The organism is Actinomadura sp. NPDC049753 (assembly GCF_040674655.1).
In the GTDB taxonomy this organism is placed as follows: domain Bacteria; phylum Actinomycetota; class Actinomycetes; order Streptosporangiales; family Streptosporangiaceae; genus Spirillospora; species Spirillospora verrucosospora.
The window spans coordinates 1-46,662 of the sequence record NZ_JBFARL010000042.1; the positions used below are offsets into that span (position 1 = coordinate 1).

At 73.2% G+C, this 46,662-nt stretch carries 38 protein-coding genes and 1 pseudogene; 21 read left to right on the plus strand and 18 right to left on the minus strand.

All coding sequences use genetic code 11. From position 1 onward, the window contains the following. The first annotated feature begins 251 nt into the window (after positions 1 to 251). On the plus strand, positions 252 to 3,143 hold the full coding sequence (locus AB0K37_RS14035; protein WP_363979795.1) for a hypothetical protein: 2,892 nt from the start codon (positions 252 to 254) through the stop codon (positions 3,141 to 3,143). A gap of 111 nt (positions 3,144 to 3,254) precedes the next feature. Here AB0K37_RS14035 and AB0K37_RS14040 read toward each other — a convergent pair whose 3' ends face one another. Further along, a complete protein-coding gene (locus AB0K37_RS14040; RefSeq protein ID WP_363979798.1) occupies positions 3,255 to 4,367 on the minus strand; it encodes a citrate synthase 2 in 1,113 nt (370 codons plus the stop codon). A 173-nt stretch (positions 4,368 to 4,540) separates the two neighbouring features. On the opposite strand from AB0K37_RS14040, the gene pdxH reads away from it, so the two are divergent. Continuing rightward, the gene (gene pdxH / locus AB0K37_RS14045; protein WP_363979801.1) at positions 4,541 to 5,209 is read left to right on the plus strand and encodes a pyridoxamine 5'-phosphate oxidase; all 669 of its coding nucleotides are present in this window, start codon (positions 4,541 to 4,543) and stop codon (positions 5,207 to 5,209) included. Continuing rightward, positions 5,206 to 6,603, plus strand: coding sequence for an MFS transporter (locus AB0K37_RS14050; RefSeq protein ID WP_363979804.1), 1,398 nt, complete (start codon positions 5,206 to 5,208; stop codon positions 6,601 to 6,603). The genes pdxH and AB0K37_RS14050 overlap by 4 nt, the downstream gene beginning before the upstream one ends. Before the next feature lie 7 nt (positions 6,604 to 6,610). Here the strand turns inward: AB0K37_RS14050 and AB0K37_RS14055 are convergent, their stop codons facing one another. Then, a complete protein-coding gene (locus AB0K37_RS14055) occupies positions 6,611 to 7,315 on the minus strand; it encodes a UdgX family uracil-DNA binding protein (protein WP_363979807.1) in 705 nt (234 codons plus the stop codon). A 99-nt stretch (positions 7,316 to 7,414) separates the two neighbouring features. On the opposite strand from AB0K37_RS14055, the gene AB0K37_RS14060 reads away from it, so the two are divergent. From AB0K37_RS14060 to AB0K37_RS14075, 4 genes are all read left to right on the plus strand, one after another. Beyond that, on the plus strand, positions 7,415 to 8,116 hold the full coding sequence (locus AB0K37_RS14060) for an iron dependent repressor, metal binding and dimerization domain protein (protein WP_353832471.1): 702 nt from the start codon (positions 7,415 to 7,417) through the stop codon (positions 8,114 to 8,116). Between the two features lie 186 nt (positions 8,117 to 8,302). Next, on the plus strand, positions 8,303 to 10,630 hold the full coding sequence (locus AB0K37_RS14065) for a SpoIIE family protein phosphatase (RefSeq protein ID WP_363979811.1): 2,328 nt from the start codon (positions 8,303 to 8,305) through the stop codon (positions 10,628 to 10,630). A 4-nt stretch (positions 10,631 to 10,634) separates the two neighbouring features. Continuing rightward, a complete protein-coding gene (locus tag AB0K37_RS14070; protein WP_363979814.1) occupies positions 10,635 to 11,630 on the plus strand; it encodes a zinc-dependent alcohol dehydrogenase family protein in 996 nt (331 codons plus the stop codon). Positions 11,631 to 11,876: 246 nt separating this feature from the next. Then, positions 11,877 to 12,680, plus strand: coding sequence for a hypothetical protein (locus AB0K37_RS14075; RefSeq protein WP_363979817.1), 804 nt, complete (start codon positions 11,877 to 11,879; stop codon positions 12,678 to 12,680). A gap of 112 nt (positions 12,681 to 12,792) precedes the next feature. Here the strand turns inward: AB0K37_RS14075 and AB0K37_RS14080 are convergent, their stop codons facing one another. Both AB0K37_RS14080 and AB0K37_RS14085 read right to left on the minus strand, forming a co-directional pair. Next, complete coding sequence (locus AB0K37_RS14080; protein ID WP_363979820.1) at positions 12,793 to 13,686, minus strand: methyltransferase domain-containing protein; 894 nt, start codon at positions 13,684 to 13,686, stop codon at positions 12,793 to 12,795. Between the two features lie 219 nt (positions 13,687 to 13,905). After that, the gene (locus AB0K37_RS14085) at positions 13,906 to 14,067 is read right to left on the minus strand and encodes a hypothetical protein (RefSeq protein WP_363979823.1); all 162 of its coding nucleotides are present in this window, start codon (positions 14,065 to 14,067) and stop codon (positions 13,906 to 13,908) included. A gap of 103 nt (positions 14,068 to 14,170) precedes the next feature. On the opposite strand from AB0K37_RS14085, the gene AB0K37_RS14090 reads away from it, so the two are divergent. From AB0K37_RS14090 to AB0K37_RS14105, 4 genes are all read left to right on the plus strand, one after another. Next, positions 14,171 to 14,572 carry a hypothetical protein gene (locus AB0K37_RS14090; protein WP_363979826.1) on the plus strand — a complete coding sequence of 134 codons (402 nt, stop codon included), beginning with the start codon at positions 14,171 to 14,173 and terminating at the stop codon, positions 14,570 to 14,572. Between the two features lie 121 nt (positions 14,573 to 14,693). Then, complete coding sequence (locus tag AB0K37_RS14095) at positions 14,694 to 16,730, plus strand: MFS transporter (RefSeq protein WP_363979829.1); 2,037 nt, start codon at positions 14,694 to 14,696, stop codon at positions 16,728 to 16,730. A 109-nt stretch (positions 16,731 to 16,839) separates the two neighbouring features. Continuing rightward, positions 16,840 to 17,985, plus strand: a complete 1,146-nt coding sequence (locus AB0K37_RS14100; protein WP_363979832.1) for an acetyl-CoA C-acetyltransferase — start codon at positions 16,840 to 16,842, stop codon at positions 17,983 to 17,985. A gap of 55 nt (positions 17,986 to 18,040) precedes the next feature. Further along, complete coding sequence (locus AB0K37_RS14105) at positions 18,041 to 18,847, plus strand: enoyl-CoA hydratase-related protein (protein ID WP_363979835.1); 807 nt, start codon at positions 18,041 to 18,043, stop codon at positions 18,845 to 18,847. Positions 18,848 to 18,852: 5 nt separating this feature from the next. Here the strand turns inward: AB0K37_RS14105 and AB0K37_RS14110 are convergent, their stop codons facing one another. Beyond that, positions 18,853 to 19,971, minus strand: a complete 1,119-nt coding sequence (locus tag AB0K37_RS14110; RefSeq protein ID WP_363979838.1) for a hypothetical protein — start codon at positions 19,969 to 19,971, stop codon at positions 18,853 to 18,855. Between the two features lie 53 nt (positions 19,972 to 20,024). Here AB0K37_RS14110 and AB0K37_RS14115 point away from each other — a divergent pair, with 53 nt between their 5' ends. Further along, a complete protein-coding gene (locus AB0K37_RS14115) occupies positions 20,025 to 21,125 on the plus strand; it encodes a DUF6183 family protein (RefSeq protein WP_363979841.1) in 1,101 nt (366 codons plus the stop codon). On the opposite strand, the gene AB0K37_RS14120 is transcribed toward AB0K37_RS14115, so the two are convergent. Continuing rightward, entirely contained in the window at positions 21,109 to 21,588 is a 480-nt protein-coding gene (locus AB0K37_RS14120; RefSeq protein ID WP_363979842.1) for a YcxB family protein, read from the minus strand. The genes AB0K37_RS14115 and AB0K37_RS14120 overlap by 17 nt on opposite strands. A 153-nt stretch (positions 21,589 to 21,741) precedes the next feature. On the opposite strand from AB0K37_RS14120, the gene AB0K37_RS14125 reads away from it, so the two are divergent. The 4 genes from AB0K37_RS14125 (at position 21,742) to AB0K37_RS14140 (ending at position 28,594) form a co-directional block, all read left to right on the plus strand. Next, on the plus strand, positions 21,742 to 22,482 hold the full coding sequence (locus AB0K37_RS14125; RefSeq protein WP_363979844.1) for a hypothetical protein: 741 nt from the start codon (positions 21,742 to 21,744) through the stop codon (positions 22,480 to 22,482). A 99-nt stretch (positions 22,483 to 22,581) separates the two neighbouring features. Further along, positions 22,582 to 24,363, plus strand: coding sequence for an arginine--tRNA ligase (gene argS / locus AB0K37_RS14130; protein WP_363979847.1), 1,782 nt, complete (start codon positions 22,582 to 22,584; stop codon positions 24,361 to 24,363). A 268-nt stretch (positions 24,364 to 24,631) separates the two neighbouring features. Beyond that, positions 24,632 to 25,660: a CoA transferase gene (locus AB0K37_RS14135; protein ID WP_363979850.1), complete on the plus strand. Its 1,029-nt coding sequence runs from the start codon at positions 24,632 to 24,634 to the stop codon at positions 25,658 to 25,660. Positions 25,661 to 25,705: 45 nt separating this feature from the next. Continuing rightward, on the plus strand, positions 25,706 to 28,594 hold the full coding sequence (locus AB0K37_RS14140) for an AAA family ATPase (RefSeq protein ID WP_363979852.1): 2,889 nt from the start codon (positions 25,706 to 25,708) through the stop codon (positions 28,592 to 28,594). A gap of 307 nt (positions 28,595 to 28,901) precedes the next feature. Here AB0K37_RS14140 and AB0K37_RS14145 read toward each other — a convergent pair whose 3' ends face one another. The 10 genes from AB0K37_RS14145 to AB0K37_RS14190 all read right to left on the minus strand — a co-directional run bounded on the left by AB0K37_RS14145 (position 28,902) and on the right by AB0K37_RS14190 (position 41,238). Beyond that, positions 28,902 to 29,723, minus strand: coding sequence for a methyltransferase domain-containing protein (locus AB0K37_RS14145; RefSeq protein ID WP_363979855.1), 822 nt, complete (start codon positions 29,721 to 29,723; stop codon positions 28,902 to 28,904). A 191-nt stretch (positions 29,724 to 29,914) separates the two neighbouring features. Beyond that, positions 29,915 to 31,876 (minus strand): acyl-CoA dehydrogenase family protein, encoded by a 1,962-nt coding sequence (locus AB0K37_RS14150; protein ID WP_363979858.1) that lies wholly within the window; start codon positions 31,874 to 31,876, stop codon positions 29,915 to 29,917. A gap of 45 nt (positions 31,877 to 31,921) precedes the next feature. Next, positions 31,922 to 33,064 (minus strand): aminotransferase class I/II-fold pyridoxal phosphate-dependent enzyme, encoded by a 1,143-nt coding sequence (locus AB0K37_RS14155; RefSeq protein ID WP_363979861.1) that lies wholly within the window; start codon positions 33,062 to 33,064, stop codon positions 31,922 to 31,924. Next, the gene (locus tag AB0K37_RS14160) at positions 33,061 to 33,939 is read right to left on the minus strand and encodes a carbon-nitrogen hydrolase family protein (protein WP_363979864.1); all 879 of its coding nucleotides are present in this window, start codon (positions 33,937 to 33,939) and stop codon (positions 33,061 to 33,063) included. The genes AB0K37_RS14155 and AB0K37_RS14160 overlap by 4 nt, the downstream gene beginning before the upstream one ends. Before the next feature lie 13 nt (positions 33,940 to 33,952). Beyond that, a complete protein-coding gene (locus tag AB0K37_RS14165; RefSeq protein ID WP_363979867.1) occupies positions 33,953 to 34,720 on the minus strand; it encodes an amino acid ABC transporter ATP-binding protein in 768 nt (255 codons plus the stop codon). Between the two features lie 13 nt (positions 34,721 to 34,733). Then, the gene (locus AB0K37_RS14170) at positions 34,734 to 35,723 is read right to left on the minus strand and encodes an amino acid ABC transporter permease (RefSeq protein WP_363979870.1); all 990 of its coding nucleotides are present in this window, start codon (positions 35,721 to 35,723) and stop codon (positions 34,734 to 34,736) included. Continuing rightward, the gene (locus AB0K37_RS14175; RefSeq protein WP_363979873.1) at positions 35,707 to 36,642 is read right to left on the minus strand and encodes a transporter substrate-binding domain-containing protein; all 936 of its coding nucleotides are present in this window, start codon (positions 36,640 to 36,642) and stop codon (positions 35,707 to 35,709) included. The genes AB0K37_RS14170 and AB0K37_RS14175 overlap by 17 nt, the downstream gene beginning before the upstream one ends. Continuing rightward, positions 36,639 to 37,415: an urea carboxylase-associated family protein gene (locus tag AB0K37_RS14180; protein ID WP_363979899.1), complete on the minus strand. Its 777-nt coding sequence runs from the start codon at positions 37,413 to 37,415 to the stop codon at positions 36,639 to 36,641. Before AB0K37_RS14180 ends, AB0K37_RS14175 begins: the two co-directional genes overlap by 4 nt. A 68-nt stretch (positions 37,416 to 37,483) precedes the next feature. Further along, positions 37,484 to 39,550, minus strand: a complete 2,067-nt coding sequence (locus AB0K37_RS14185) for a hydantoinase/oxoprolinase family protein (protein ID WP_363979876.1) — start codon at positions 39,548 to 39,550, stop codon at positions 37,484 to 37,486. Continuing rightward, positions 39,547 to 41,238, minus strand: coding sequence for a hydantoinase B/oxoprolinase family protein (locus AB0K37_RS14190; RefSeq protein ID WP_363979879.1), 1,692 nt, complete (start codon positions 41,236 to 41,238; stop codon positions 39,547 to 39,549). The genes AB0K37_RS14185 and AB0K37_RS14190 overlap by 4 nt, the downstream gene beginning before the upstream one ends. 224 nt (positions 41,239 to 41,462) lie before the next feature. On the opposite strand from AB0K37_RS14190, the gene AB0K37_RS14195 reads away from it, so the two are divergent. The 3 genes from AB0K37_RS14195 to AB0K37_RS14205 are packed head-to-tail and all read left to right on the plus strand — an operon-like array spanning position 41,463 to position 44,054. Continuing rightward, complete coding sequence (locus tag AB0K37_RS14195) at positions 41,463 to 42,209, plus strand: PIG-L deacetylase family protein (RefSeq protein ID WP_363979882.1); 747 nt, start codon at positions 41,463 to 41,465, stop codon at positions 42,207 to 42,209. 28 nt (positions 42,210 to 42,237) lie between these two features. Next, the gene (locus AB0K37_RS14200) at positions 42,238 to 42,972 is read left to right on the plus strand and encodes a 4-carboxy-4-hydroxy-2-oxoadipate aldolase/oxaloacetate decarboxylase (protein ID WP_363979884.1); all 735 of its coding nucleotides are present in this window, start codon (positions 42,238 to 42,240) and stop codon (positions 42,970 to 42,972) included. Beyond that, entirely contained in the window at positions 42,969 to 44,054 is a 1,086-nt protein-coding gene (locus tag AB0K37_RS14205) for a 4-oxalomesaconate tautomerase (protein WP_363979887.1), read from the plus strand. The genes AB0K37_RS14200 and AB0K37_RS14205 overlap by 4 nt, the downstream gene beginning before the upstream one ends. Positions 44,055 to 44,076: 22 nt before the next feature. Here the strand turns inward: AB0K37_RS14205 and AB0K37_RS14210 are convergent, their stop codons facing one another. Both AB0K37_RS14210 and AB0K37_RS14215 read right to left on the minus strand, forming a co-directional pair. Then, positions 44,077 to 44,757, minus strand: a complete 681-nt coding sequence (locus AB0K37_RS14210; RefSeq protein ID WP_363979890.1) for a GntR family transcriptional regulator — start codon at positions 44,755 to 44,757, stop codon at positions 44,077 to 44,079. A gap of 133 nt (positions 44,758 to 44,890) precedes the next feature. Next, the gene (locus AB0K37_RS14215) at positions 44,891 to 45,538 is read right to left on the minus strand and encodes a TetR/AcrR family transcriptional regulator (protein ID WP_363979893.1); all 648 of its coding nucleotides are present in this window, start codon (positions 45,536 to 45,538) and stop codon (positions 44,891 to 44,893) included. Positions 45,539 to 45,673: 135 nt separating this feature from the next. Between AB0K37_RS14215 and AB0K37_RS14220 the strand changes: the two genes are divergently transcribed. Both AB0K37_RS14220 and AB0K37_RS14225 read left to right on the plus strand, forming a co-directional pair. After that, positions 45,674 to 46,342 (plus strand): SRPBCC family protein, encoded by a 669-nt coding sequence (locus AB0K37_RS14220; RefSeq protein WP_363979896.1) that lies wholly within the window; start codon positions 45,674 to 45,676, stop codon positions 46,340 to 46,342. Positions 46,343 to 46,452: 110 nt separating this feature from the next. After that, positions 46,453 to 46,662: pseudogene (locus tag AB0K37_RS14225) on the plus strand (deoxyribose-phosphate aldolase); the annotation flags it as partial.

The following is a 46,662-nucleotide window of genomic DNA, read 5'->3' on the forward strand; positions in this document are numbered from 1 at the left end:
CGCCGCGCGGCCCGGCGCCCCACGGGACGCGGCGCCGGCCGCGGGGCCGATGTCGCCTTCGAGGGGCTCGTCGTCTCCGTCGCGGGCTTCTCTCATGCCGCCCCATGATGGCAAAGTGGCCGGGTTTCGGGAACCTGCCCATGATCAGCGGAAAGTTTCGATCCGATCGACCGTTCGGCGCGTCCAAAGTGAACGAGGACGGGAGAGTCGGGGGCCGCGGGGCAGAGGCGGGCGAGACACGGAAGCGAGGCGTGGCCATGGCGGGCGACGGCGACCGGATCCTGAGCGAGGATCGGCTGCGCGGGGTCCTCGACCTGTTCGAACGGCTGCGCGAGCGGCCGCCGTGGCGGTGGCGGGAGCGGCTGCGGCCCCTGCTCCTGCTGCTCGGGCCGGAGCGCGCCGCCTCCCACGCCGCCGAGATCCTCAAGTCCCGCTGCGAGGACGAGCGGGCCCCGGTGTCGCACATCGCCGCCGACACGCCCGCCACCGGCGTCGCGGGCGTGCTGCGGGAGGCCAAGCGCGAGCTGTCGCAGCCGAGCAGCCGCGCCCGGGGCGAGCCGGCGCTGCGCTTCCCGCTGCTGGAGATGGCGCTGTGGCTGCGCGACCTGCGGGAGATCCGGCTGGCCGGCGACCGCCCGCCGCCGCGCGGCGCCTCCTCGTCCGAGCGCGAGAACCACCTGCTGGTCCGGCGGCTGAGGCACCCGCCGGTCGGCGACAACGAGAACGCACGGCGCCGCGAGCTCAACCGGGTGATCCGGCGGCGCGGCCGGGACGTGCTGCGCGATCTTGAGGAGGTGCGCGGCAGGCCCGCCACCTTCTTATCGTTCCTGGAGCAGATCGCTCCCATCGGCATCGCCGCCGTCGCGCTGATCAGCGCCGGGACTGCGGCGGCGCTCGACCTCGCCTCCGCCGTGCTCGCGGCCGTCATCGGCCTGGCGTTCGTGACCGTGCAGATCGTCGCCCGGACGCGCGGCTGGTACGGGGTGCGGCGGTACGGCTGGTTCCTGCGCCAGCCCTACGTCGACCGCGACTCCACGGGCTTCCTCGGCTTCGCGCTCGGCGTGTTCGACCCCCGCCCGGTCGAGCCGGACGACCACGACGAGCAGCTCGACCTGCTTCTCGTCGCCGCGTTCCTGGAGGACCTGCGCCGCAACTACCGGCGCGACTACCGGCGGGCCGCGTGGGCCCGGGTCCGCTATCCGGTGCTGATCTTCGAGCACCTGTCCGCCGGGCATCCGGGGGTGGCGTTCGTCGAACTGGTCGAGCGGGTCCGCGCCGACGGCCAGGCGAGCGACCGGCCGCCGGGCTTCGACCCGCTCGTCGTCGTCGCCGGAGTCGACCCGGCCGCCCCGTCCGAGCCGTCCGACCCGTCCGGGCCCCGGCTGCTGGAGCGGCTCGCGCGGGCCGTCCGGGTGGACGTGGGCTCGGGCGAGCCGCAGAGCGTCATCGCCGCGCGCGGCCTGTGGGACCGCTACACGCGCGAGCAGCGGCGCGTCGGCGCCCTCGGATCGCGCCGCGAGCTGCGCGTGGACGTCACCCGCGACCCGGGCGGCGACCTGCCGCCCGTCCGGCCGGTGCGGCGCAGGCCCCGGCTCGCCCATCCGGCGCTGCCGTGGATCGCCATGGTCGCGGTCGCCGCCGCGTCCGTCTCGGTGATCTCCGTGCAGGCGGTGCGCTACTGCTCGCCGTTCGGCATCAGGCGGATGGCGAACGGCGAGTGCGTCGGCATCACCGACGGGTCGTTCCGCTTCGGCGAGGGCTCCGGCGGCGAGAACAACGACAACCGGCTCAACAAGGTCCTCGACCGGATCGAGTCGCTGAACGACCACGTCATGGAGTCCCGCAAGCCGTACGCGACCGTGGTCTACCTCGGCCCGGTGACCGCCGACCCGTCCATCAAGAACAAGCGGATCGACCTGCTCGCGGGGGTGCAGGGCGAGCTGATCGGGCTGGCGATCGCGCAGAAACGGTTCAACGACGCCGCCGAGGGCGACGACCTGCGGCTGCGGGTGCTGGTCGCCAACGCGGGCGCCAAGTTCCGCTACGCCGGGGACGTCGCCGAGCAGATCCGCGGGAGGGCGCTGAAGGACCGCTCGATCGTCGCGGTGATCGGGTTCGAGCAGAGCCGCCGGCAGACCCAGGAGGCGATCAGGCTGCTGGCCAAGTCGGCGCTGCCGCTCGTCGGCACCGCCAACAGCTACGACGGGACGGCGCTGCTCGACGGCGACGCCGGATACTCGCCGTACTACTTCCGGCTCGCGTCCCCCAACGCGCGGACCGCCCGGCACGCCGCGTACTGGGCGCGGCACGGCGACGTCGGCGGCAGGAAGGTGGACGACGCGGTCGTCATCTACGACGGCGATCCCGACGATCTCTACAGCGCGAACCTGGCGACCGACTTCCAGCGGTCGTTCCGGCCCGGCAAGGCGCTGATGCGCCCGTACGGGAACCCCGGCGAGCTGAACAAGTCGGTCAGGGAGGCCTGCCAGGACCAGCCCGACCTCTTCTACTACGCGGGGCGGTCGGACGAGTTCCGCTCGTTCGTCAACGTGCTGGAGCTCTCCTGCCCCAAGCGCCCGCTGGTCCTCGCCGACGACGAGATCGCCAAGTACGTCAGCGACAACGCCGAGGAGCTCGGCCGCAAGAACACCTTCGACCTGTACTTCACGCCGCTGGCCGCCCGTGAGGCGTGGACGTGGCGGTGGATCGGCGACCAGGCGCCGCAGACGTTCTACTCCGACTACGACCCCGGGGTCCGGGAGATGACCGACGACGAGGACGACCCGTCGGGGCGGCGCCCGTCCATCACCCGCGCCGCCGTCAGCTACGACGCGGCGACCCTCGTGGCGACCGTGGCGAGCAAGGTGTACTGGCAGGAGAAGGCGCTGCCGTCGGCGGGCTCGGTGTTCGCGGCGCTCAACGACCCCGACCACGACGTGCTGCGCAACGGTGCCAGCGGCGTGCTGCGGTTCGGCTCCCGCGGCGCCGGCCACCAGGTGATCGACCGGCCGGTGATCCTCGCGACGATCCGGCAGGACGGGACGACGGAGGTCAAGCAGGTGTGCGGCCGCCTCGTCGCCCGTGGGCAGGGCAGGGCCGACTGCCCGCCGGGGAAGGGGAGCGACGGCGCCGCCGTGAAGTAGCCCGGGCACGGCGGCGCGTGGCGGCGGGAACGCGGCGGCGCCTCCGAGCACGGCAAAGGCCCCCGGTTCGACCGGGGGCCTCAGGCGCGTCGGGGCGGGGGACCGGCCGGGTCAGCCGGCCTGGCGCTTGAGGACCTCCGCCGCACCGGCGACCTCGTCGAGGGAGCGGCTGCCGGGGCCGGTGTAGCGGGCGCTCGGCCGGACGAGGCGGCCGGTGCGCTTCTGCTCCAGGATGTGCGCCGCCCACCCGGCGGTGCGGCCGCAGGTGAACATCGCGGGCATCATCGAGGTCGGGACCTCGGCGAAGTCGAGGATGACCGCGGCCCAGAACTCCACGTTCGTCTCGATCGGGCGGTCCGGGCGGCGCTCGCGCAGCTCGGCCAGCGCCGCGTCCTCCAGGGCCTTGGCGGCCTCGAAGCGGGGCGCGTCCAGCTCCTTGGCGGTGCGGCGCAGCACGCGGGCGCGCGGGTCCTCGGCGCGGTACACGCGGTGACCGAAGCCCATCAGCCGCTCGCCGGAGTCGAGGATGTCGGTGACGACCTTGCGGGCGTCGCCGAGCTGCTCGACCTTCTCGATCATCGGCAGGACGCGGGCCGGGGCGCCGCCGTGCAGCGGGCCCGACATGGCGCCGATCGCGCCGGACATGCTGGCCGCCACGTCCGCGCCGGTGGAGGCGATGACGCGGGCGGTGAAGGTGGAGGCGTTCATGCCGTGCTCGGCGGCGGAGACCCAGTACGCGTCGATGGCCCGGACGTGCTTGGGGTCGGGCTCACCGCGCCAGCGGACCATGAACCGCTCGGTGATGGTCGCGGACTCGTCGATCCGGCGCTGCGGGACCATCGGCTTGCCGACGCCGCGCGCGGACTGCGCCACGAACGACAGCGCCGTCACCGACACCCGGGCGAGGTCGGCGCGGGCCTCCTCGTCGGAGATGTCGAGCAGCGGCTTCATCCCGTACGCGGTGGCGAGGGTGGGAAGGGAGCTCTGCACGTCCACCCGCACGTCCCCGGAGGTGACCGGGAGCAGGTGCGGGTCGGCCGGGGCCAGGCCCGGGGTGAAGCTGTCGTCCACGAGGAGTCCCCAGGCGTCGCCGAAGGAGACACGCCCGACGAGTTCCTCGATGTCGACGCCCCGGTAACGGAGGGCGCCGCCCTCCTTGTCCGGTTCCGCGATCTCCGTCTCGAAGGCGACGACTCCTTCGAGACCGGGTTTGAAGTCGGACATGTGTCGTCCTGCCTTTCGTCCCGTGTGATAAGGCGGTGCCGTGCCATTGAACCCTGCCGCCTTACTGACCAGTACCCCGGGGTCCTGCAAGTTGCACAGGGCTCGGGGTGAGAGGCTCTGACGCTGTGGATTCCCCAACGCCGGACCCCGCACGGCTCCGCAGATCCTACGAGGTGGGCGAATTGTCCGAGTCGGCGCTCCCCGCCGATCCGCTCGCCCTGTTCGCCGTGTGGTTCGCCGAGGTGCACGCCGCCGGGCTGGCCGAGCCGAACGCGATGATCCTCGCCACCGCCTCCGGCGACGGGGTCCCGAGCGCCCGGACGGTCCTGCTCAAGGGCTACGGGCCGCAGGGCTTCCGGTTCTTCACGAACCTGACGTCGCACAAGGGCCACGACCTCGCGGAGAACCCGCGCGCGGCGCTGGTGTTCCCCTGGCATCCCCTGTACCGGCAGGTGAGGGTCGCGGGGCCGGTGTCCGAGCTTTCGCGCGAGGAGACGGCCGCCTACTTCCGGACCCGCCCGTACGGGTCCCGGATCGGCGCGTGGGCCAGCGAGGACCAGTCGGGCGTCATCCCGGGGCGCGAGGTGCTGGAGCGCCGCTACGCCGAGGCGGCCGAGCGCTGGCCGGATCCGGCCGCGTCCCCCCACGGCGAGTCGGAGGCGCCGGAGGGGGACGCGGCCGGCGCCGTCCCGCTGCCGGACTTCTGGGGCGGCTACCGCGTGGAGCCCGAGTCGATCGAGTTCTGGCAGGGCCGCCGCGACCGGCTGCACGACCGGATCCGCTACCGGCGGGCGACCCCGGGGGGCTCGGAGGGATGGGTGACGGAGAGACTGGCTCCGTGACACCGGAACAGCAGCCGCCCCCCGCCGGCGGCGCCGACGCCTGCGAGACGGGCGGGCACGGCCGGTCCGCGGAGCAGGACGACGCCGAGCCGGAGAAACCCCCGCCGGTCGTTGGAACGGTCCGCCGCAGGCGGCTGCGAGGGCTCGCGATCGACACCCGGCCGCTCCGGCACCCGGCCTACCGGCGGCTGTGGCTCGGCCAGGGCGTGTCGTTCGTCGGGTTCCAGGTCACCGCCGTCGCCGTCCCCGTCCAGGTCTACGACATGACCCGCTCCTCGGCCTGGGTGGGCGCCCTCGGCGTCGTCAACCTCGTCCCGCTGATCGTCTTCGGGCTCTGGGGCGGCGCGGTGGCCGACCACATGGACCGCCGCAGGCTGCTGTTCGCCTCGTCCTGCGTCATGTGGGCGGCGACGCTGCTGCTGCTGGTCCAGGCGCTGCTGGGCGTCGGCAGCCTCGCGCTGATCATGGTCGTGGTGGCGGTCCAGGCGGTCGGGTTCGCGGTGTCCTCGCCCACCCGCAGCGCGATCGTCCCCCGGCTGGTCGACCGGCCGCTCGTCCCGGCGGCCAACACCCTCAACTTCACCGCGAGCCAGTTCGGAATGCTGTCCGGGCCGCTGTTCGCCGGCGTCCTGCTGGCCCACTGGAACTACGCGGCGGCGTACGCGCTCGACGCCGTGCTGTTCACCGTCGTGCTGTACGCGGCGCTCAGGCTCCCGCCGATCCCGCCGCTCGGCGACGTCACCGGCGCGCCCGGCCTCCGGTCGGTCTTCGACGGGCTCCGCTACCTCGCGACGCAGCCGGTGCTCCTCATGTCGTTCGTGGTGGACGTCATCGCGATGTCGGTCGCCATGCCGCGCGCCCTGTTCCCCGAGGTGGCCGAGACCCGGTTCGGCGGCGAGGGGGCGGTCGGCTACCTGTTCGCCGCGATCGCGGTCGGGGCGTTCCTCGGCGGGCTGTCGTCCGGCTGGATCGGGCGGGTGCACCGGCAGGGGATCGCGCTCGTGGCGGCCATCGCCGTCTGGGGGCTCGCCGTCGCGGCCGCCGGGCTGGCCGGCCGCCTCTGGCTCGCGGTCGTCCTGCTCGCCGTCGGCGGCGCGGCCGACCTGGTGTCGTCGGTCTTCCGCCAGTCCATGCTCCAGACGTACGCGCCCGACCGGATGCGCGGACGGCTCCAGGGCGTCTTCACCGTCGTCGTCGCGGGCGGGCCCCGGCTCGGGGACGTGCGGGCCGGGGCGACCGCGAGCGTCGCGGGCGCGACCGCCTCCTGGGTCGGCGGCGGGCTGGCCTGCGCCGCGCTGGTCGTCGTCGCGGGGTTCGCCGTCCCCTCCCTGCTCCGCTACGACACCCGCACCGCCGAGCCCGCTCCGGCCGAGGCCGTGCGGGTCGAGGACTGAGCCGCCGTCAGCGCAGGGCCGAGGCGGCGATCCTCAGGTCGTCCAGGAGGCCCTGGTAGACGTCCTCCCGGTCCTCGGCGCGCAGGACCGCCGACGGGTGGATCGTCGCGAGGAGCCGCGCGCCGTCCCCGGCGGGCGGCTCGTCCCCGGACTCCCGCCCGGCGGCCGGGGTGCCGACCGCCTCCAGCCCGGGCAGCGGGAGCAGCCGCCCGCGCTGCCTGGTCACCCGGAACGACGAGCCGAGCAGCGCCTTGCCCGCCGTCGCCCCCAGCGCCACGACGACGTCCGGGTCCAGGAGCCGCAGCTCCGCGAGGAGCCAGGGGCGGCACGCCCGCATCTCGCCGGCGTTCGGCGTCTCGTGGATGCGCCGCTTGCCGCCCTCCTGCTGCTTGAACTTGAAGTGCTTGACGGCGTTGGTGACGTAGACGTCGCCGCGCTCGATCCCGGCCTCCGCCAGCGCCCGGTCGAGGACGCGCCCCGCGGGGCCGACGAAGGGGTGGCCCTTGCGGTCCTCCTGGTCGCCGGGCTGCTCGCCGACGAGCAGCATCCGCCCGCCGGGAGAGCCTTCGCCGAAGACCGTGCGGGTGGCGTTGCGGTAGAGGTCGCAGCCCCGGCAGTCGGCCGCGGCGCGGCGCAGCGCGTCCAGGTCGGCCCGCTCCTCGGGTGTCCCGGGCAGGAACGGTTCCGCGTCATGGGAAGGTTTCGCGTTCATCTCGCGTTTCCCTGTACCCGGCTTCAGGGGGATATTCGCAGGGCCCGGCGACGTGGGGCCCGAGCAAGTAGACTCTTGCCCATAAGACTGGAGGGAGCTGTGACCTCACACGGCCTGATCGATACCACGGAGATGTATCTCCGGACGGTCTTCGAGCTGGAGGAAGAGGGGATCATCCCTCTTCGCGCGCGCATCGCCGAGCGGCTCTCCCAGAGCGGCCCGACGGTGAGCCAGACGGTCGCGCGGATGGAGCGCGACGGGCTGCTGCGGGTCGAGGGCGATCGGCACCTCGAACTGACCGACAGCGGGCGCGGTCTCGCGACGCGCGTCATGCGCAAGCACCGCCTCGCCGAATGCCTCCTGGTCAACGTCATCGGACTGCCCTGGGAGGACGTCCACATCGAGGCGTGCCGGTGGGAGCACGTGATGTCGGAGGACGTCGAGCGCCGCCTGGTCGCGCTGCTGGACAACCCGACCACCTGCCCGCACGGCAACCCGATCCCGGGCCTGGACGAGCTCGGCGGGCACGGTGACGACGCCGAGGAGCCGCCGCTCGCGGTGATGACCGCGGTGGCGAGCCCCCAGGGCGCGGGCGCGGTGATCCGCCGGATCAGCGAGCAGGTGCAGAGCGACAGCGACCTGATGCTTAGACTCAAGCAGATAGGGATACAACCGGGACGAGAGGTGATTCTCCGGGCGACCGACGACGGGGTGCGGGTGATCGGTGACGACGAGGACGACAGTCCCGCGACGGAGCTGTCACGCGGCATCGCCGAGCACGTCTTCGTCAGCAGGCGCTGACACGGTCGGCGTGTGCACCCCCGCCTCGACGGTCTATACCGAAGATCTCCATAACATCGCGCCTTTCGGGCGTATCCCGGCGGCGGGTTCGTCGTTCAATACGACGAGGCAACCACGTAGGACGTCCGCGCCGCGACGCGCGGTGGTCATCGGGGCGAGGATCGGGACTGGTATCGGGATGGGGAGATGAGCCACTGGGGGGAAGCGCCTGACGAGGCGCACCTGCCGCCCGAGACCGTCCTCGCGCAGATGGAGATGGCGGTCATCGTCTGCGACCGGTTCAGCAACATCATCTACGGCAACTCGTTCGCCCGGCAGCTGTTCGGCTTCGGCGGCGACGCGATCATCGGCCACTCCATCCTGTCGCTCGGCATCGCCGAGGAGGACCACGAGCAGGCCACCGAGCTGGCCAAGCACGTCCTCAAGGGCGGTGTGTGGGAGGGCACCTTCTGCAACCTGCGCGCCGATGGCACCACCGTGTACACGCGGGCGCACGCCGTCCCGCTGCGCCACCCCTCCGGCGCCGTCGACGGAGTGGTGATCTTCGCGCGCGAGGCGCTGCGCTCCAACCAGCGCGAGCAGGACCGCTACGGCCTCATGGAGCGGATCGGGGAGCGGCTCGCCGGGTCCCTGGAGCTGGAGAGCACCCTGCGCCGCGTCGCCGACACGCTCGTCCCGCAGTTCGCCGACCACTGCTTCATCGACCTCTACAGCGGAGACCGCCTCTACCGGCGGGTGTCGCGGCACGCGGGCGGCTGGGAGCCGCCGCCCGGCACCTGGGCGGAGGTCGGCGAGCCCGTCTCCTACCCGCCCGGCCACTTCAGCGCCAAGGCGATGGACCGCCGCGACGCCGTCCTCGTCGAGGACATGATCCAGCACCGGTTCACCGCGCCGAGCGAGTCGTCGCAGCGGCTCGGCCACGAGATGGGCATCACCTCGGTGATCTCCGCGCCGCTGCTGGTGCGCGGCGAGATGCTCGGCGTGATGAGCCTGGCGCTGTCGAACCTGTCCAAGCGCCCCGACCCGCACTATGACGGCTTCGACCGCGACCTGCTCGGCGCGATCGCCAGCCGGGTCGCGCTCGCCGTCGACAACGCGCTGCTGTTCGAGGAGGAGCGCGAGACCGCGCTCGCCTTCCAGAAGCACCTGCTGCCCGGCGACCGGCCGCCCCCGCTGGACGGCCTGCAGATCGCCTGGCGGTACGAGCCGGCGCGCCCCCTGGAGTCGCACGGGCACGGCATTCAGACGCAGGTCGGCGGCGACTGGTACGACGTGATCCCGCTGTCGGCCGGACGGGTCGGCCTCGTCATCGGCGACGTCGAGGGGCGCGGGGCCCGCGCCGCCGCCGTCATGGGCCAGCTGCGCGCCGCGCTGCGCGCCTTCGCCCAGGACGACAAGCCGCCCGCCGACATCCTGCGCAAGCTCGACGAGTGGGTCCGCACGATGACGCGGCCCGAGCGGATGCGGTCCGGCTGGAACAGCGACGACCTCGTCCGCCCGCCCCTGGTGTCATGCACCTACTTCGTCTACGACGCCTGGTCGCGGGTCCTGGAGTTCGCCAACGCCGGGCACGACCCGCCCCTGCTGATCGTCGACGGCGAGGTCGGCGAGCTGGACTTCGAGAGCGAGGGCGGCATGCTCGGCCTGCGCGCCCCCGGCATGGGCGGCGAGCTGCTGTTCAACGAGGAGTCGGCCGAGCTGAAGCCGGGCTCCACGCTCGTCCTCTACACCGACGGCTTGATCGACCGCCGCTCCAAGGACGACGGCGACTACCACACGCGCGAGGAGGCGCGGGAGATGGTCCGCGCCGCCGTCGCCGGGGTCGCCCGCGGCGGGGTCGAGGCGATCGCCAACGCCGCCTACGACGCGGTGCCCGGCGACATCGACGACGACGTCGCGATCGTGGTGATCCGCACCGCCGCCGAGGAGCTGGCGGTGGAGGAGCGCACCTTCACCGCCGAGCCGATCATGGTGTCGGAGGCGCGCCGGATGGCCTCCGACGCGTTCGCGACCTGGGGCATGCTCGACGAGCAGGCCGAGCTGGCGTGCCTGCTGGTGTCGGAGGTCGTCACGAACGTCGTCCTGCACGCCACCGCCACGCCGTCGCCGCGCCGCGAGATGGTCGTCCCGGTCCCGGCGGGTCCGCCGGGGCGCGGCGGGGAGCCGCTGGGCGCGCCGCCGGCCGTGCAGTTCAACACCGACTTCGGCGCCCTGGACGCCGACCCCTTCGAGGGCGGCGCGTTCGACGAGGACGACTGGAACCTCGGCGCCGACCTCGGCCGCCGGGAGCCGCCGACCAAGGAGTTCCGGCTGCGGCTCCGGCGCGGCGCGGACGCCATCTGGGTCGAGGTGTTCGACTCCGACATGCGTCTGCCGCGCATCCGCAGCGCGGGCGAGACCGACGAGGGGGGCCGCGGCCTCTACCTCGTCGACCAGCTCGCCACCCGGTGGGGCGCCCGCCCGACGTCCGACGGCAAGGCCGTCTGGTTCGAGCTGCCGCTGAACCCCGGGTGAGCCGGTGCGCGCCTGGGTGGTGGAGACACCGTCCCCGATAGAGGCGGGGCCACTGCGGCGCGCCGACCGCGAGACGCCCTCGCCCGGCCCGGGCGAACTGCTGGTCCGCGTTCTGGCCTGCGGCGTCTGCCGGACCGACCTGCACGTCGCCGAGGGCGACCTGCCCGTCCACCTGCCGGGCGTGACGCCGGGCCACGAGATCGTCGGCCGGGTCGAGGCCGCGGGCCCCGGTTGCCTGCACGGGCCCGGCGACCGCGTCGGCGTCGCGTGGCTGCGCTGGACGTGCGGCGCGTGCCGGTTCTGCCGCCGGGGCGCCGAGAACCTGTGCCCGTCGTCGATCTACACCGGCTGGGACGCGCACGGCGGCTACGCCGAGTACGCGCTCGCCGTCGACGCCTACACCTACGCGCTGCCCGCCGAGCTGGACGACGCGCGCGCCGCCCCGCTGCTGTGCGCCGGGATCATCGGCTACCGGGCGCTGCGCCGCGCGGCCCTGCCGCCGGGCGGGCGCCTCGGCATCTGGGGGTTCGGCGGCTCGGCGCACCTGGCCGCGCAGCTCGCGCTCGCCGAGGGCGCCGACGTGCACGTGTTCACCCGCAGCCCGGCCGCCCGCGAGCTGGCCCGCGAGCTCGGCGCGTCCTGGGCCGGCGACTCCTTCGACCCCGCCCCCGCCCCGCTGGACTCGGCGATCGTGTTCGCGCCCGCCGGCGAGCTGGTGCCCGCCGCGCTCGAACGCCTCGACCGCGGCGGGACGTGCGCCGTCGCGGGGATCCACCTGAGCGACGTCCCGTCCCTGGACTACCAGCGGCACCTGTTCCAGGAGCGCGAGGTCCGGTCGGTGACGGCGAACACGCGGGCCGACGGCGAGGAGTTCCTGACGCTGGCCGCGCGCCTGGACGTCGCCGTCACGACGCACGCCTACCCCCTGGACGACGCGGACCGCGCCCTCGCCGACCTCGCCGCTGACCGCTTCACCGGGGCGGCCGTGCTGATCGCGTGACCCTCGGCGCCGGGCGCCGGCGAGCCTCGCGGATGCCGCGCGTGCCGGACGGGTCGCCGCCGCGCCGCTGAACTCGGCGTCTCTGCGGGACCCGGGCCCCTCGCCGGCTCCGGACGGTAGCGGGAGGACCCTATTGACAGTGCGTCTCCTATGCCGTTGGATCGCTCCATACTCGCGAGTAGCCAGCTCGGGCCGGGCGACTCGGGAGGCCCCCCGCCGCGTTTCCACCCCAGCGAGAGGACCCCCGTGTCGTCAATGTTCAAGCGGCTGGCCGTGCTGTCCCTGTCGGCGGGCCTCGCGGCCGCCGCCCTGTCCGCCGCGCCCGCGGCGTCCGCGGAGACCGCCCCGAAGCCCAGCGCCCAGGCGACCGCGGACGGGCCGCCTGCGACGCTGGACCTGTCGGACTGCCCCGACGTCCTGCCGGTCGGCGCGGATCCCGCGAACTGGTACTGCAACGTGCTGGTGACCAGCGGCGGCAGGATGAAGATCGGCAACATCGACCAGCAGATCACCGCGCCGATGCGGATCACGTTGCTGGCCGGCTACGACCCGAAGACCGGCGCCGAGATCTCCAAGTTCGTGAAGATGCGGAGCACGGCGATGAGCGTGGCCGGCGGCGCCCTCGGCGTCCCCGGGACCGAGGGGATCCCGCTGTTCGCCCTGAAGGTGAAGCCCCAGTACGCCGGGAAGATCGACCTCGACATCCCCAACCGCAAGACCCGGCTGGCCCTGAAGCTGAAGCTCGTCAACCAGCTGCTGGGCGACACGTGCTACGTCGGCTCGAATGCGGCGCCGATCTCCCTCGACCTGGACCTGAAGGAGATCACGGGGGCCTCGGGGCCGGACGGCACGTTCTGGGTCAAGATCAACTCGACCGACGACACGTTCGCCGTGCCGAAGACCAACGGGTGCGGGTTCGCCGCGCCGATCGCGGACCTGCGCGGCGGCCTCCCGTCCGCGTCCGGCGCGAACCACGCGCAGCTCACCTCGTACTTCGGCGGCAAGGGGTACTCCGAGATGTACCCGAAGATGGGCGTCCGCAGGAAGTGACGGCCGCACGCTGACGACGGGCCCGCGCCGAGCTCCCCGGCGCGGGCCCTCGTGCTGCTCGGCCCGGCGCGGGGGCGGCGGGCGCGGCCGGGAGGCCGCGGATCCCGCGGCGCTAGATCGGTTCCGCGGCGACGTGCGCCCAGGACTGGGTGAACCAGAGTTCGCCGCCGATGACGCGCGGCTTGGCGCCGGTGCGGGGACCGCCGTCCACCTCGTCGAGCATGGCCGCGCGGATGCGGTCGGCCGCGGCGCCGTCGCGGGCCCCGGCGAGCCACGGCTCGACGGGGCGCTCCACGGTGAACACGTCCAGCCGGCGGATGCTGCCGCCCACCGATGTGATCATCTCGGTGAGCCGGGCGATGGACGGGGTGCCCGGATGGTCGGGGTCGCGCAGGCGCTCGATCCGGTCGCGCTCGGGCCCGGCGAGGTTGCCGCGGACGAGGTCGGCGATGACCACCCGCCCGCCCGGTCGGCAGACCCGCAGCAGTTCCCGCAGCACGTCGCCCGGATCGCCCAGGTTGTAGAGCGAGAAACGGGCTGTGACCAGGGAGAACATGTCGTCCCTGTACGGCAGGGCGGTGGCGTCCGCCTTGACCGGGACGCGCGGGGCGGAACGTGCGGCCCCCGGCCGCGGGTCCTCGCGCGTCATGGCGGCCGGGGGCCTCGGGCGGGCGCCGCCTCCGTCACGGCCGCCGCGGGCGCCGTCCGGGCCGCGGGAGCCGTCCGGGCCGCGGGCCTCGCCGGTGATGCGGACCGGCCCCGTGCCGAACTCCACCGTCTCCATCCGGCCCGGCCTGGCCCGCGCGGACGCCGCCGCCACGGGCGTCGCGTCCACCGCGGTCACCTGGCGGACGTGCGGGCCGAGCGCGGCGGGCATCGGGCCGCGCCCGCGCGCGACGTCCAGGCACACGTCGCCGGCATGGGGTTCGACGAACTCCAGCAGGCGCCTCAGATGCGGGGCGATCGTGCCCCCGGTCTCCTGGACGGCGGGCGCCGGATGCGGCACGGGTGCTCTCCCTCGGCTCGGCCGGCTTCGCCGTACGGGGTCCCGTTCGCGTCCACCGTGCGGGCGCGTGCCAGGGGGATCCCGCCCGGACGGGCGGGACGCGTCGGCGCCGGCGGGCAGCGAACGGGCGTGAAGCCGGTTTCGCCACTTATGACTCTCCGAAGGGCCGGGAGGTTCGGGATCGGCCCCGAGAATTCACCCGCCGGTCGGTTCCGCCGGTCAGTTCCGCAGGTGCTCGCCGTACATCGCCAGGACGACGATGACGAACACGATGATCACCGCGGCCCGGGTCGGCATGTTCAGCCGGAGCCGCCCGGCGGCCCAGCGCACGCAGAACGCCGCGAGCAGCGACACGACGATGAGAGTGAGGATGCCTTCCATGGCCACCTTCGTCCGGGGAGAGCCGCCTCCCTGAACCATAGACGTGTAAGCCGGGGGTTACCCGCCGGTCGGGGAGCGGAGGCGGGCCGATACCCTCACCCTCGTGGCAGATGCGAAGGAAGAAGACGGTCGGGACAGGGTGGACGAGATGGCGACCAGCCTGGCGCGCGGCCGGGTCGCCCTCGGGCTCGCGGCGCTCGCCGCGCCGAGGCTGACCGTGAAGCTGATGGGCCTCGGCGGCTCCGCCGACCCGGGCCGCGACTACGTCGCGCGGATGTTCGCCGCCCGGGAGATCGCGCTCGGTGCGGGCTACCTGCTCAGCGGCGACGACTCCGGGCGCCGGCTGTGGGCCCGGATCGGCCTCGCCGTCGACTCGATCGACGTGGCGAGCGGCCTGAAGACCCGCAGGGGCATGCCGCTGTGGGTGACCGCGGGCGCGGTGGCGGTCGCCGGAGGGGCGGCCTCGATCGGCGCCGCGAAGGTCGCCCGCGACCTGGTGCGCTGACCCGTCCCCTCGGGCCGCCCGTGGCGGGTGATCCCGTCCGGCTCGTGGGTAGGCATCTCCCCGCACGTACCCGGCATCCGGGCGGCGGCAGGGGGGCGAGGGCATTGACGGCGACGGCGACATGACGGCGACGGCGACGGCGCGGGACGAGCGGGCCCTGCCGAAGGGCAGAGACCTCTACGTGGTCCTCGGCGCCCTCATGCTCGCCATGCTGCTGGCGGCGCTGGACCAGACGATCGTGTCCACCGCGCTGCCGACGATCGTCAGCGACCTCGGCGGGCTCAACCACCTGTCGTGGGTCGTCACGGCGTACCTGCTGTCCTCCACGGCGTCCACGCCGCTGTGGGGCAAGCTCGGCGACCAGTACGGCCGCAAGCGGCTGTTCCAGGCGTCGATCGTCATCTTCCTGATCGGGTCGGCGCTGTGCGGGCTGTCCCGGGACATGACGCAGCTGATCGTGTTCCGCGCGCTTCAGGGCCTCGGCGGCGGCGGGCTGATGGTGCTCGCCGTCGCCATCGTCGGGGACGTGGTGCCGCCCCGCGAGCGCGGCCGCTACCAGGGCCTGTTCGGCGCGGTCTTCGGCGTGGCCAGCGTCTGCGGCCCGCTGCTCGGCGGCTGGTTCGTCGACAACCTGACGTGGCGCTGGGTGTTCTACATCAACCTGCCCATCGGGGTGGTGGCGCTGGCGGTGATCGCCGCCGTGCTGCACGCGAAGGGCGAGCGGGAGCGCCACCGCATCGACTACCTCGGCACGCTGCTGATCGTCGGCTGGGCGGTCGGGCTGGTCCTGACGGCGACCTGGGGCGGGACGCGCTACCCCTGGACGTCCGCGCCGATCATCGGCCTGGGCGCCGGCTCGGTGGCGCTGATCGGGGTGTGGCTGCTGGTCGAGCGGCGCGCCGCCGAGCCGATCATGCCGCCCTCGCTGCTGCGCCACCCGGTGTTCGCCCTCGGCGCCGCGATCAGCTTCGCGGTCGGCTTCGCGATGTTCGGCGCGCTGACCTTCCTGCCGATCTTCCTGCAGGTGGTGCACGGGGTCTCGCCCACGCTGTCGGGCGTCTACCTGCTGCCGATGATGCTCGGCATGCTGCTCAGCTCGATCGGCTCCGGCCAGATGATCACCCGGTTCGGCCGCTACAAGGTCTACCCGATGGTCGGCACGCCGATCATCGCGCTGGCGCTCTACCTGTGCTCGGCGCTGGACGAGAACTCCACCACGCTGAGCATGAGCCTGCGGTTCGCGCTGCTCGGCTTCGGGCTGGGCCTGGTCATGCAGGTGCTCGTCATCGCCGTCCAGAACGCGGTGTCGTACGAGGACCTCGGCTCCGCGACGTCCGGCGTCACCTTCTTCCGGCAGATCGGCGGGTCGTTCGGCGTCGCGGTCTTCGGCTCGATCTTCAGCAACCAGCTCGCCGGCCATGTGGCGGACCTGGCGCGGATCCTGCCGCCGGGGTTCGACCCGGCGGCCGTCCAGGGCAATCCGGCGCTGCTCGACCGGTACCCGGTCGCGGTCAAGAACGCCGTCCTGCACGCCTACGCGCAGTCGATCGACTCGGTGTTCTTCTGGGCGGTCCCCGTGGCGGCGGCCGCGTTCGTGCTGACCTGGTTCCTGCGCGAGGTCCCGCTGCGCGCGACGTCGCAGACGCCCGACTACGGTGAGGGCTTCGGCGCGGCGCCGACCGTCCGGTCGTCCAGGCACGAGATGGAGCGCGCCCTGAGCGAGCTCATGCGCCGGGACGCCAGGGCCTTCGAGCTGTACGACAGGCTGGCCGCGCTCTCGGGCGTGTCCCTGCCGGCGGGCAGCGTGTGGGCGCTGTGCCGGATCGCCAAGGATGAGTCCGTCACCGGCCAGGACCTCGCCGACCGCGCGGGCGTCCGGGTCGAGCAGGGCCGCCCGTACGTCGACCGGCTCGTGGACGCGGGCTACGTCCTGCGGCGCGAGGGCACCCTCACCGTCACGCCGTCCGGCCGGGACACCGCCGAGCGGCTGTTCGCCGTCCGCCGCGAGGGGCTCGCCCGGCATCTGGACGGCTGGGCTCCCGAGGAGCATCCTGAGCTGGCGGACGTCCTGTCGCGACTGGCGGAGGCGTCCCTCGGCGACGAGGCGGACGGCGAGGTCCTCAGGCCCGGGACGCGGCCCGCCGGGCAGGGGACGTAGGTCCCCGAGACCCACCTCACAGCGCGCCGCGCCGGGAGGATGTAATCTCATACTGACTAACCGAATCACACTCGGTTTCGGGACGGAACCCCAGATCTTTGGAGGCGTAGTGGCCGAGGCGTACATCGTCGGCGCGGTCCGTACCCCCGTCGGTACCAAGAAGGGCGCGCTCAAGGACGTCCACCCCGCCGACCTCGGGGCGCACGTGCTCAAGGAGCTCGTCAACCGCACCGGGGTCGACCCCTCCGGGGTCGAAGACGTGATCATGGGCTGCGTCATGCAGGTCGGCCCGCAGTCCCTGGACATCGCGCGCACCGCGTGGCTGTCGGCCGGGCTGCCCGAGAGCGTGCCCGGCGTGACCATCGACCGGCAGTGCGGGTCGTCCCAGCAGGCGATCCACTTCGCCGCCCAGGGCGTGCTGTCGGGCACCCAGGACCTCGTCGTCGCCTCCGGCGTCGAGCAGATGGCGATGGTCCCGATGGGCTCCTCCGTCGCCATGGCCCTGGAGAAGGGCATGCCCTTCCCGTTCGGCGAGGGCTGGGCCGAGCGCTACGGCATGCAGGAGATCTCCCAGTTCCGCGGCGCGGAGCTGATGGCCGAGAAGTGGGGCTTCACCCGCGAGGACCTGGAGAAGTTCGCGCTGGAGAGCCACCAGCGCGCCGCCAAGGCCATCGAGGCCGGCTACTTCGACCGCGAGATCGCCCCCATCGCCGGGCTGTCCAAGGACGAGGGCGCCCGCGCCGACACCACGCTGGAGAAGATGGCGGGCCTGAAGACCCTGCGCGAGGGCGGCCGGATCACCGCCGCCGTCGCCTCGCAGATCTCCGTCGGCGCCTCCGCGGTGCTGATCGCCTCCGAGGAGGCCGTCAAGCGGCACAACCTCACCCCGCGCGCCCGCATCCACACCCTCGCCGTGTGCGGCTCCGACCCGGTCTACATGCTGACCGGCCCGATCCCCGCCACCGAGAAGGCCCTGGACCGCGCCGGGCTGAAGATCGACGACATCGACGTCTTCGAGGTCAACGAGGCGTTCGCCCCGGTCCCGATGGCGTGGGCGCACGACACCGGCGCCTCGCTGGACAAGACCAACCCCAACGGCGGCGCGATCGCCCTCGGGCACCCGCTCGGCGCGACCGGCGGCGTCCTGATGACCAAGCTGCTGCACGAGCTGGAGCGCACCGGCGGCCGCTACGGCCTGCAGACGATGTGCGAGGGCGGCGGCCAGGCCAACGCCACCATCATCGAGCGCATCTGAGCCCGTCGAGGAACCGCCCCCTGGAGCCCGCTCCAGGGGGCGGTACCGTTCGGAGGTGGACGGGGACATGTACGAGACCATCCTGTATTCGGCGGACGAGCGGATCGCGCGGATCACGCTGAACCGCCCCGACGCCCGCAACGCGCTCAGCGACCAGATGATCGGCGAGCTCCTCGACGCGTTCGAGCGGGCCGGGGCCGACACCGGCGTCCGGGTGATCGTCCTGACCGGCGCCGGGGACCGGGCGTTCTGCGCGGGCGCCGACCTCGGCGGCCTCGGCCGGGCGCAGGCGGACGGCCGGTCGGTCGCCGACGCCGCCGCCGTCCGGGACAGCGCCCCCTTCCGCCTCTTCACCGCGTTCCCCCGGCTCGGCAAGCCGATCATCGCTCGGCTGGCCGGGCACGCCGTCGCGGGCGGCCTCGGCCTCGCCGCCGCCTGCGACCTGGTCATCGCGGCCGACGACGTCGTACTCGCCACCCCCGAGGTCAACGTCGGCCTCTGGCCGATGATGATCATGGCGATCATCAACCGGAACGTCGCCCCGAAGCACGCCTTCAAGCTCTACTACACCGGCGCCCGCGTCACCGCCGCCGAGGGCCGCGACATCGGCCTGGTCACCGAGGTCGTCCCGCGCGCCGATCTGGACGCCCGCGTGGACGAGCTGGCCCGCGTGATCGCGTCCAAGAGCCCCGTCGGCCTGCGCCGCGGCCGCGACGCGTTCTTCGCCATCGAGGGCCGCCCCCTGGAGGACCAGGTCGCCCACCTGCTGTCCGAGCTGGTCGAGCTGACCGCCACCGAGGACGCCAAGGAGGGCATCACCGCCTTCCTGGAGAACCGCCCCCCGGACTTCCAGGGCCGCTGAGCCGCCTAGCGCGGTGCGAGCTCGGCCAGGGCGAGGTGGAAGAGGACCTTCAGGTCGCGGGTCCGGTGGGGGAACGGCTCCTCCAGCTTGGCGGAGACCTCCTCGTCCCACGCGGCCGCGGCGCGCGTCAGGTCGCGGACGGCGCCGTCGTCACCGGAGATCAGGGCGAGCGCGAGGTCGAGGGCGGGGCTCGGGCCGTCCAACCGCCCCCGGAACTCGTGGAACTCGGGCCGCGGCGCCGCGCCGGGCCGGACGGCCGCCAGGACGATCAGCCACGCGCGCACCGCCGCGGGCGCGTCCGGCCAGAGGGCCAGCAGGCCGGGAAGGCGGTCGAGGACGGCCTGGCAGGCGGCGGCCTCGTCCGAGTCGGGCTCGCCGGTGGCCGGGACGGGGTCGATCGTGGCGATGTAGGCCAGATGGATCAGCAGGTGGAGCCGGTAGGCGGGAAACAGCTGCGGCGCGCGGACGAGTTGGACGAGGAACCCGATGGTCTCCGGAGTGCAGTCGTAGCACGTGTCCTGGTGGACGACCGTGCTGAAGTACTCCTCGACGGCCTCCTCCCAGCCCTCGTCGTTGGCGGCGAGGCCCCGCAGGATGTCCGGGACTTCGCCGGCCGGTCCGTAGGCGCCGGTGAGAGACGACCAGTCGACGTCGTCCAGCCCGTCCAGGACGATCGGCTCGCCCGAGGGGGCGCCGGACGGCTCCTCCGCGCCGAGGCCGTGGACGATGGCCGGCGCGGGCGTGCGGGCGGGCTCGCGGGACAGCACGCCCACCCGCAGTTCGCGCACGTCGTCGGCGCTCCGGTCGCAGACGAGCTCTTCCCCGGGGAAGAAGCGACGGGCGGTCTCGGTCAGGGCCATCGACCTGGAGAGCCGGCCGCCGAGCCTCTCGGCCAGCACCGTGACGGCGCGATTCTCGGCGGCCGTCCACCAGTGCTCGTCGTCGTCCGGGTAGGGGCCCTCGTCGAGGCTGTCGATCCGCCACCCGGAGTCGGTCGTGGGGTCGGGGGCGACGCGCACGAGCGCGTGGCCGCGTCCGGTGAGCGCCCGGGCGCCCTCGCGGGCGGCCTCCTCGTCCGGGACGAAGAGGCTGTAGGTGGTGGCATGCCGTGGAACCGTGATCACCAGGTCAGCCTAAAGGTCGCTCTCCGGTCGTCTCGGGTGTGAGACTGCGCGGTGTGGAGATCGAGAAGGCCGTCCGGCGGATGGGGCTGGCGGACACCTACAAGGACCGCCACTGGGACAGGGCCGTCAAAGTGACCGACAACGCCGTCCAGAAGGCGGAGCCGGAGTGGCTCGAACGGCTGCTGGCCGCGCTGCTGGAGGTGGAGAAGCCGACCCACCCGATGCGGTACGGCTTCGAGGTCGCGCTGAGGCGGCTGGCGAGCGCGCCCGGGGACGCGGAGCGCACCGCGCGCGTCCGCGCCCTCGCGGCCGCGGGGCTGACCTGGGGCGGCGACCTCCGCTACAGCCTGCCGGAGGTCGCGGAATGGCTGGCCTGCGCCCAGCCTCCCGAGCATCTCCTCGCGGTGTTCGACGGCGCCGAGGCGTCGGACGAACTCGCGGCCTGCCTCCTCCAGGAGACGGCGCTGCGCCACGACGCGACGTCCGCCGGCGGCTTCGCCGGGAGGCTGCGGGCCGCCGGGCATCCGCTGGCGGAACTGCCGCTTCGCCCGGTCGGTGCCGAGCGGCGTCTCGGGCTGCCCCGGTATCCCGGCCGGGCGGAGCCTTGGCGGCCGCCCGGTGAGGGGGCACCGGACGCGCCAGGCCCTTCCGGCCTCGACGTCGACGCGGCGGCGGTCGACTGGCCTGGGGCTCGGCAGGCGCTGAGCGTCTACCGCAACTGGCCGTCGGGGGTCGACGCCCTGGAGACGGGACTGTTCCGACTGGACCGCACGCTGGCTCGCGCCGACTTCGGCGCCTCGCTGCTCCGGCTCCTCCCGTCGGCCAGCACCGGTGCCACCGTGAACGGGGTGCGGCGGGTCATCACCGCCGACGTCCTGCGGACGCTTTTCAGCGGAGCCGCTTCCGGTGGCGCGTACGGGCCCCGCATGCACGGCGCTCATGCGCGCAAGGCCGCGTGGGAGTCGCTGGCCGCGCTGGCGGGCGTCCAGGAGGCCGACCCGGCGGTGGTCGAGCACGCCGCCGACCGGTGCACATGGCTCTTCTACGGCTCGGACTGGCATCTCCAGGTCGTTCCGCCGCTGGACGTGGGCATCGCCGTCCTGCGCCCGGACGGCCGGACGGTGGCCGTGCTGGCCGTCACCGACTCCGACTGATCTTGCGAGCGGCGAGGAAGGCGTCGATCTCGGCCTGCTGGGCGGTGTCGAAGGCCGCCTTGGGGAGGAAGGCGGCGGGCTGGTTGTTCACATACAGCAGCCAGAACTCCGGGGTGGGGTACACGTGGGAGAACATGGTCCACCGCATCTCCGTGGTGGACTCCTCCGTTCGGCACTCGTAGCCGCTGTCGGTCACCCGCACGGTCGTCGGGACGCAGAGGAACGCGAGCATCTTCCGCGCGCGCCTGCGGAGCCACCACGTCCCCGCCAGGGGGCTCAGGACCGCCGCCACCAGCGCCCCGATGCCCATTCCCGGGTCGCCCGACGCGAACCTGTAGGCCGCGCCCCCGATCAAGGCGACGACGAGGACCGTGTACAGGATCGTGAGCTGCTTCTTGAAGCCATGGGTGAACGCCCGGGTCACCTCGTCCTCGGTGGGCTGGTACTTGACCGAGATGTCCACATCGCCGCCTTTGCTGGAACGTGCGGATCATCCTTTCCAGGCTCGCTCACCAGCGCAACCGCGGGCCGACCGACACCCCCATCACGCCCGCGAGGGACCCCCTGGCGCCGGCGGTAAAGGTGGGCTTTGCCCGCCTCGGGGAAGGGGGCGGGTGTGGGGGAATGGTTCACGAGGGAGATCGCGGACGCCGGACGGCTCCGGCTGTTCTGCTTTCTCCTGGCGTTCATCGCGGCGTTCCTGTTCATCCGGTTCAGCGTGCGGATGATCCGGCGGCAGGCGCGGTGGTGGCCCGGGAACGTGACGCCCGGCGGACGGCACATCCACCACGTCGTGTTCGGGCTCGTGCTCATGTGCGTCGGCGGCGTGGGCGGACTGGCCATAACGAACGACTCGTCCGGGTGGGCGGCCGCCGCCGCGGCGGTGTTCGGGGTGGGCGCCGCGCTCGTCCTCGACGAGTTCGCCCTGGTCCTGCACCTCCAGGACGTCTACTGGAGCGAGCAGGGCCGGCTGTCGGTCGAGGTCGTCTTCATCACGATCGCGCTCTGCGGGCTGATGCTGGTGGGCCTGCGGCCCCTGGGCGTGGACGACTCCGCCGGGGACGGGGTGTGGGGGATCGCGGGCGCCCTGCTGTTCAACCTGTGCGTCGCGGTGATCGCCCTCCTCAAGGGCAAGGTCTGGACGGGCGTCATCGGCCTGTTCATCGGGCTCGTCGCGATCGTCGGCGCGATCCGGCTGGCCCGGCCGGACTCGCCGTGGGCCCGGCGCCGCTACGCGGAGGGGTCCCGCAAGGAGCGGCGGGCGCGGAAGAGGGAGCGCCGGTACCGCCTCCCCGTCCAGCGCCTCGGGGACCGGCTGAGCGATCTGATCGCCGGACGTCCGTCCATCAAGTCGTAGGAGCGGCGGGCGCCGGGTTGCCGTTCCGCAGCGGTGGCGAACGGTAACCGATGCGGGATAGTCCCGCAGAGCCACAAACCAGAACAGGGAGAAAGCGAGATGAGCCTTGAGCAAGATCGGTTCACCGTCACCGGCCTGTCGCCGGTGTCCATACTCACCGACCGGTTCCGGGCAGCACTGAGGGACGCCTTCGGCTCAGAGTACGCGGGCATCGACCCGGTCCTCCGGCGGTCGCGCTACGCGGATCTGCAGTCCAACGTCGCGTTGGCGCTGGCCAGGAAACTGGGCCACCGCTACCCGCGGAGCGTGGCGCGGCGGATCGTCAAGCGGCTCCGCGTCCCGAACTGCGTGTCGAAGGTCCGGGTCAGCAAGCGCGGCTACATCAACCTGACGTTGAGCGACGAGTGGATCGCCGAGCAACTCCAGCGGTTCCTGGACGACGAGCGCCTCGCGGTGCCCGCCGCGTTCAGTCCCCAGCGGGTCGCGGTGACACTCTCCACGCCCAGCGTCGGATCGGTGATGAACGCCGGTCACCTGCGTTCGGCGATCGTGGGTGACGCCCTCGCCCGGATCATGGAGTTCCTGGGCCACGAGGTGACCTGGGAGAACCACGTCGGTGACCGGGGCGCGCCCCTGGGCGCGCTCATCGAGCACCTCCTCGACTTCGAGGAGGGCGTCGATGCCGGGCTCAAGGCGTTCGCCGGCGACCCGGACGCCTTCCGCAGGACGGCCGAAGCGAAGGTCGAGTCGGACGCGGAATTCGCCGGACGGGCACGGCGCCGACTGGACGCCCTGCGCGGCGCCGACGAGGAAACCCGGCGCTACCGGCGGCTCCTCGTGGACGCCTCCACGGCATTCCACCGTCCGCTCTACGACTGGCTGGGCGTTCCGCTCACCGGCGACCCCAGGGGAGAGGGCTTCTACGACGAGTACCTCCCCGAGGTCGTCGACGAGCTGGTCGCCCGCGGCCTCGCCGTGGACGCCGGTGGCGCGCTGTGCGTCCTCCTGCCGGGCCTCACCGGTGAGGACGGCGAGCCCAGGGCGGTGATCATCCGCGAGAGCGATGGCGGGTACGGACACACCACCATCGATCTCGCCACGATGCTCCACCGGCTCGACGTCCTGCGCGTCCGACGGGTGGTCTACGTGGTGGGCGGCGAGGAGAGGGAGCACCTCGAAACGCTGTTCGCCGTCGCGCGAGAGTCGGGCATGGCGCCCTACAGTGTCGCGCTCGACCATGCCGAGATCGGCCTCGTGATCGATCCCAGGACCGGCCACGGGCTGGTGAGCGGGTCCGGCAGGAGCGGCAGAGCGTCCGACCTGATGGACCGGGCGCGCCGGCGGGCCGCCACGGTGCTCCGCCGGAGCGGCCGCGGCGAGTGGCTCGACGGCGAGTCCCGGGCCGCGGTGCTCGACGCCCTGGCCATCGGCGCGGTGAAGTTCGCCGAGCTGCTGGTGCGGCGGGACGCCGGGCATCCGTTCGCCCTAGACCGGATGGTGGGCTACAGCGGAAGGACGGCGGGCTTCGTGCAGTACACCGCCGTCCAGCTGAAGTCCATCTTCCGCAAGGGCGGGCTGGCGCCGGAGTCGGCCTCGGGTCCGATCGTGATCGGGACCCGTGAGGAGCGGGCCCTGGCGCTGCACCTGCTCGACTTCGGCCGCACGCTGGAACAGGCGGCCGCGGCCGCGGAACCGCACCGGCTGGCGAGGTATCTCCATGACCTCGCCACGCTGTGCGCGGCCTTCTACCGGGCCCACCCGGTGCTGAAGGCTGCCGACGAGGAGACCAGGGCGTCCCGGCTGGCCCTGTGCGCGGTCACGCTGCGCACGCTGGTCACCGGCCTCGGCCTTCTCGGCGTCCCCACACCCGACAGGATGTGAGCGACGCGTTCCGCTGCAACGACCGCGTCCCCCCGGCACCGGGGGGACGCGACAACGGGAAGGCCCCGCCGGGCCTCTCCGAGCACCTGGCGGGCCGCACCCCGCGCCGGTCGCTTCCGAGCGACCGGCGCCGGGCGTGCGGCCCGTTCTTATTCGCGGGGACGGCGGGGCGGCGGCCGCTCCCGCGAACCCATGGCGACCAAGCGCTCGCTTGACGCCGGAAGCGGCGGACCGGCACGGTGATGGTCCCCGACACGCGAGGAGCACCATGGCGCCGCTGGACGGACTGCGCGTCCTCGACCTGACGATGTGGCGGCCCGGGCCGTACGCGACGCTGCTGCTCGCCCAGCTCGGCGCCGACGTGATCAAGGTGGAGCCGCCCGGCGGGGAACCGATGCGGATGTTCCGCGACCATTTCGACGCCCTCAACCGGCACAAGCGCGGCATGGTGCTCGACCTCAAGTCCGAGGACGGGCTCGCGGCGCTCAGGGAACTGGCCGCGGACGCCGAGGTCTTCGTCGAGGGGTTCAGGCCCGGTGTCGCCGAACGGCTGGGCGTGGGCCACCAGACCCTCAGGGCGCTGAACCCTCGGCTCGTCTACTGCTCCATTTCCGGATACGGGGCGGAAGGCCCGCTCAGGGACGTCCCGGGACACGACATCAACTACCGAGCCCACGCGGCAGCGCTGCCCCCGGACGCCGTGTCGCCGGAGGCCGACGAGCTTCCCCTCGCGGACATGGCGGCCGCGACGACGGCCGCCTTCGCGATCACGGCCGCCTGCCTCAAGGCCCGCGAGACGGGGGTCGGCGACCGCATCGACCTCGGCATGGCGGACGTCCTGGCGCACTGGGTCGGCACCGTCCCGGCGGCGACCCGGCGGTCGGGCGCGGGGCCGGTGCCCGGCTACGGCGTCTACCCGACCGGGGACGGCCAGAAGATCACCATCGGCGTCGTGTCCGAGGAGAAGCTCTGGGCGGCGACCTGCCACGCGCTCGGCATCGGCGAGCACGCCGCCGTCCCCTTCGCCGAGCGGCTCCAGCGGATCCGCGAGCTGGACGGCGCGGTCGCCGCCGCGGTCGCCGGGCTCACCCGGGAGGAGGCCGTCGAGCGCCTGACGCGGGCGGGCGCCCCGGTGGCGCCCCTGCTCACCCGCGCCGAGATGCTCGAACTCGACCACTTCAGGTCGCGCGGGGTCCAGGACGAGGGCCCGGTGCGGACGGCCGTCCACCCGCCCCTTCCGCGAGGAGCGGTTCCGGAGCTGGACGAGCACCGGGGCCAGACCTGGCGTCTCACGTAGTGATATACGGGTGGGATTGTCCGATCCCTTTGGCATGCTTGTGACGTGAACGCGCGTGCGATGAGTCCCGTCCTGATCGGCAGGTCGGCCGAACTGCGGCAGTTGCGGGAGGCCCTCGCCGCCGCGCCGGGCGCCGTGCTGCTCGGCGGCGACGCGGGCCTCGGCAAGACCCGTCTGGTCAGGGAGTTCAGCCGGGAGGCCGACGCCAGGACGCTGGTCGGCGGCTGCCTGGAGCTCGGTTCCGACGGCCTTCCCTTCGCTCCGTTCACCACCGTCCTGCGCGGGCTCGTCCGCGACATCGGCATCGAGGGCGTCGCCGGTCTCGTCCCGCGCGGCGACACCGGCGCCCTGGCCCGGCTGCTGCCCGAGTTCGGGGAGCCGGAGAGCGACGCCGCGTCCGGCGAGGAGCGCGCCCGGCTGTTCGAGGTCGTGCTGACGCTGCTGGAGCGGCTCGCCGAGCGCGGCCCGGTCGTGCTCGTCATCGAGGACGCCCACTGGGCGGACCGGTCCACCCGCGACCTGCTGGCCTTCCTGATCCGCAATCTCGGCTCGGCGCCGCTGCTGATCGTCATGACCTACCGGTCGGACGAGCTGCACCGCACCCATCCGCTGCGCCAGCTGCTCGCCGGGCTGGAGCGGCTCGAACGCGTCCGCCGGACGGAGATCGGCCGGCTGGCCCGCGCCGACGTCGCCGCGCTCGTCACCGAGCTGCTCGGCCACATCCCGCCGCCCGGCCTCGTCGAGCGGATCGAGGCCCGCAGCGAGGGCAACCCCCTGTTCATCGAGGCGCTGCTCGACGACGACGGCACGCTGGCCTGCGAGCTGCCCGAGTCGCTGCGCGACCTGCTGCTGGCGGGCGTCCAGCGGCTCCCCGAGGAGACGCAGGACGTCCTGCGGGACGCCAGCGGCGGCAGCACCCGCATCGAGCACGCGCTGCTGGCCGCGGTGTCCGGGCTCGACGACGCCGCGCTGACCCGCGTCCTGCGTCCCGCCGTCGCCGCCAACGTCCTGGTCGTGGACGGCGACGGCTACGCGTTCCGGCACGCCCTGATCCGCGAGGCCGTCCACGACGACCTGCTGCCGGGCGAGTACACGCGCCTGCACACCCGCTACGCCGAGGCCCTGGAGAAGGAGCCCGGGCTCGTCCCGCCCGGGCGGCTCTGGGTCGAGCTGAGCTACCACTGGACGCAGGCCCACGACAGCACGTGGGCGCTGGTCGCGTCCTGGCGCGCGGCGCGCGAGGCCCGCAAGGCGGTCGCCTACGCCGAGTGCCTGGCGATGCTCGAACGCGTGCTCCAGCTGTGGGAGAAGGTCCCCGACGCGGCGGAGCGCATCGGCGCCGACCACGTCTCGGTCCTGGAGGACGCCGCGAACGCCGCCGACCTGGCCGGCGAGTTCGACCGCGGCATCAAGCTCACCACCGCCGCGCTGAAGGAGGTCGAGGCCGCCGACGGCGAGCGCGACACCGCCCGCTGGGCGGCCCTGCTCGAACAGCGCGGCCGCATGCGCTACCACGTGGCGCGGCCCGGTTTCGTCGAGGACCTGCGCGCCGCGGTGGACGCGCTGCCGGCCGACCCGCCGACCATCATGCGCGCCCGGGCCCTGTCCACGCTCGGCAACTACGTGCGCATCACCACCTCCGTCGAGGCGGCCCGCGAGGCGGCGCTGGAGTCCCTGTCCATCGCGCGCGCCCTCGGCGACCCCATCGCGGAGACCGAGGCGCTGATCACGTTGTTCTGCGCCGACATCGACTACGACGACGAGGCGCGCATCGCCGAGGTCGGGGAGAGCGCCGAGCGCAGCGGCAACCACCGCGTGCTGCTCCGCTACTACGTGATCAGGTCGCACTTCCTGGAGGGCACCGGGCGGCACGAGGAGGCGGCCGCCGTCGCCGGGCACGGCGCCGAACTGGCCCGCCAGTGGGGCGTGGGCCGCACGCAGGGAACGTTCCTGTCCATCAACGAGGCCGAGCCGCTGGTCTCGCTCGGCCGGTGGGACGAGGCCCTGGCCGTGATGAACCACGCCCTGGAGCAGGACCCGGCCATCACGACCCGCACCTCGCTGCTCGTCCTGTCCGGCTGGGTGGCGCTCGTGCGCGGCGACATCGCGACGGCCAAGGCGCGGCTGGCCAGGTCGCGCGAGATCATGAAGCTCAAGCTGAAGTGGATGAAGACCCAGGACTACTTCAGCACGCTCTGGCTGGAGGCGAACATCGCCTTCTCCGAGGGCCGCCCCGAGGCCGCGCTGGCGGCGCTGGAGCCCGTCCTCGAACACACCGGCATGCCGGACGACGCCCGCTACACCTGGCCCGCGCTCGTCGTGGGCGCGGCGGCCTGCGGCGAGATCGGAGCCGCCGCCGAGGAGCGGCTGCGCCGCCTGGAGGAGCGCGCCGCCGCCCTGAAGACGAGCGGCCCGCTCCAGCACGCGCACTGCCTCACGTTCGCCGCCGAACTGTCCCGGGCGCGCGGCATCCTCGACCGGGCCGCCTGGGAGGAGGCCGCGGCCGCGTGGGAGGCGCTCGGCAACCCCTACTACCGGGCGCGGGCCCTGGCCCGCGCGGCGGAGGCCGCGCTCGCGGCCGGCGACCACGAGGCCGCCGCGTCGATCCTGCACACCGCCGGGGTGATCACCGAGGCGCTGGGCGCCCGGCCCCTCGCGGAGAGGGTCGCCGACCTGCTGCGCCGCACCCGGATGCCGCGCCGCGGCGACGCCGCCGCGCCGCTCGGGCTGACGCCCCGCGAGTTCGAGGTGCTGCGCCTGGTCGCGGAGGGCCGCAGCAACCGCGACATCGCCGAGGCGCTGTTCATCTCGGTGAAGACGGCCAGCGTCCACGTGTCGAACATCCTCGGCAAGCTGGAGGTGGCGAGCCGCGGCGAGGCCGCGGCGACCGCGCACCGGCTGGCCCTGTTCGCCACCCCGAAGGTCGGCGCGTGAGCAGGCGTCCGGGCGGGCGCCCGCCAGCCTGATTCACGGCGGGGAATCTCCCCTCCCGGATTCCCCACCGCGAACCGTCGGACCACACGGGAACTTTCGTGGCTGGCCTTTCGGGGACGCGGCCCGCGGAAGCAGGCGGTGCTTCTCCGCCCGGAGAGGCGGACCGGGACCCCGTCCGGCCACTGCACAGTCTTGCGGTCCCGCGCCCGGACGGCGATGCGAGACATACCGTTTCGGCGTCAAGAAAAAAGCGACGGGGACGGGCCGCCAGAGGTGACCCGTCCCCGTCCGCGCGAGGAGCGCGGCGCTAGCGCGGGACGCGCGCGACGCAGAAGACCGTCTGCCCGAACGGCGGCTTGACGAAGCGCTCGATGGTGCGGGTGAGCGGCACGACCGTCCGGTCGTAGATCTTGACGAGCTTCGGGTCGGGGTAGCCGGCGCCGCCGCGGCGGACCGCGAACCACCAGGCGATCCCGCCCAGGAAGTTGATCGGCTTGAGCACCTCGGGGACGAGCCCGGCCTCCCGGACCGACGCCTCGAGCGTGGCCGGCGTGTACCGGGTGACGTGCCCGACCTTGCGGTCGAAGTCGCCGTAGAGCTGCATGTAGCCGGGCACCCAGATGACGATGCGGCCGCCCGGCTCGGTGACGGCGGCGAGGTCGCGCAGCGCCTGCACGTCGTCCTTGATGTGCTCCAGCACGTTCATCATCACGACGGTGTCGACCTTGCGCCGGATCTTGATGTCGGCGGGCAGGGCCAGGTCGATGACCTCGACGTCGTCGTTGCCGTCGTAGCGCTTGCGCAGCTCGCCGACGCAGTACGGGTCGTTGTCGCTGACGACGAGGTAGTCCAGGCGCCCGGCGAACTGCTCGGAGAAGTGCCCGAGGCCGGAGCCCACCTCCAGCATGGAGCGGCCGACGTGCGGGGCCACGGTCTGGTACTCGTACTCGCGGTAGTTGCGGGCCTCGTCCCCGCCCAGGTGGTTCTCCAGCGCGCCCTCTCCGGCGGCGGGCTGGACGACGTCCCCGTCAGGGGCGGGCCCGGCGGCCGTCCCGGCCTTCTTCGGACCGCTGCCGAGGAGGCTGAGGAGGGTGCCTGCGATGGACTTCTTCTGACCAGATGACTGCATTACTTCCCGCTCGCTGGGTGCGTTGGCGTTCGGCTTCTCGCTCGCCGGACCGTTCCCCCGCCCCCTCGGGGCGGTTCGATCTCTGGCGCGAAGGTCGGGACAGTCTACTCCCGCGCCGAAGCCGGACGCCCCGCGACCGCGGGACGCCCTCCCGAGGCCGCGGCCCGCCGGGCGTGTCGTGTCCGATCCGGTCAGCCGATCGTCCGGTGCACGTCCTCCCGCTCGCTCGCGCCCGGTTCGGACGGGGCGATCCACGGCCCCGGGATGGACGGGTCCAGGACGCCCTCCTCCACCCAGGCGAAGTCCCCGGCGAGGACGGCCCGCGCCAGCTTCACGTCCATCGCGTCGGTGTTGCGCCACAGCCCGTCGAACAGCTCCTCGACGCGGACGCGCGCCTGCCGGCAGAAGGCGTCGGCGAGCAGCAGGGCGGACCTGCCGGGCGCCGTGGCCGGTCCCGTGCCGTTCGCGCCCATGCTGCCGAGCGGCCCCTGCGCGGACGCGTCGGCGTGGGCGCGGACGCAGACCGCGCTCATCGCGAACAGCTCGGCGCCGATGTCGACCATGCGGCCGAGGAACCCCTGCCGGTACTCCAGGCCGCCCTGCCAGCGTCCCGCCGCGTAGAAGGTCGACCGGGCCAGCTTGCGGGACGCCCGCTCGACGTACCGCAGGTGCCGGGCCAGCGGGCCGAACTCGGCGTAGGCGTTCGGGCGGTGCCCGGCGCCGGTGACGAGCGTCGGCAGCCAGCGCGCGTAGAACCCGCCCGCCTTCGCCGCGGCCCGCGCCTTGCGCCCGGTGGAGGCGTCCGGGTCGATGATGTCCCCGGCCACCGACAGGTGCGCGTCGACGGCCTCGCGGGCGATCAGCAGATGCATGATCTCGCTGGAGCCCTCGAAGATCCGGTTGATGCGCAGGTCGCGCAGCAGCTGCTCGGCGGGCACGCCGCGCTCGCCGCGCGCCGCGAGCGACTCGGCCGTCTCGTAACCGCGCCCGCCGCGCAGCTGCACCAGCTCGTCGGCCACGCGGCACGCCATCTCCGACGACCACAGCTTGGCCAGCGCAGCCTCGATGCGGATGTCGTTCCGCTCGTCGTCGGCGAGCTGCCCGGACAGGTCGAGCATCGCCTCCATCGCGTACGCGGTCGCCGCGATGAAGGCGATCTTGGTGGCGACGGCCTCGTGCTCGCCGACCGGCCGCCCCCACTGCACCCGCTCTTTGGACCACTGCCGCGCGACACCGGCGGCCCACTTGCCGCCCGCCGCGCAGATGGCGGGCAGCGACAGCCGCCCGGTGTTGAGCGTGGTCAGCGCGATCTTCAGGCCCGCGCCCTCCGCGCCGATCAGGTTCGCCTTCGGGACCCGCACGTCGTGGAAGCGCGTGACGCCGTTCTCGATGCCGCGCAGCCCCATGAACGCGTTGCGGTTCTCCACGGTGATGCCGGGCGTGGCCATGTCCACGATGAACGCGGAGATGCCGCCGCGGTGCCCGTCCGACTTCGGCACGCGCGCCATCACCACGACGAGGTCGGCGACGACGCCGTTGGTCGTCCACAGCTTGACGCCGTTGAGGACGTAGTCGTCGCCGTCGGGGACGGCGGTGGCGCGCAGCCGCGCCGGGTCGGAGCCGACGTCGGGCTCGGTGAGCAGGAACGCGCTGACCTCCCGGGCGCAGCGCGGCAGCCAGGCGTCCTTCTGCTCGGGCGTCCCGAACATCTTGACCGGCTGCGGGACGCCGATCGACTGGTGCGCCGACAGCAGCGCCCCGAGCGCCGGGCTGACCGACCCCGCCACCATCAGCGCGCGGCCGTAGTAGAGCTGGCTGAGCCCGAGCCCCCCGTACTTCTCGGGGATCTTCATGCCGAGCGCGCCGAGGTCGCGCAGGCCCCGCACGACCTCGTCGGGGATGCGCGCCTCCCGTTCGATCCGCGCCGGGTCGACCTCGGCGGCGCAGAACGCGGAGAGCTTGGCGAGGAACCCCTCGCCCTTCGCCCGCTGCTCCGGCGACGGGCGGGGGTGCGGATGGATCAGGTCGAGGCGCAGGTCGCCGAGGAACAGCTGCTTGCCGAAGCTCGGCAGCCGCCACTCGGACTCCCGGGCCTCCTCGGCCACCTTGCGGGCCGTCCGCTCGTCGACGTGCTCGTGGGTTCGCTGGCTCATGTGATCGAAGTTTCCACTGGTCGGAGGCGGAAACCCCCGGCCGGCTCACACGGTCGCCATGTCCTCGAACATGCCGCGCAGGATGAGGAGGCCCCTGGTCAGGGTCTCCCGGTCCGTGGCGAACGACAGCCGGACCGAGCCCTCACCGCCGAACTCGCTTCCCGGGCGGATCGCCACCCCGCGCTCGCGGGCGTTCGCGGCCACCTGCACCGACGTCAGCCGCGGGCCGTGCCCGACGAACGCGTAGAACGTGCCGTCGGGGGCCCGCAGCCGGGTGCCGGGCACGCCGTCGAGCAGCCGCATCACCAGCTCGCGGCGCGCCCTGTACTCGTCCAGCATCCGCCGGACGGGCTCCTGGGGCCCGGTGAGAGCCGCCAGCGCCGCATGCTGCACCGCGGTGTTGAGGGGGCCGGCCATGCGGGTGTGCACCACCGCGGCCGCGGCGACCACGTCGGGCGGCGCGACCAGGTATCCGATGCGCCAGCCCGTCATCGCGTACGTCTTGGAGAACGTCTGGACGTACAGCACCCGCTCGGCGAGGCCGGGGACGTCCAGGACGGAGGTGAACCGCCGGGGGTCGTAGACGATCTGGTCGTACGCCTCGTCGGCCAGGACCAGCAGGCCGTGCCGCTCTGCGATGTCCCGCAGCCCCTCCAGCTCCTCCGCCGAGTACACGACGCCGGTCGGGTTGCACGGGTTGCAGATCGCGACCATCCGGGCGCCGGGAGCGGCCGCGGCCACCGCGTCCAGGTCCAGGTGCAGGTCGTCGCGCTGCGGCACGAGGACGGGCTCGCCCCCGGCCATCCGCACCAGGTCGGCGTAGAGGGAGTAGGTCGGGACGGGGATGACGACCCGGTCGCCGGGGTCGACGCAGGCGAGGATCGCCGCGGCCAGGGCTCCGCTGCCGCCGTGGGCGACGAGGACGTGGTCCGCCGCCCGCCCCGGCCGGCCGGGGCCGCCGGCCTGCCGGGCGAGGGCCTCCCGAAGGTCGGGGGCGCCGTTCCAGGCCGCGTAGTGGGTGGCGCCCGCCTCGACCGCGGCGGCGTGCGCCGTGCGGATGTGTTCGGGGGTCGCGAAGTCCGGCTCGCCCGACGCCAGGGAGATCACGTCCGCCGGCGGGCGGGTGGAGGGCCGCAGGGAGTGCCGGAGGACCTCCTGCACGCGGTCCGATGAGGTGAAGACGGTCACGGATGCTCCTGCTGGCTCGTTGCCGGCGTTTCCGGTGAGGTGGGGGAGAGGTCGCCGTAGATGTCGGGCCGCCGCTCGCGGGCGACGTCCACGACGCGGCGGGCGTCGGCCAGAGGCCGGCGGTGGAGGCGGGCGCGGACGACGGGATCCCGCGTACCGTGGGCGCCGGTGAGAATCTGGCCGGTGGGCCCGGCGACCACGCTGCGGCCGGCGAAGTCCGCGCCGTACTCGCTGCCCAGACGGTTGGCGAGCACGTAGTACGCGGTGCTCTCCCACGCGCGCGTCACCGCGCGGTGGGCGAGGATGTCCGCGGGGACGCCCGGGTCGGGGGCGTAGGCGAAGACGCACACCAGGATCTCGGCGCCGGCCACGACCTGCCGGCGCGTGGCCTCGGGGAACCGGGAGTCGTGGCAGACCGACAGCCCGACGCGCCCGAGGCCGGTGTCCAGGACGTCGAACCGGCGCCCGGGGCTGAAGTACTTCGGCTCCTGGTCCCACAGGTGCACCTTGCGGTGCGCGCCGATGGTCTCGCCGTCCGGGCCGATGAGGAGGAGCGTGTTGTACAGCTCCTCGCCGCCCCCGCGTTCGGCCAGGCCGGCGATGACGTGGGTTCCGGTCTCGCGTGCGGCGCGGCCGAGCGCCTCGGTGGTGCGGCCGGGAATGGTGTCGCCCGCGGCGGCCAGCCGGCGCCGGAAGTCGTCGCTGTAGTCCGGCGGGAGGTAGCCGGTGGTGGCCAGTTCGGGGAAGACGACGAGGTCGGTGGGCCGGCCGGCCGCCTCCGCCCGCACGGCGGCGGCCATGGCCTCCAGGTTGCCGGCCGGGTCGAGCGGGCGCGGATCGAACTGGACGATCGCGACGTCGACGTGGTCCTTCATGCCGTGCCGCCTTTCACAGGATCGTCGAGAGGAACCCGCGGGTCCTCTCGTGCAGGGGGTCGGCGATCACGTCGCGGGCGGGGCCGACCTCGACGACGCGGCCCTGGTCCATGAAGACGAGGCTGTCGCCGGCCTCGCGGGCGAACCCGGTCTCGTGGGTGACGACGATCATCGTCATGCCGGTGCGGGCGAGGTCGCGGATCACCGCGAGGACCTCGCCGACGAGTTCGGGGTCCAGCGCGGAGGTGGGCTCGTCGAACAGCATCACCTTGGGGTCCATCGCGAGGGCGCGCGCGATCGCCACGCGCTGCTGCTGCCCTCCGGAGAGCTGCCGGGGATAGCTGCCGGCCTTGCCGGCCAGCCCCACGTCGGCGAGGAGCCTCCTGCCGGTGGCCTCCGCGTCGGCCGGCCTGACCCCCTTCACGCGGATCTGGGCGGCGGTGACGTTCTCCAGCACGGTCATGTGCGGGAAGAGGTTGAAGTGCTGGAAGACCATGCCGATCTGGGACCGCTGGCGGCAGACCTCCCTGCCGCCGAGATGCTGGAGGCGTCCGCCCCTCCCCTCGCGGTAGCCGACGAGTTCCCCGTCGACCCGGATGCGTCCGGCGTCGATCGTCTCCAGGTTGTGGATGCAGCGCAGGAAGGTGCTCTTCCCGGACCCGGACGGTCCCATCACGCAGACCGTCTCGCCGCGCTCGACCGTCAGCGACACGCCGTTGAGGACCGGCGTGGCGCCGTAGGACTTGTGCACGTTGTCGGCGCGCACCATCGGTTGCTCCATGGCGGCCCTCCTCCTAGAGCTTCCGCAGAATGGGCATGCGCCGCTTGAGGGCGGCGAAGCGGTCGACGCCGTCGTCGAGGTGACCGCGTGAGAAGTACCGCTCCACGTAGCGCTGGCCGATCGAGAGGACGGTGACGAGGACGAGGTACCAGATCGAGGCGACGATGAGCAGGGGGATCGTGCCGAAGGTGCGGTTGTAGATGGTCTGGGCGGAGTGCAGGAGTTCGGGCACCGCGATGACGCTCGCGAGGGCCGAGTACTTGAGCATGGCGATGATCTGGTTGCCGGTGGGCGGGACGATCGCCCGCATCGCCTGCGGGAGCACGATGCGCCGGACGACCTGGACGGGGGTGAAGCCGAGCGCCTTGGCGGCGACGGTCTGCCCCCGGTCGACCGAGAGGATGCCCGCGCGGACGATCTCGGCGTAGTACGCCGCCTCGTTGAGGCTCAGCCCGATCACGGCCGCGGTGAAGGACGTCATCACCCGGTTGCTGTCGACGGAGGCGAACTCCGGGCCCCCGAAGGGGATCCCCAGCTTGAAGTGCGGGTAGAGGGTCGCGATGTTGTACCAGAAGATCAGCTGGACCAGGACGGGCGTGCCCCGGAAGAACCAGACGTAGGCGCTTGAGGCGAGGTAGGCCGCCGAGTTGTTCGACAGGCGCATCACGCCGAGGACGATCCCCAGCGCGATGGCGATGAGCATCGACAGGGCGACGAGCTGCGCCGTGACGGCGGTGCCCCTGAGGATCTCGGGCGCGAAGAGGTACTGGCCGACGACGTCCCATTCGAACCCGGGGTTGGTGAACAGGGCGTGGGTCAGCCACACCGCCACGAAGGCCACGAGGAGCCAGGCGATCCAGTTGCCCGGCTCCCGGGCGCGGCCGGCCTCGACCGGCGTCGCCTCGCTCGGATCGGGGGGCGGGACGACCTCGTGGGCGCGGGGGCGCTTCGGCCGCCCGCCGCCGGAGGCCGATGGCCGCGCGACGTCAGGACCCTGTTTCATTGCGGATCTCGCTCGTCTTGAGGGCCTGGTCGGTGACCTTCCACTTCTCGAGGATCCTCTGGTACGTGCCGTCGTTCATCAGGGACAGCAGTGCCGCCTGCACGGCCTTTCCGACTTCGGGCTGCTTCTTGGAGTACGCGATTCCCGAGAGGGTGCGCGAGCCGGGGATCGTCTCCTTGCCCATCACCAGGCCGTTGCCCGACGTGGCCGCCACGTACTCGCCCACCGCGCGGTTGGTGAGGAAGACGCCGCGCTTGTTGCCCACGGCGAGGATCGTGGCCGCGCTCTTGTCGAAGACGTGGATCGTCATCTTGGGCTTGCCCTTGGCGACGCATTCCTTCTCGGAATACTGCCGGGTGAAGTCGAGCGGCCCGGTCCCCTGGGTGCCCACGAAGGTCTTCCCGCACATGTCGCCCGGGGTGACCTGGGGGGAGTAGTCCTTGTGCTGGATGATGCCCAGCGTGTTCTGGATGTAGTCGACGAAGTTCACCGCCCGGAGCCGTTCGGGCGTGGTGACGAGCTGGCTGACCGCCACGTCGTAGCGGCCGTTCTGCACGCTGGGGATGATGGTGTCGGCGCCCAGGTCGGCGATGCTGGTCTTCAGGCCGAGCTTCCTGCCGATCGCCTGGACCATGAGGACGTCGATGCCCGTGGTCTGCCCGCTGTCGTCCTTGTAGGAGAACGGCGGCCAGTCGAGTTCGCTCGCCACCTTCAGGGTGCCGGACTTCTTCATCGCCTCCGGCAGTTCGGCCTGCGCCTTCCTGTCGACGGCTATCGCGTCGATCTTGAGGGCCGCCCCGGTGTCGGGTCCCTCGCCGTCCTCGGCGGAGGTGACCCCGCAGGCCGTCAGGGCCACCGCCGCCGAGACGGCCAGGAGCAGCGCGCGGTCACTTCGTCGAGCGTGTCGCAGTACGTTCATGGGGTCCTCGTTCGGGTGGTGCCGTGTCCGTGGGGCCCGCGGTAGGTGGACGGCTCGGGCATGGTCCAGCCGTCCAGCAGGGCCGGGTCGAGGTCGAAGATCTCGATGTGCAGGGGGCGGCAGTGCTCGGTGGTGTCCTGCGCGCCCGGTCCCCAGCGGGGCTGGGAGAGGTCGCCGCCGCGGCAGTTCGACAGCGCGCACAGCAGGGGGATCTCGGCCAGGAACTCGATGTGGTCGCCGGCCTTCGCGGGGGACGCCGCGGTGTAGTACTTGCCGTCGACCAGCCCCGTCAGCTGGAAGACGTTCAGCACGTCGTGCACGTCCGTCTCGTCCAGCCCGAACGGCTCCACGGCGGAGACGAGGTTCGTGTGGCAGTGGTCGTCCACGTCCTCGCCGGTCAGCAGCTTCTTCATGTGGGGGTCGCAGCGGGAGCCGAGCAGGTCGTGGCAGCCGCCGCCGTACTCGTCGACGCCGTAGGCGACGCTGTCGCCGGTGATCGTCAGCATCGGCCGCAGGTAGGGCAGGCAGGACCACAGGCGGTCGCCGGTCGTGACGTGGGTCCCCTGGATCTGGCGGGTCCGGGCGGCCCAGAAGCGCTCGCGCGGGTCGCCGGCGTTCCAGAAGTTGAAGTCGCCGACCTGCGGGCCTTCGGGCGTCGACACCCGGCAGACCTGGCCCGCCTCGACGCGCCACGCCTTCCCCGTGCGGATGGGGAGGGTGAACTCCTCGACGAGGGTCCGGCGGTCGGTCGCCTCGCCGATCGCCTCGTACATCGCGGTGTCGGTGTATCTGCTCGGGAGGATCCCGGCCGGATAGATCGGCTCGGGGCGCTGGGAGGTGGTCATTCGCCGTCTCCGCTCGTGATGGTCATGACGAGATTGCCCATGTCGTCGACCCGGACGGATCCGGAGGGGCCGACGACGACCGTCGACTCGGTCTCCTCGATCAGCGCGGGCCCGGCGACGGTGCTGCCCGGGGCGAGGTCGACGCGGCGGTACACCGGTGTGTCGGTGTAGTCGCCGAGTTCCGCGAAGTACGCGGGGCGGGTGCCGAGGGGGGCCGCGGAGTGCGCGGCGGCGCCGGTGGCGAGTTCCACGGTCTTCACCACAGGCGAGGAGAGCGCGCGCAGCCGCCAGGAGATGACCTGGGCGGGCATGCCCTTGAGGACCCGGTCGAACCGGGTGCGGTACTCGGTCTCGAAGGCTTCGACCAGGCCGGCCGTGTCGTGGCCGCGGACGACGTCGAGCGGGAGCGGCACCGTCAGCTCGTATCCCTGGCCCACGTACCGCATGTCGGCCGCGGCCTCCAGCCTGACGTCCGCGGGGTCGACGTCCGCCTCGTCGAGCTGTGCGCGCGCCTGGCCCTCCAGGTCCTTCAGGACGGCGTCCACGGCGTCCCAGTCCGGTTCGTCGAGGGGGACGACCAGCGACGTCGTGCACTCGACGGCACGGGGCGCCACCAGCATCCCGATCGCGGACGCGACGCCGGCGCCGCGCGGGAAGACGACCTCACCGATGTGCAGGAGGCGGGCGACGTCGTAGGCGTGCACGGGCCCGGCCCCGCCGAAGGCGACCATCCGGTAGCGGCGCGGGTCGCGCCCCTGCTCGGAGATGTAGAGGCGGGCCGCGGTCGCCATGGCGTTGTTGACGACGTCGGCGATGCCGGCGGCCGTGGTGCGCCTGTCGGTGCGCAGGCGGGCGGCCAGCAGGTCCAGGGCCTGACCCGCGGCGGCGGTGTCCAGGGTCATGGCGCCGCCGAGGAAGCTGTCCGGTGCGAGGTGGCCGAGCTCCAGGTCCGCGTCGGTGACGGTGGGCTCGGTGCCGCCCTTGCCGTAGCAGGCGGGGCCGGGGACGGCGCCGGAACTGCGCGGGCCGACCTTGAGCAGCCCGAGGTCGTCGACCCAGGCGATGCTGCCGCCGCCGGCGCCGATCTCGATGAGGTCGACGGTCGGCACCCGGACGGGGAACCCGCTGCCCCGCTTGAAGCGGTGGGCGCGGGCCACCTCCATCAGGTGGGTGCGCGCGGGCGCGCCGTCGTGGACCAGGGAGACCTTCGCGGTCGTGCCGCCCATGTCGAACGCGACGACGTCCTTGAACCCGCAGGTCGTGGCCATGTGGGCGGCGGCCATGGCGCCGGCGGCCGGTCCGGACTCGACCAGGGCGATCGGGCGCTCGGAGGCGGCGCGGGCCGTGGTGATGCCGCCGTCGGACAGCATGATCATCGGCGGGGTGCCGAGCCGGTCGGCGAGCCGTCGCAGGTACCGGGTGGCCAGCGGCTGCACGAAGGCGTTGGCGGCGGCGGTGGAGAACCGCTCGTACTCCCGGATCTCTGGCGCCACGTCGGCGGAGGCGCAGACCGTGAGCTCGGGGAACGCCTCCCGCAGGATCTCGACCGCGCGCCGCTCGTGCACCCCGTTGCGGTAGGAGTTGATGAACCCGACGGCGACCGCCTGCACGCCCTGGTCGAGGAGCCGGCGGCCGGCCTCGCGCACCGCGTCCTCGTCGAGCGGCTCGACCTCGGAGCCGTCGGTCCCGATCCGCCCGTCCACCGTCAGCCTCAGGTGCCGGGGCACCAGCGCCTCGGCGCGGCGCAGGAAGAGGTCGAAGGTGTCGTAGCGCAGCTCGTTGGCGATCTCGAGGACGTCGCGCCACCCGGTGGTGGTGATCAGTCCGGTCGGCGCGCCGCGGCGCTCGATCAGGGCGTTGGTGACGAGGGTGGTGCCGTGCACGACGAGCGGGGCCCCGCCGAGGGCGTTCAGGCCGTCGATGATGGCGTCGGTCGGGTCGTCCGGTGTGGTGGGGAGCTTGTGCACCTCCACCACGCCGCGGACGGGGTCGTGGACGGCGACGTCGGTGAAGGTTCCGCCGACGTCGACACCGGCGATTCTGGGGACCTGGATGTCGTTCACAGTCCGTAGACCTCCCGGGCGGCGGTCTCCGAGACGAGTCCGGCGTGGACGTCGGCCCGGACCGCGTCGCGGTCGCGCTCGGCCGGGTCGCCGTAGCCGCCGCCGCCCGGATAGTCGATGGTGATCCGGTCTCCCGGACGGATCCTGCTGCGTCCCTTGAGCGGGAAGCCGTCGCCGCGGCCGTTGACCGTCACCCGGGAGGCCCCGCCCGCGTGGCCGCCGAGGATGCCCTCGGGGCGGTTGCGGACGTGCTCCACGAAGAGGGACAGCGTGCACTCGCCGGGGGCGAGCAGCTCGATCTCGACGTTCTGCCCGAGTCCGCCGCGGTACTTCCCCGCCCCGCCGGAGTCGGGGAGGAGCTCCTTGCGCCGGATCCGCAGCGGAGCGGTGGCTTCCAGGGCCTCCATGGACCCGGCCTCGATGTTCGAGGGGAAGCACGTCGTCGACAGGCCGTCGGCGACCGGGCGGGCCCCCATGCCGCCGTTGATGAACGGGATGGCGGTGAACTGCCTCCCGGACTCGTCGCGCGGGCCCGAGATCACGGCGCGCAGCGACGGTGCGCTGCCCGACTCGGCGATCACCCGGTCGGGGATGACGGGGGCCAGGGCCTTGTAGAGGGTGATGGCCAGGCAGTGGCCGACGAGCTGGCGGGCGTTGACCGGCGCGGGGTAGCGCGGGTTGAGGATCGAGCCCTCGGGGGCCGAGACGGTGATGCAGCGGTAGGAGCCTTCGGCGCGCGGGGTGTTCGGGTCGAGCACGCACTTGAGCGGATAGCAGGTGTACGCGTCGGTGTAGGGCTTGACCACGTTGAGCGCTCGCGTCACCTCGGGCGAGGTGCCGGTGTAGTCGACCGTCATGGCGTCGCCCCGGACGGTGACGGCGACCTCCAGATGGACGGCCTCCCCGTCCATCGTCCCGTCGAGGTCGTGGCCGGCGCGGTAGGTCCCGTCGGGGATCGCGGACACGGCCCGGCGCATCGACCGCTCGGAGAGCCGGCAGATCTCGCCGGAGATCTCGTCGAGGGAGCCGATGCCGGTCTCGCCGGCGAACTCGACCAGGCGCTGGGCGGCGGTTCTGCCGGCGGTGACCTGCGCCATCAGGTCCCCCACCACCTCGACCGGCATGCGCAGGTTCGCCCGCAGGAGCCTCAGCAGGGTCTCGTTGAGTTCGCCCTGCTCGATGAGCAGCATCGGCGGGATGAACATGCCCTCCTCGTAGACCGAGCGGGTGTCGGCGGACCAGAGGGCGCCGCTGATGTCGGCCATGTGGGCGATGCTGCCGGTCCAGCCGAGGAGGCGGCCCTCCCGGAAGACCGGGGCGATCACCGTCACGTCGGGCAGGTGCCCGGAGGTGATCCAGGGGTTGTTCGTGCAGGCGACATCGCCGGGCCGCCACTGGTCGGCGGGGCGCCAGGCGAGCATCTCCGCGAGGGTCACGCCCATCGTCATGTTGAAGCTCGGGATGCCGATGGTGTTCTCGGCGATCGCGTTGCCGCGGGCGTCGAAGACGACGCAGGCGAAGTCGTTGGACTCCGTGACGATGGGCGAGAAGGCCGTCCGCTTCAGGGTCGTCGCGGCCTCGTCGGCGATGGCGATCAGCCGGCTCCAGAGGATCTCCAGTGTGATCGGGTCGATGCGCGCAGAGGGCGCCAGCTCCTCGTCGGCGGCGCCGATGTCGACTGCGGTCATAGCCCACTCCCTCCGTTGACCTGGGTAAAGGTGGGTGGCCCTATGGTTGGCGCGCCCTCGGCGCGCTGTCAACTATTCTGGCGAACAATTTTGTGCACCCAGATTGTTGACAATCTGTCGGGCGCCTCACATGCTGAAGGCGGCCCGCCACCTGAGGCGCCCCCGCCGCCCCGAAGCGTCCTCCCGGGCCGGCGGGCGAGGAGCCCCCAGAGATGAGGTAGAGCATGTCCACACGTCCACCGGAGAGCCCGGCATCACTCTTGGTCGTCAGCGCCCACGCCGGCGACTTCGTCTGGCGCGCGGGAGGCGCGATCGCGCTGGCCGCCGAACGGGGCGAGAGAGCCACCGTCGTCTGCCTGAGTTACGGCGAGCGCGGGGAGTCCGCCCGCGCCTGGCGCGAGGGCAGGCAGCTGGCCGAGATCAAGGAGATCCGGCGCGCCGAGGCCGAGAACGCCGCGAAGGCCCTCGGCGCGGAGGTCGTCTTCCTCGACGCCGGCGACTACCCCCTGCGGGAGACCCCCGAGCTGGTCGACCGCCTCGTCCGCGTCTACCGCGACGTGGCCCCGAGCGTCGTCCTGACCCACACGCTCGCGGACCCCTACAACGGCGACCACCCGGCCGCCGCCCGCATGGCCCTGCAAGCACGCGTGCTCGCCCAGGCGATCGGGTACGACGCTCCGGGCGACCCGCTCGGCGCCCCGCCGGTGTTCTGCTTCGAACCGCACCAGCCCGAGATGTGCGAGTTCCGTCCCGACGTCCTGCTCGACATCACGTCCACGTTCGAGCGCAAGCGCGCCGCGATGGAGTGCCTGCCCGCCCAGCAGCACATGTGGGACTACTACACCGATCTGGCCCGGCGGCGCGGCGTGCAGCTGAAGCGGAACGCGGGGCCGAACCTCGGCCTGCCGCACGCCACGATGGGCGAGGCCTACACGCGCCTCTACCCGCAGGTCACGGGGGTGCTGGCATGAGCGGCGGCCGGATCCGGGAGGAGTCCTGATGGAGAAGGTGATCGTCACCGACGTGCCGCGCGCCCCGCTGGACCGGGTCGACGCGCTGGCCGCTCACGGCGTGGCCACCGTCCACGAGGCGCTGGGCCGCGCCGGATACCTCGGGCCGGGCATCCGGCCGGTCCACCTCGGCTCGCGCATCGGCGGGACGGCCGTCACCGCGCTGTGCTGGCCCGGCGACAACCTCATGATCCACGCCGCGGTCGAGCAGTGCCGCCTCGGCGACGTCCTGGTCGTCGCGACGACCTCGCACTGCGCGGACGGCCTGTTCGGCGAGCTCTTCGCCACCGCCCTGATGAAGCGGGGGGTGCGCGGACTGGTCACCGCGACCGGGGTCCGCGACGTCGACGACCTGCACCGCCTCGGCTTCCCCGTGTGGTCCGCCGCGGTCAGCGCCCAGGGATCCGTCAAGGCCACCGCCGGATGCGTCAACACGCCCGTCGTCATCGGCGGGCAGACGATCCGCCCGGGGGACGCCGTCCTGGCCGACGACGACGGAGTGGTGTGCGTCCCCCGGACCGCGGTCGACCGGGCGCTCGCGGCGTCCCGGGCTCGCGCGGAGAAGGAGGAGGCCACACGCGCCGCCTTCCGGGAGGGCGAACTCGGCCTGGACCGGTACGGGTTGCGGGCCACGCTCGTCCGGCTCGGCGTTCGTTATGTCACCGCCCAGGAGTACGCCGCGGAGCGCGCGGCCGAGGACCGCGTGACGGGGAGCGCCTCGTGACGGCCGGAACGGCGGACGGCGGCGTGCCCTGCATGCTGCTGCGCGGGGGCACGTCGAAGGGCGCGTACTTCCTCGCCGGCGACCTTCCCGGCGACCCCGCCGAACGGGACGATCTGCTGCTGCGCGTCATGGGCGCCCCCGACCCCCGGCAGATCGACGGGCTGGGCGGGGCGACGTCCCTGACCAGCAAGGTCGCGGTCGTCTCGCGCTCCACCCGTCCCGGCGTCGACGTCGACTACCTCTTCCTCCAGGTGGGCGTGGACGAGGCCGTGGTCAGCGACCGGCAGAACTGCGGCAACCTCCTGGCCGGGGTGGGGCAGTTCGCCGTGGAGCGGGGGCTCGTTCCGGCCGGCGACCCGGAGACCGTGGTGCGCGTCCGCATGGTCAACTCCGGCAGCGTGGCCCGCACGCGCTTCCCCACTCCGGGAGGCGTCGTGCGGTACGCCGGCGGCACCGCCATCGCCGGCGTCCCGGGGACGGCGGCGCCGGTGGTGCTGGAGTTCGCCGACACCGTCGGGTCGGCGACCGGCCGGCTGCTCCCCACGGGCCGCGTGCGGGACGTGGTCGACGGGGTTCCCGTCACCTGCGTCGACAACGGCATGCCGGTGGTCGTCGCCGCCGCCGCGTCGTTCGGCCTGAGCGGCCACGAGTCCCACGGTGAACTGGCCGCCGACCGGCGGCTGCTGGACCGCGTCGACCGGTTGCGGATCCGGGCCGGTGCGCTGATGGGGCTGGGGGACGTCACCGCGTCGTCCGTCCCGAAGACCACGCTCGTGGCCGAGCCGAGGGACGGCGGCATGCTCGCCACCCGGACCTTCATCCCCGTCGACCCGCACACCGCGATCGGCGTGCTGGGCGCCATCTCCGCCGTGACCGCCGTGCGCCTGCCCGGCGCCGTCGGCCATGACCTCACCGCGTCCTGGCCGGCCGGCGGCACCCGCGTGGACGTCGAGCACCCGACGGGGCACCTGGTGGTCGAGGTGGACGTCGACCCGGCCGCCGAGCCGCCGGCGGTGCGGCGCAGCGGCGTGGTGCGGACGGCGCGCAAGCTGTTCGACGGGACGGCGTTCCCCCGCGGCTGAGGAGCCCGGCCGCCGGCGGGCCTCACTCGGCCGGGAGCGGTCCCAGCGCCAGCTCGTCGCCCTCGCCGAGGGCCCTGATCACATCGAGGACGTGCTCGCGCATGGCCGCCTCGGCGGCCTCGGCGTCCCCGCCGGCGACGGTCGTGATGATCCGCAGATGCTGGGGCAGTGACTCCGCCGGCCGTCCGGGGCGCAGGGCCAGCCGGAAGCGGTGCCGGACCAGTTGCGCGTGCATGCCCTCGAGCATCTCCATCGCGACCGGCTGGGCCGCGATCTCCCGGATCCGGGCGTGCAGCCGCTCGTTCAGCTGCGAGTACCGGAGCGGATCCCCGTCCCGGACGGCCGCCTCCATGCTCGCGCCGATCGTGCGCAGCTCCTCGGCCTCGTCCTCGGTGACGTTCTCCGCGGCCTTGCGCGCGCACAGGCCCTCCAGCACCATGCGGCACTCGTACATCGCGATCGCCTCGGCGACGCCGATCACGCGGACCCGGGCGCCGCGGTTCTTGATCCGCTCGACGAGCCTCTCGGCGGTGAGCTCCACCAGCGCCGTGCGCACGGCCGACCGCTTCACCTGGAGCAGTTCGGCGAGATCGCCCTCCACCAGCCGCTGCCCCGGGGCCATCTCGCCCGCGAGGATCAGCGCGCGCAGCCGGTCCGCCGGGCTCTGGTCGCCGGCGGCGGGGCCGCTTCCTCGGGACACCACGGGGACTCTCCCTCCGGATGCCCGCCGTGTCTCGACGGGCGCCTATATTCGCAACAATATTAGCGCCATTCTCCGTGGCGCCGAGGGCGCGGGGAAGGTTCGCGCCGCGGCCCGGGGCGCCCGGTCCGCAGGGTCAGCGCACGGCCAGGCCGTCCACCTCGGCCGCGAAGAGCTCCGCCGGGTCGAAGCCCATTCCGGCGAAATGGCCCGCGAGCTCCAGGGACAGGACGCCGTGGCAGCGGGTCCAGAAGGTCAGGGCGCGGCGCAGGGCCGCCGGCGGGGCTGGATGGCCGCGCGCCCAGTCGCGGTGGCCCTCCAGATGCGCGTCGAACGGCGTGGCGGGCTCCTCTTCGGAAGGCGCCGCGCAGGCGTCGAGCAGGATCGCCATGATCTCGTCGGAGACGGCCGTCGTGTCGTCCGGCGCGTGGTAGCCGGGCACGGGGGTGCCGTAGACGAGGAAGTACCGGTGCGGGTCGGCGAGGGCCCAGCCGCGCACGGCGTGCGCGAGGCCCGCCAGGCCGGCACCCGTCCCGGACGCGGAGCGGAGCGTGTCGGCGAGGCTGCGGTAGGCGTCCCGGACGAGTTCGGTGATCAGCTCGTCGCGCCCGGCGTAGTAGCGGTAGAGCGCGGGCCCGCTCATGCCCATCCGCTTGGCGATCGCGTTGAGGGAGAGCGCGGACGCGCCCGCCGCGGCGATCTGCTCCCACGCGCGTTCCTTGATCTCCGCACGCACCTGCGCCCGGTAGCGCTCGCGCGGGCTCCCGGTGTCCGGCTCCGCCATGACGGGCCTCCTCTCCGCCGACGAAGCTACACCGCCAAGAATTAGTTAGAAGGTATCACCGAAGCCGTTGACGTCGCCCGGTCTCGCTGGTTATAACTTCTAACGAAGGTAAATACTTCTATCGAAGGGAACGCCATGTTCCGCAATCGCACCTCGGGCCCGTCGGGCCTGCGCCTCCGTCCCGGCAAGCGGATGCGCACGACCGCGCTCTCGCTCTCGCTCGCCGCAGGCGTGCTCGCGGGCGCGGTCCCGGCCGCGCACGCCGCTCCGGCCGACCGCGGCGGCCGGTCGCAGTGCCGGGGCGGGGGCGTCGATCCCGCCGCCCTCGTCCGCTACCGGAGCGACATCCTGATCAAGGCGCCGCTGAGCACCGTCTTCGGGCTCCAGACGGACGTGGAGCGCTGGCCGGACTGGCAGGAGCCCGTCCTGTCCATGAAGCGCCTCGACCCGGGGCCCCTCCGCGAGGGGTCGCGATTCCGGTGGACCACGCCGGCGCCCCCCACCCCGACGACGCCCGCCACGACGCTGACCATCACCTCCACCGTCCGGCAGTTGCGGCCCGGAACCTGCGTCCTGTGGAGCGGGCCCGCGATCGGTGAGGGAGTCCGCATCGACGAGGGCGTCCACCTGTGGACCTTCACCAGGGTCAGGGGAGGCGTCCGCGTGCACACCGAGGAGACCTGGACCGGCGACCAGGTCGAAGCCGACGTTCCCCGGGCCACCGAGATCCTCGGCCAGGGGCTCCGGGCCTGGCTGGCCGACCTGAAGGCCGCCGCCGAGGCCCGCGCCGGCCACCGCCGGTGACGGCGCTACCGCGCGGCGAACTCGGTGGCGGCGCGCCCTGGACGGACGACCGGACCGCTGCGCTGAGCGTCCGTTTTGTGCCTGGGACGTAGTTCGGCGATGCTTGGGGAGTGTCAACGGAGACTCTGAACAGCGCCGCCGAGCTGCGCGCCTTCCTGCACGGTCTGCCCGGGGTGGACCGGGTGGGGGCCGAGGAGCGGGCGGCGCGGCTGGCCACGCGGTCGGTCAAGACGTCGGCGAAGGCGGCGGCGATCGATCTGGCGATCTCGATGGTGGATCTGACCACGCTGGAGGGTGCGGACACGGCGGGGAAGGTGCGG

Excerpts from the sequence above, each read along its gene's own strand:
- AB0K37_RS14095 (WP_363979829.1), top strand. The coding sequence starts at position 14,694 with ATGACGGCGACGGCGACGGCGCGGGACGAGCGGGCCCTGCCGAAGGGC.
- AB0K37_RS14135 (WP_363979850.1), top strand. The coding sequence starts at position 24,632 with ATGGCGCCGCTGGACGGACTGCGCGTCCTCGACCTGACGATGTGGCGG.
- AB0K37_RS14195 (WP_363979882.1), top strand. The coding sequence starts at position 41,463 with ATGTCCACACGTCCACCGGAGAGCCCGGCATCACTCTTGGTCGTCAGC.
- argS (WP_363979847.1), top strand. The coding sequence starts at position 22,582 with ATGAGCCTTGAGCAAGATCGGTTCACCGTCACCGGCCTGTCGCCGGTG.
- AB0K37_RS14170 (WP_363979870.1), bottom strand. The coding sequence starts at position 35,723 with ATGAAACAGGGTCCTGACGTCGCGCGGCCATCGGCCTCCGGCGGCGGG.
- AB0K37_RS14190 (WP_363979879.1), bottom strand. The coding sequence starts at position 41,238 with ATGACCGCAGTCGACATCGGCGCCGCCGACGAGGAGCTGGCGCCCTCT.
- AB0K37_RS14085 (WP_363979823.1), bottom strand. The coding sequence starts at position 14,067 with ATGGAAGGCATCCTCACTCTCATCGTCGTGTCGCTGCTCGCGGCGTTC.
- AB0K37_RS14220 (WP_363979896.1), top strand. The coding sequence starts at position 45,674 with ATGTTCCGCAATCGCACCTCGGGCCCGTCGGGCCTGCGCCTCCGTCCC.
- AB0K37_RS14180 (WP_363979899.1), bottom strand. The coding sequence starts at position 37,415 with ATGTACGAGGCGATCGGCGAGGCGACCGACCGCCGGACCCTCGTCGAG.
- AB0K37_RS14055 (WP_363979807.1), bottom strand. The coding sequence starts at position 7,315 with ATGAACGCGAAACCTTCCCATGACGCGGAACCGTTCCTGCCCGGGACA.
- AB0K37_RS14165 (WP_363979867.1), bottom strand. The coding sequence starts at position 34,720 with ATGGAGCAACCGATGGTGCGCGCCGACAACGTGCACAAGTCCTACGGC.
- AB0K37_RS14040 (WP_363979798.1), bottom strand. The coding sequence starts at position 4,367 with ATGTCCGACTTCAAACCCGGTCTCGAAGGAGTCGTCGCCTTCGAGACG.
- AB0K37_RS14215 (WP_363979893.1), bottom strand. The coding sequence starts at position 45,538 with ATGGCGGAGCCGGACACCGGGAGCCCGCGCGAGCGCTACCGGGCGCAG.
- AB0K37_RS14150 (WP_363979858.1), bottom strand. The coding sequence starts at position 31,876 with ATGAGCCAGCGAACCCACGAGCACGTCGACGAGCGGACGGCCCGCAAG.
- AB0K37_RS14065 (WP_363979811.1), top strand. The coding sequence starts at position 8,303 with ATGAGCCACTGGGGGGAAGCGCCTGACGAGGCGCACCTGCCGCCCGAG.
- AB0K37_RS14145 (WP_363979855.1), bottom strand. The coding sequence starts at position 29,723 with ATGCAGTCATCTGGTCAGAAGAAGTCCATCGCAGGCACCCTCCTCAGC.
- AB0K37_RS14175 (WP_363979873.1), bottom strand. The coding sequence starts at position 36,642 with ATGAACGTACTGCGACACGCTCGACGAAGTGACCGCGCGCTGCTCCTG.
- AB0K37_RS14200 (WP_363979884.1), top strand. The coding sequence starts at position 42,238 with ATGGAGAAGGTGATCGTCACCGACGTGCCGCGCGCCCCGCTGGACCGG.
- AB0K37_RS14160 (WP_363979864.1), bottom strand. The coding sequence starts at position 33,939 with ATGAAGGACCACGTCGACGTCGCGATCGTCCAGTTCGATCCGCGCCCG.